Consider the following 57,671-nt stretch of genomic DNA (forward strand, 5'->3'; position numbering starts at 1 on the left):
CACCCACCCACCCCCCTCGCCCCGGTCCCACCTCGCCCCCCGGTGATCAAGAGGTTTGCGTCATGGGGAGGCGCGAACCTGACGCAAACTTCTTGATCACCGGGGAAAGTGCGGGTTGATCACGGGGGGAGTGCGGCAGGGGCGGGTGGGGTGAAGCTATATGCGTCAAATATCCGTTTCGGGCCGACACTCATCTCTCGGGGGCTCGTTGCATTGGTGTGCGTATCGCAGGAATGATCATCGCGGCGGGCGGGGGACGCCGGCTGGGCGGCCCCGAGGCGTTGCTGCGCCAAGGGGACCGGCCGCTTGTCAGCCGGATGGTCGAGACGATGACCGAGGCCGGTTGCGGGCAGTTGGTGGTCGTGCTGGGGGCGGCGGCCGACGAGGTCCGCGCGGCGGCCGACCTGAGCCCCGCCACGGTGGTGGTCAACCGGGCCTGGGGGACCGGGGTCGGCTCGTCGATCCGGGCCGGACTGGCCGCGTTGGCCGACGAACGGGTCGAGGCGGTGGTGGTGGTGCCGGTCGACATGCCCGGTCTCACCCCGGCGGCGGTCCGGCGGGTGGCCGCCCTGCCGTACCCGGACGTGCTGGCCTGCGCCACCTACGACGGGTTGCGCGGCTACCCGATGCTCTTCGGCCGTCGGCACTGGGCCGGCATCGCGACTCTGGCCAGCGCCGACGTCGGGGCCCGGCCGTACCTGCTGGCCCACAAGGACCAGATCGTCGACATCGCCTGCGACTCGGTCGCCGACGGCAACCGGGTGGACAGCCCGGAGCTGATGGCGCTCTACGGCCTCACCGTGCCACCCCAGCGGGTCGGCGTCTGAGGGGCACACCCGGCCCACCGACCGCCGGCCCACCGACCACCGTCAGACCTCGATGTTGAACCGGTGCAGCACCGAGGGCGCCACCAGCCCGACCGTCGCGAGCACCGAGAGCACCGTCAACGCGGTACGCAACACCACCACCTCGGCCTTGCTGCCGGTACGCAGCGCGATGCTGTTCGGCAGCCCGATCATCGTCCACATCCGACGCTTGATCGGAATCGGCCAGAGGATCGGCACCCCGGCCTTGGTGATCATGTCACCGAGGATGTGCACGAAGCAGCCCACCCCGACCGCCAACCCGATCATCGGATAACCACGGTCGCCGGGCAGGTTGGCGAAGGTGAACCAGGCGGCGGCGGCCGAGACGAGCGTGACGATCACCCAGCCGGCCCGCTCGGCCCACTTGTCGAAGAGGCCGCGTAGCGCCAGCCCGATCATGAAGAACAGGATGCCCACCACCGCCCACTTGCCGTACGCGGTGCAGAGCGCGGTGGTGCCCCAGCCGACCAGCACGGTGAACGGGATGGTGTGGGTCAGCGTACGGTGGCCGTTGTTGCGGCGCGGGTCCCGGCTGAGCTTGGTGGCGTAGTAGACCCCGAGCGAGATCTTCTCCATCACCTCGGCGACGAAGAGCGAGAAGACGCCGAAGGTACGGGCCACCGTCGCGCCGCCCTGGTTGCGGGTGACCTTGCCGGAGAGGTCGAGGTCGGGAAAGAGCGCGCCACCGGCGCAGACCGCCGTGCCGACGGCCAACGCGAGCGGAGACTGGTGGTAGTCGGCGAACTGGTCCAGCGCCCACGACCCGGTCAGCCACACCGCCGCGCCCGACAGCGCGTGGGACGGTCCCATCATGTCGCCTCGCCCCTCCCCGGTTTCTTGATCGACAACGCTACGCCACTGTGCCAGAACCGTCGCCGACGGGGCAATCACCCGGACGGTCCACAGGGGAGGGTGTCAGACGGCGGGGCGGAAACTCTGCCGGATCATCAGGAAGTATGTCGCGTTGACCTGCCAGTCGAACTGGTCTGTCAGCCATGAGACGGTGTAGGCCCGCTGCGGGGTGACCCGTACCAGCAACCGGGCGGTGTGCAGCCGGGTGCCGGCCGCGCCGGTCCACTCGCACTCCCACAGCGCGCCGCCGCGGAACATGTCCAACGCGGAGATCTCCACCCGGCGGTAACCGGCGAGCCGTCCGTCGTCGGTGAGCCGGCGCTCCTCGGCCCGCCAGTGGGCGACCGGCTCGGCCGGCGCGTCACCCGGGGCGACGCTCAACACCCGGGGGCCGTCCGGCTCACGCAGGCAGGTCACCGTGCCCTCGGTGTAGCGCAGCCAACCGGCCGGCGCGGCGATCCGGAATCCGGCCGGGTCCTCGTACCAGGTCCAGCCGGGGACCAGGCCGAACCGCTCGGCCGACGGCGGCGGCGCGGACCGGACCGGGGTGGCGTCCGCCGGTGCGGGCGCGGCACACGGGAAGGCCGCCGGCCGGGCCACCGGGTCGCCGGCACCGCCACCCGGCGAGGACGGCGCGGCGCCGCCGTTGTGCAGGGCGAACGTCGTCCCGGTCCCGGCCAGCAGCGTGCCCGCCACGGCCACCGCGACCAGGACGGTGCGGCGACGACGACGGCGGAGCACTCCGACCGGCAGCGACGGGGTGTCCCCGGTGGACGCGCCCTCCGTCGGCCCGCCCCACCCCGCGCCGGCCGGCCCGGAGGCCGGGTCGGCCGCCGGGACAGCGGCGGCGGGGCCGCCCGATGACAGCGTCCGGCCGCGCCGCTCCGCTGCGGGGCCACCCGATCGCGGTGCCGGGTCGCCCCGCTCCGCTGCCGGGTCGGCCGACCGAGGTGCCGGGTCGCCCGGCGGTCGGGACGTCGCGGCGAGCGCCGCCCGCAGCAGCGGCTCCGCCTCGGCGGCGGTGAGCCGTCGGTCGGGGTCGCGGCACAGCAGACCGTCCAGCACCGGACGCAGCGGGCCGGCCCGGCGCACCGGGTCGGGCGGCTCGGTGGCCAGGGCGCTCAGCGTCGCCATCGCGCTCGACCGGGCGTACGGCGACTGCCCCTCCACCGCCGCGTAGAGCGTGGCCCCCAGCGACCACAGGTCGGTACGCGGGTCGGACACCCCGTCGCGGGCCCGCTCGGGGGCGACGAACTGCGGCGAGCCGAGCACCATGCCCGGACCGGTCATCGCCCCGTCACCGCCGTCGAAGGTGGCCAGCCCGAAGTCGGTGAGCACCACCCGCCCGTCGTCGGCGACGAGCACGTTGTGCGGCTTCACGTCCCGGTGCAGCACCCCGGCGGCGTGCGCGGCGCGCAGGGCGGCCAACACCGCCAGACCGATGCCGGCCACCCGGTGCGGGTCCAGCGGGCCGTCGTCGCCCAGCAGTTGCTGCACCGACCGGGACGCGACGTACTCCATCACGATCCAGGGGCTGTCCCCGTCGTGCACCACGTCGTAGATGCGTACCACGTTGGGGTGGTTGAGCCGGGCCGCGGTACGCGCCTCACGCAGCGTCCGCAGCCGGAGTTCGGCCCGCTCGGACTCGGCGAGCCAGTGGGGTGGGACGACCTCCTTGACGGCGACGTCCCGGTGCAACATCTCGTCGCGGGCCAACCAGACCCGACCCATCCCGCCGGTGCCGACCAGGTCGAGCAGCCGGTAACGCCCGGCGACCAGCAGCTGCTGCACGACGTTCCCCCTCGGATCCCCCGGTACCAGGGTAGCCACCTAGCTGCGGTTTCTCGACCGCAGCTAGGTGGGAGGGCAGTGGTCGGGCGGTCGGGCGCGGTGGTGGTGGGTCCTACGGGGCGGGCGGCCGTCGGGGGCCTGGGTCAGGTGGGCGAGGTGACCTCGGTCGACCGGCCCCGGAAGCTCTCCCGGACCACCACCAATTCGTCGGCCGAGTCGTCCCAGTCCTCGTCCGCAGCGGACCAACTCAGCAGGTATCTGGCCAGGTCACGACCGGGGATCAGCCGGACCGCGTGCTCCCGGCCGCCGAACGGGGTGTCCCACCGGCACTCCCACTGGGCACCGTCGCCGTCGAACGCCGCCAGCTTGATCTTGTCGTACCCGGGCAGGGCGCCGAAGTCGAGCTGCGTGCGCTCCTCGGCCCGCAACCGGTCCAGCGCGCCGCCACCGCCGGCCCGTGGTTCCACACTGAGCGTCCGGCGGCTGCCCGGGTCGCGGAAGCAGGCCACCTGCCCCTCCTGGGTACGCAGCCAGCCGACCGGGACGGCGATCCGGTAGCCGGCACCGTCGTACCAGGTCCAGCCGGAGGGGGGCCGGAACCCGTCGTCCACGGTCGCCGGTCGGCCGGTGACCTTCGTGCCGACCGGGTCGGGGCGCAGACACGGCAGGGGTGGCGGGGCGACGTCCGGTCCGCCGGGCGGCGGCGGTCCCGTCCGGCCCGGTCCGGGGCCCGGTGGGCCGTACGGGCGGGTCGAGGGTGTGACGCTGGTCGAGCCGTCGGTGGCGGCCGGCGCGGCCCGGTGGTCGTCGTCGCTGATCGCGAAGGTGGTGCCGATCCCGACTGTCGCCCCCACCGCCAACGTCACCCCGGCCAGCAGCCATCCCCGGGCGCCCCTGGTCAGCCGGGTGACCAGCCCGGCCACCCGGCCCGTCCCGGTCGCCCGTCGGGAACCCGCGCCCGCGCCGGCCCGCCCCGGGCCGCGTCCTGCCGGCCCGCCCATCCCCGGCCCGCCCATCCCCGGGCCGCCCAGGCCCGAACCGGGTCCGCCAGGGCTGCCCGCGCCGGGGACGCGTCCTGCCGGGTCGACCAGCGCCGGGGCACGGCCTCCCGGGTCGCCGGGCCCCGGGGCAGGTCCGCCCGGCCCCGCAGCGGCGGTGCCGGAGGCGACCACCGCGGGGCTGCCCGGTGCCGCGTCGACCGTCCCGGCACGGCCGGGGTCCGAGCTCGCCGGCTCCGGTCCGTCGGCACCGGCCGACGCCGGGGGAGGGGACGTGGCGGGCTGCTGCGTCGCGTCGCCGGACACCCGGCGGCCGGGCGGTCCCCAGACCCGCTCGGCGTCGATCTCCGCGCGGCTCCTCGGCGGCCGTTCCGTCGGCCGTTCCGTCGGCCGGCCCGTCGGCCGCTCCGCCGGCTCACCGTCCGGCCCCGGCCAGTGCGGCGGCGGGGCGACGCCCGCCGGACGGGCGACCGGCAGCACCACCGTGGGGGGTTCCGAGCGGGGCACCGGTCGGGTCACCATCTCCAGCCGGCGGCTCGCCTCGTCGTGACCGATCCGCTGCCGGGGGTCGCGCAGCAGCAGCCCCTCCAGCACCGGACGCAGCGGCCCGGCATGCGGTGCCGGATCCGGCGGCGAGGTGGCCAGGGCGGCCAGGGTGGCCATCGCGGTGCTCCGGGCGTACGGCGAGCGGCCCTCCACGGCGGCGTGCAGGGTGGCCCCGAGCGACCACAGGTCCGCCTCCACGCTGGACACCCCCTCGGCGGCGCGTTCCGGGGCGACGAACTGCGGTGAGCCGAGCACCATGCCGGGGCGGGTCATCAGCCCGTCACCGCCGTCGAAGGTGGCCAGCCCGAAGTCGGTGAGCATCACCCGTCCGTCGTCGGCGACCAGGACGTTCTGCGGCTTGACGTCGCGGTGCAGCACCCCGGCGGAGTGCGCGGCGCGCAGCGCGGCCAGCAGCGCCATCCCGATGTCGGCGGCGCGGACCGGATCGACCGGGCCGGCGGTGTCCAGCACCGTCTGCAGGGACTGCGACGGGACGTACTCCATCACGATCCACGGTCGTTCCTCGATCTGCACCACGTCGTAGACCCGGACCACGTTGGGGTGGTTGAGCCGGGCCGCGGTGCGCGCCTCGCGCAGCGTCCGCAGCCGCAGCTCGTCGCGTTCGTCGTCGGCCAGCCAGGCAGGGGGCACCACCTCCTTGACCGCCACCTCGCGGTGCAACACCTCGTCGCGGGCCAGCCAGACCCGGCCCATGCCACCCCGGCCCACCAAGTCCAACAGGCGGTACCGACCGGCGATCACTACCTGCTGCACCGTTCTCCTCACCATCGGCCGAGGTACACCGTAGCCAATGGATCGGGACGGACCTATCGGTTGTCGGGTGCCGATCCACTCAACATGCGGCGCCGTCCAGTGCCAGCAGGTTGCCGTCCGGGATGGTGATCCGCTGTCGACCGCCGGCCAGCAGCGTCGCCGCCCGACGGGCCTGGAAGCCGCCGTGTTCGCGGCGGGCGGCGGCATAGCTGCCGGCGGTACGCGCGGCGATGGCCGCCCAGCCGTACCGTTCGCCGACCATGGTGCGGGCCCGGCGGGCCACCCGGCGGGCGAAGACCTCGTCGCCGACCAGTCGGCCGACCGCACCGGCGAGCGCGTCCGGGTCGCTGTGCGGGAAGGTCACCCCGGTGACGCCCGGCTCGACGATCTCGGCCAGCCCGCCGGTGTCCGCCACGGCCAGTGGCGCACCGGCCGCCGCCGCCTCCAGGGCGATCATGCCGAACGGTTCGTAGAGGCTCGGCACGACTGTCGCGTCGGTGGCGGCGAGCATCGCCGGGAGCTGCCCGGAGTCCAGGAAACCGGCGAACCGGACGCTGTCGGTGACGTGCAGCCGCTGCACCCGGTCGACGAGTTCGTCCTTGTACGGGCCGTCGCCGGCGATCACCACCCGCAGCCCCGGGTGCCGGTCACGCAGGTACGGCACGGCGTCCACCAGGTGCTGGACGCCCTTCTCGTAGACCAGCCGCCCGGCGTAACCGACAAGCGGACCGTCCCCGGCGAACCGGGCCCGGGCCGAGGCGACCGCCCGCGGACGGGCCCGCCAGGCCCGCTCGTCCACCCCGTTGGGCACCACGTCGACCCGACCGGCCGGTACGTCGAACAGCCGGCTCACCTGGGCGGCCATGTAACCGGAGCAGGCGATCACCCGGGCCGAGGCGTTGCTGATCCAGTGTTCGACACCGTGGATGGTGCGGTTGAGCTCCCCGGGCAGCCAACCCTGGTGCCGACCGGCCTCGGTGGCGTGGATGGTGGTGACCAGCGGCAGGTCCAGGTGCTCGGCCAGGGTCACGGCGGTGTGCCCGACCAGCCAGTCGTGCGCGTGGATCACGTCGTAGTCGGCGGTGTCGGCGGCCCGCAGGGCGGTCCGGGTCAGGGTGTGGTTGAACGCCATCGTCCAGGCCAGCAGGGAGCCGGTGGCCAGCGGGAAGGCCACCGGGTCCTCGGGGACGCGCAGGATGCGGACCCCCTCGGCGTACTCCTCCAGCGGTGACCCGTCGGCGTGCCGGGTGACCACGGTGACCTCGTGCCCGGCGGCGGCCAGGGCCGTCGCCAGGGCGTGCACGTGCCGGCCGAGGCCACCGACGAGCACCGGCGGGTACTCCCAGGAGAGCATCAGCACCCGCTGGTGCCGGGCGGGGTGGATGTCGATCACGTCGGCGTCAGGTGACATGCGGCCCCCTTCGGGTGTGTCCTGGGCACGCGCCGGTGGGACACCATGAGGGTGTCTTCGCTGCGGCCCGGGGTCGGTACCCATCCTGCCCAGCCGTGGATAACCAGCGGAGACGTCACCGTTGCCGGTGTGTAACGGCTGCCTAGCCGGCCCGCCTGACCCGCAGCAACTCGGCCACCGACCAGGCCTGGAACGGGCAGCCGGTGGCGGCGTGCGGGGCACTGCCGTCGGCCGTCTCGCTCACCGACCCCAGGCCGTACTCGCCCAGGTGGCCGACGAGCCCGGCCAGCAGGTCGTCGGTGGGCAGTCCGGCCTTCCGGTATGCCTCGACGAACGGGCCGACCAGCCACGGCCAGACCGTCCCCTGGTGGTAGGCGCCGTCCCGGTCCGCCGGGCCGCCCCGGTGCCGGGGTGCGAACTCCGGCGCGTCGGGGGCGAGACTGCGCGGGCCCAGCGGGGTGAACAGCCCGGCGGCCACCCGGCGCAGCGCCACCGGGTCCGGCTCCAGCGGGGCGTACGGCAGCGACCAGGCGAGCAGTTGGTTGGGGCGGAGCAGGTCGTCGTCGTGGTGCGCCGCCCCACCCAGCGGGTACGCCGGGGCGGGCGCGTCCACCACGTCGTGCAGCCAGCCAGCCGGGGTGGGGAAGCGCTTGCCGAACGCGTCCCGGGCCCGGTGGTGCAGCCGCCACAGCTCGGCCGGGTCCTGACCGGCCAGCTCGGTCAGCTCGGCCAACCCGGCCAACCCGTTGATCCACAACGCGTTGACCTCGACCGGCTTGCCGGTACGCGGGGTCACCGGCACCCCGTACACGCGGGCGTCCATCCAGGTCAGCGCGGTGCCCGGGGTGCCGCCCTGGGTGATCAGCCCGTCGGCCGGGTCGACCGCGATGCCGTACCGGGTGCCGGCCAGGTGCGCCTGCACCACCCCGTGCAGCGCCGGCAGCAGCTCGTCACCCAGGTCGGTGTCGCCGGTGACGGTGACGTGTCGGCTCACCGCGTGCAGGAACCACAGCGTCGCGTCGACCGTGTTGTACTCCACCCGACCGGTGTCTGCGGTGTTCGCCAGCATCCCCTCCGACAGCGTCGCCGCGTACGACCGCAGCAGCTCCCGCCCCTCGTCGGCCCGCCCGGTGCACAGGAACAACCCCTCGTAGGAGGTCATGGTGTCCCGCGACCAGGCCCCGAACCACGGATAGCCGGCGACCACGTCCGGCCCGGTGGCGGTGCGCACCACGAACGCGTCGGCGGCCAGCGCCAGGGTCGCGTCCACCGCGTCGGCCGGCTTCGCCGCCGTCACCACCGCCCGGTGCCGTCGCCGGGCCGCCGCCACCACCTGCGTCGCCGGCGGTGGCTCCTCGGCCAGGTCACCGGCCCAGGCCAGCACGGAGACGGTGTCCCCGGGGCGGTCCAGCGCGCCGGAGAACCGCCCCGCGCACCAGAGGTCCTCGTCGGGGTGCAGCCCCCGGGCGGCCTCCTCGCGGTGATGCACGCCCAGCCACCACTGCCCGGCGGGCGTCCAGTCCGGGCCGGCCAGGCGGTACGCGCCCTCGACGACCGCGCCGCCGTCGGCCGGCTCCACCCGGGGCGTCGGGCCGTCGGCCCGCCGCTCGCCGTGCGCGTCGCGCCAGGTGCAGGCGGCCGACAGGTCCAGCCGGACCGGGCCGCCGGCCACCAGCCGGTGCACCACCGCCACGGCGGGCCGGCCGTACGTCATGGCCAGTTCCCGCTCGATGACCACGTCGCCGATCCGCCACCGCCAGCGGGGCAGCCCGTCGACCAGGTCGAAGCGTTCCAGGAACTCGAAGCCGCGCGGGTCGACCACGCCCGAGGACCACTCGTGCGCGCCGAGCCGGATCCGGGCCCCGGACGGCAGGACCACCGCCGGGTCCAGGCTGACCAGTCCCACCCGGCGGGCCGCCGGAGTCTCCCCGGCCACCACCAGCAGACCGTGGTAACGGCGGGTCCGCAACCCGCTCACGGTGCCCATGGCGTACCCGCCGAGACCGTCGGTGACCAGCCATTCCCGGGTCGTCCCAGCGGCCAGTTCGCCGCAGACCCCCGGGCCGAAACCGAACTCGATCAACTTCTTTCCTCCTGTGGCGGCGAGGTGTAACACGCCACGACGACAATGGCCGCTGTGGTCAAGTACCCCGGCGGCGTCGAAAATGTGCAGGTGTTCACCGACAGATCGCCCTCCGATGCCCCGTCCCCCGACGCCGAGCGGCTCCGGCTCGCCCAGGCAGAGGCCGGGGAGCAGGACTGGCGCGCATGGGGTCCCTATCTGTCCGAGCGGGCGTGGGGGACGGTACGGGAGGACTACAGCGAGCACGGCACGGCGTGGGACTACTTCCCCCACGACCATGCGCGGTCCAGAGCCTACCGGTGGAACGAGGACGGCATGGCGGGCGTCTGCGACGACCGGCAGACGTTCTGCTTCGCGCTGGCGCTGTGGAACGGGGTGGATCCGATCCTCAAGGAGCGGATGTTCGGCCTCGGCGGTGACGGCGGCAACCACGGCGAGGACGCCAAGGACTACTGGTGGTACCTCGACAGCACGCCCACCCACTCCTGGATGCGCTGGCGTTACCACTACCCGCAGGCCGCCTTCCCGTACGACGAACTGGTCGCCGTGAACGCCCTGCGTGGCCGGGACGAGAACGAGTACGAACTGGTCGACACCGGCATCTTCGACGACGACAGGTACTGGGCGGTCACCGTCGACTACGCCAAGGCGTCCCCGACCGACCTGTGCATCCTGGTCACCGTCGCCAACCGGGCCGACGAGGCGGCCACCCTGCACGTGCTGCCCACGCTGTGGTTCCGCAACACCTGGGCCTGGGGTCCGCCCGGCGCGGACCGGGTGCCCCGGCTGGTCGGCGAGGGCGGCCGGCTGGTCGGCGAGCACTGGGTGCTGGGGCAGATCCTGCTGGAGGGCGACGGCGAGCCGGTCCCGCTGCTCTGCGACAACGACACCAACGCCGAGCGGCTGTGGGGGCTGGCCGGCCGCTCGCCGTACCCGAAGGACGGGATCAACGACCACGTGGTGGCCGGCGCGGCCACCGTCAACCCGGACCGGGAGGGGACCAAGGGCGCCCTGCACTACGTGCTCGAGGTGCCGGCCGGCGGGCAGCGGCAGATCCGGCTGCGGCTGACCCGGACCGCCCCGCCGCCCGTGGCGGCCCCGCCGCCCCCGGCGGAGCTGGGTTCGGGCTTCGACGCGGTGGTGTGGGCCCGCCGGGCCGAGGCGAACCGCTTCTTCGCCGGGGTGATCCCGGCGGCGGCCAGCGCCGACGAGGCGCTGGTGGCCCGGCAGGCCATCGCCGGGCTGATGTGGGGCAAGCAGTTCTACCACTTCGACGTCAAGCGGTGGCTGGAGGGCGACCCGGGCTCGACGCCGCCGGCCGGTCGCCGGCACGGGCGCAACAGCGCCTGGTGGCACATGACCAGCTTCGACGTCATCTCCATGCCGGACCCGTGGGAATATCCCTGGTACGCCGCCTGGGACCTGGCCTTCCACTGCGTCACCATCGCCCGGGTCGACCCGGGCTTCGCCAAGGCGCAGGTGCTGCTCCTGCTCCGTGAGTGGTACCTGCACCCCAACGGCCAGATCCCGGCGTACGAGTGGGCGTTCGGCGACGTGAACCCGCCGGTGCACGCCTGGGCGGCGCTGAAGGTGTTCGAGATCGACGGCGGGCGCGACCACGAGTTCCTGGCCCGGGTGATGCACAAGCTGCTGCTGAACTTCACCTGGTGGGTCAACCGCAAGGACACCGGCGGCAACAACCTGTTCGAGGGCGGCTTCCTCGGGCTGGACAACGTCGGCCCGTTCGACCGCTCGGCCGCGCTGCCGGTCGCCGGGGTGCTGGAGCAGTCCGACGGCACCGGCTGGATGGCGATGTACGCCCTCAACCTGCTCGACATGGCGATCGTGCTTGCCGAACACGACCGGGCGTACGTGGACACCGCAACGAAGTTCTTCGAGCACTTCGCGTACATCGCCGCGGCCGGCTACTCGCAGGGCCTGTGGGACGCCGAGGACGCGTTCTTCTACGACGTGCTGCGGCTCGCCGACGGCAGTCAGGTGCCGCTGAAGGTCCGCTCGGTGGTCGGCCTGCTGCCGTTGGCGGCCACCACCCGGCTCAGCGGCCGGACCCTGCAACGCCTGCCCGAGCTGGGTGCCCGGCTGCGCTGGTTCCTCACCCAACGCCCCGAGTACGCCGACGTGATCGGGGCCCGTCGGCTCGGCCCGGACGGCCGTCAGCAGCGGCTGCTGTCCATGGTCGGCCCGGAGCAGGTGGTCCGGCTGCTGGCCCGGATGCTCGACCCCGACGAGTTCCTCTCCGACTACGGCCTGCGGACGCTCAGCCGGGCGCACCTGGACAAGCCGTTCGCGGTCGACCTCGGCGGGCAGGAGTTCTGCGTCGGCTACGAGCCGGCCGAGTCGACCAGCGGGTTGTTCGGCGGCAACTCCAACTGGCGCGGCCCGATCTGGATGCCGACGAACTTCCTGCTGATCAGCGCGCTGCGCGACTACGCCGCGTTCTTCGGCGACGACCTCCAGGTGGAGTACCCGACCCGGTCGGGGCACAAGTGCACCCTGGACGAGATCGCCGACGACCTCTCCGCCCGGTTGATCTCCCTGTTCACCCGGGACGGCTGGGGCCGCCGGCCGATCTACGGCGCGTGTCAGCTGTTCCAGACCCATCCCGACTGGCGGGACCTGATCGCCTTCCCCGAGTACTTCCACGGTGACAACGGCGCCGGGCTCGGGGCCTGGCACCAGACCGGATGGACCGCCCTGGTCGTCGACCTCATCCTGACCCTGCGCCGGGACAACCCGGATGTGCCGGGCGGGGCGGACCACTAGCGTGTCCGGGACGCCGCCGGCCGGGCGGGGCGACCCTTCGGGAGGGAACCGGGATGCGTACGGGTGGGACCGCGAAGACGTTGGTCTTCGACGCCGACGACACGCTGTGGGAGAACAACGTCCTGTTCGAGCGGGTGATCGACGACTTCCTGGACTGGCTCGACCACCCGACCCTCGACCGGGTCCAGATCCGTGGGGTGCTCGACGACATCGAGCGGGCCAACGCGGTGGCGCACGGCTACGGCAGCAAGGTCTTCCTGCGTAGCCTCGGCGAATGCCTCGTCCGGCTGCGCGAGCGGCCGGTCACCGCGCGGGAGCGGCAGGAGATCGACGGGTTGGCCACCGCACTGGTCAACCACCAGGTCGAGCTGATGCCCGGGGTCGCCGACACCCTCGACGCCCTGGCCACCCGCTACGACCTGCTGCTGCTGACCAAGGGGGACCAGGAGGAGCAGCAGCGCAAGCTGGACGCCTGCGGCCTGCTGCACCACTTCACCGCGGCGCACGTCGTGGCGGAGAAGAACACCGAGACCTACCGGTGGCTGGCCCGGGAACACGGGTTCGCCCCGGCCGACGCCTGGATGATCGGCAACTCCCCGAAGTCGGACATCCTGCCGGCGCGGGCGGCCGGCATGCGGGCGGTGTTCATCCCCAACGAGAACACCTGGGTCCTGGAGGACGACGACCTCGACCCGGCCGATGCCGGGGTGGTCCGGCTGGCGGCTTTCCCGGACCTGCTTGCCCACTTCTGAGGGTGTCGGGGCGGTAACGTACGGTGCGTGCCGCTGACTTTCCCCTCCCACCTGGCTCCGGTGCTGCCGTTGAAGTTGTGGCGACCGCACTGGTTCGACGGGGTGGCGCTCTGCACCGGGGCTGTGGCGCCCGACGTCGCTTACCTGGTCAGTGGCACCCGGTTCGAGATGGGCGCGCGGGTACACACCCTGGGTGGTGCGCTGTGGTGGGGCCTGCCGGTGGCGCTGGCCTACGCCTGGTTGGTCCGCCGGGTGGTGGCCGGGGTCGCGGTGCACCTGCCCGGCGGTCGGCTCTTCGGCTGGCCCGGGTATGCGGCGCTCGGCGGCGTCCGGCACCCCTGGCAGGTCACCGTCTGTTCGGCGCTGATCGGCGTGGTGAGCCACGTCGTCCTGGACCGGGTGACCCACAGCGCGTGGTGGGCGTACGCCCTGGGGGTGGACCCCGGCACGGTCAGGGTCGCCGGTCTGGACTGGCCGCTGCTGGCCAATCTGACCAGCAGCCTGGCCTGCGGGGCGCTGGTGTGCGTGTTGGCGGTCCGGGCCGCCCGTCGCGGGCAGCTCTTCCCCGACGTGCCGGCAGCCGCGCCACCGGACCGTCCGGGGGTGTTCCGGGCGGTGGCCCTGGCGGTCGTCGCGCTCGGGATGCCGGTGCTGCCGGTGCTGCCCGCCGCCACCGCACCCGCCCCCTACGGCGTGCGACTGCTGCACCTGATGGCGCTGGGGACGATCCTCGGTGCCTGGGCGGCGGGACGTCGTTCCGCCGGGCCCGCGGTCGTGCCGACGACCACCCGCCTCGACGAGAAGCAGCGTCAGCCCGGCTGACCGTGTCACGCCGAGATGCCGCAATTCCACCCCTGCGGGAATCACCTCCACGGCACCGCCGAGCTGCTTGCCCGGCCACCCGACGGGTGCCTAACCTGGGCCGGCGTTCCGGACCATTCGGGGTGGTCGGGAACGCACCGAAGTCCGGCGCCGGGGCACAGTGGAGCTGAGTGCAGGCGGCCTGGTCCGCGTGTCGGGCCGACGTGGGCGGCCTGCCCCGCCCATCGTGCCCGCACCGGCGAGCACCGTTGCCGGGCCGGACGGCCGGCGGTCAGGGACGGGGAGTTGCGGACCCGGCCCTGACCCGCCGGCACCGCCCGCCGGTGCTGACCCGCCGGCACCGCCCCGAGCTGCCGGCGTCGGTCGTCGGGCACCGCCCCGAGCTGCGGGCGTCAGCCGTCGGGGCGCGACGTCGATCCGTCGGCCTTGGGGAGCCGGGGAGTCGTCAGTGATGCGATCATGTCAGCGATGGAGACGACACCTGCCGGGGCGGCATCGGCGACGGGCCGTGGGCGGCCGGTCCCGCCGCCCAACCGGGCCTCCCGGCTGACCACCCTGCCCGCCGCGACCCGTCAGGTCGTCATCGTCACCGGTGCCGGCTACTCCACCACCTACGCCACCCTGGAGACGTTCCACCAGGCAGGCGGGCACTGGGTGCCGGTGTCGGCTCCGCTGCCCGCCCGGGTGGGCGCGAAGGGCTTCAGCGACAACCACGCCGAGGGGGTGTCGACCACCCCCACCGGGGTCTACTCGTTCGGCCCCACCATGTACGGCATCGCCGTCGATCCCGGCGTGCGCTTCCCCTACCACCGGGTGGTCGCCGACGACTGGTGGAACGAGAACCCGAACTCGGCCGCCTACAACACCTTCCAGCACAGCACCACCAACCCGGGCGGGTACAGCGAGGCGCTCTGGCGGGAGGTGCCCGCGTACACCCACTTCGCGGTGATTACCTACAACATGCCGCCGAACGTGCCCAGGCCGGTGCCGAACGCCGGCAGCGGGATCTTCCTGCACGAGTTCGGCACCGCGACCGGGGGCCCGACCGCCGGCTGTGTCAGCCTGTCGCACGCCGACCTGGTGGCCGTACTGCGCTGGCTGGATCCGAAGCACTCACCGCGCATCGTGATCTGCCCGGCGCAGAACCTCGGCCGGTACTGAGCTGGCGGGGTCAGGAGACCTCGTCGCGGACGATGGCCACCGCCACCCGGCAGAACTCGTCCATGTCGGGCCGGAAGCCGGCGGCGATGTCCGGGTGCAGCCCGGACCGGGTCTCCTCGAGCAGCCGCTGACAGACCTGCTCGACCGGTTCGCCCGCGTAGCTGGCCCGCACCCGGTCGGTGGCCGCCTGGAGAGCCGAGGTGAGCTGGTCCTCCAGTGGGCCGCGCAGCTTCTGCTGCACCGGGTCGAGCCCTCTCGGGTCGAGCGTGACATGTGGCTCCGACATCGGCGCTCCCTTCGTCGGCGTCCGCGGTACCCCACCGCGGACGTCGGTCAAACCACGGTTGGCGCGGCGGCCACCCGGACCTGGTACGAGAAGTCCTCCGCCGGCTTCTCCAGATACGACAGCCGGCGGATCTGCCGGTCGTCGGTGTAGAGGGCGACGTCGACCAGGACCCCGAGATGGGCCAGCCCGATGTTCGCCACCCGCTTCTTGTCCTGGAGCACCGCGCACACCCCGCCGAGCAGGGTGCTGGCGTCGGACGTGCGGTGCCCGGGTGGGCAGCGCAGGATCAGGTCGACCTCGATCGGCCCGGCCAACGGCGTCCAGCCGGTCTGCTGGGCCGCGGCGCAGGCCGCTTCGAGCAGGGCGCGTACCCTCGTCGCCTGCCGATGGCCGGCGGCGAAGATGGACAGCGCCTCGGTCTTGACCGGTGGCAGGCCGCTCACCTCGAACGTCAGGGCGAGAGCGCGGGTGTCCTGCACCACGGAGCACCTCCTCGTTGAGGATGATCCTGCCCAAGCGGTGGGCGCGCAGCGGTGAGTTCGCCGGAGAACCCACCGAACGGGCAGGCTGATGTCGGCCGGAGGCGTATCGACTACGACGGCGACGCGCCGGCTGTGGAGTGAGTGCATCAACGCTAGTGCAAGAGGCACACGCTGGGTAGCCCGTCGCGCCCGCCGACCGGACAGTCATGGTCAGCCGACGGACCCCACGGTGCCCGCCGGGGCGCGGGGCGTCGGGCGGTGATGGGGTTCGGGCGGTGATGGGGTGCGGGCGGTGATGGGGTGCGGTGATGGGGTGCGGGCGGTGGAGCCTCAAGATCAGATTGCCATTCGATGTACTTTCCCCGGCGTGTCGTCTCCATTTCGGCAATCCGATCATGGGGCGGGGCTTTGCATACCGACGACGTGGGGCATGGGGCGGTCAGCCAAGGCCGCAGCGGCAGGTCGACGGTCATCTGCGGGGTGGGCACCCCGACCAGCAGTCGCGTCGGGCGTGCGACTCCGGGTCGAGACGTACGTGCGGGCGACACCTGCCGGCGGCACGCTGACGGCCGAGGCGATTGACGCCCCGATCGCCTCCGTGTCGCTGTCCCGAGATTGCGCTCTTGCTGAGCGCCGCCGCTGCCGAGTAGAGCCTCGTTGATCATCGACGACCGTCGTCCTGCGCGACGGGCCGGAGCGGGGGTGAGAGGCGGCCGGGGCCGGCCAGGCTCCCCGGCTGCGCGGTGGAACCTGGTCGGGCCGCTCGGACTTGGGTCTTGCGGTGGAGGCTGGTCGGGCCGGCCAGGCTCCCCGGCTGCGCGGTGGAGCCTGGCCGGTGAGCCGCGTCAGTGCTGCTTGGCGTAGCCGACGAACGCGGTCCAGGCCGTACGGTCGAAGTGGAGGGTGCCGCCCTCGCGGTCCTTGGTGTCGCGCACCAGCACCCGGCCGGGCAGGTTGTCGGCGACCTCGACGCAGGCTCCGCCGTTGCCGCCGGACCTGGTCGACTTCCGCCACTGCGGGGTCATCATGTCCATGACTTCGCCACTTCCTTGATCAGCTCGATTGACTGCCGGCGGGGGAGCGCCTCGTTCCGCACGATCTCCCACGTCCTGGCCAGCGTAGCGACATCGGTTGGCGCATCGACGATCTGTGCGGTGAGCTGGTTGTCCGCATAGGTCACCCGTTCGCCGTCGGGCATCTCGGCGATGATGAACTGCCCGGCCAGCCCCAGGTACATGCCGGCATCGGTCGGCACGATGTGCACCTGGATGTGCTCCTCGGCGGTCAACCGGGCCAGGTGCTCACACTGCTCGATCATCAGCCCCGGCTGGTCGAGCACCGGCCGGCGGAGCACCGCCTCGTCGATCACGCAGATGAGCTGCGGTGGGCGCTCGCGCCGCAGGATCGCCTGCCGTTCGAGCCGGGACGCCACGATCCGGTCCACGTCCTCCGGGGCGAACCGGCCGCCGGCCAGCGTCGCGCGGGCGTACCGCTCGGTCTGCAACAGGCCCGGCACGTACGCCAGCTCGAACCAGCGCAGGGTGGTCGCCTCCCGCTCGAACTCGATCCACTCCCGGAGCCAGGCGGGCTCGGCGTCGAGCCGGCCCAACCGCTCCAGCATCCGCAGGAAACGCCCACCGGTCTGGTGGTGGCCGTCGACCGCCTTCATGAACTCCTTGGTGGGTGCCCGGCCACCGGTCTCCACCGAGCTGACGTGCGACCCCGAGTAGCCGATGCCCTTGCCGAAGTCGTCCTGGCTGAGCGCGAGCGCCGCCCGGAACAGGCGTAACTCCTCCAACACATAGTCGGTAGCTGTCCCCATCACACCCCCAGTCTCTGCCCACCGTGGACCGGCGGGTCTGTCGTGGTCGCTCACCCGCCCTGCTGAGCTGCGCAGATGACGTGAGCGTGTATCGACAGTAGTGGTCCGATCAGCAGACTGTCACCCGTGGCGGGCCCGCTGGCAGCCGGGGAGGGCGGCAGCGGGCCTGCCGGGGCCGCTCCCGATCCCCCGTGCGGGAGCGGCCCCTTCCAGTCCCCAGATCGGTGTGGTGACGCGGATGGTCGGCCCCGGGTCGAGACGACCGGGGTCGACCCCGCCGAACGCGCCCATGATTCGAGGAGGTGGCGGTGATGGTGGTCCGACCGCCTGTCCCGCACGTCGCGATGCGCCCGCTGTGGCGGTGCCGCAACTGTGGCCGGGAGTGGCCCTGCCAGCCGGCCAAGCTCGCCCTGCTCACCGAGTACCGCAAGGACCGCACCGGGCTGCTCGTCTACCTCGGCACCCTGATGTACGAGGCGACGAACCAGCTCAGCCAACTGCACCCGGAACACCCACCGGCCCGGATGACCGAACGCTTCCTGTCCTGGGCGAGAGCCCGCGCCTGAACCGGGCACCCGGCCTGAACCGGGTGCGCCCGCCCCTGAACGGGTGCGTGTCAGCCTGAACGGTGCGCATCGGCCTTGACGGTGCGCGTCAGTCTCAACGGTGCGTGTCGGCCTGAATGGTGCGCGTCGGCCTGACGGTGTGCGTCGGCCCGCAGAGTGTGTGCCGAGGTTGAACCGTGCGGCCGGCCCGATTGGGCACGAGGTGGGACACCCGGCCGCGCCACCTCCGGTGCGGGCCGACCGATCGGTCCGGACTCTGGTTACCGGCAGGTTTCGCGACTTCACAGGTCGGGCAGTGTAGGCGCACGGAACGGCCGGGCGGGCGCGTTTCCGCACTTCACCGGCCCGGTACCGGCTCGCCGTGCACCGGGGCGCGGGTGACTTCCCCGGTATTCGCCGAAGAGAGGGGGAGGGCGATGACGGACCCCGGAACGGCCCGGCACCGGCGTCGGCCGGCGCTCCGGGCCGGGGCGGCGGCAGCCGCGCTGGCGCTGGTCGCGCCGCTGGCCGCATGCGGCGCTGACGACGGCGACGGAGGTACGCCCACGATCAACCTGTACTACCCACCCGAGCAGAACCTGCAGAAGGTGGTCGACGACTGCAACACCCGGGCCGAGGGCCGCTACCAGATCACCTACCGGGTGCTGCCCAGGCAGGCCGACGACCAGCGGGTGCAGTTGGTCCGCCGGTTGGCCGCCGAGGACACCGGGATGGACGTGCTCGGCCTCGACGTCACCTGGACCCAGGAGTTCGCCAGCGCGAAGTGGATCCGGGAGTGGACCGGTCAGGACAGGAGCGAGGTCGAGCAGGGCACCCTGGCGGGCCCGCTGGACACCGCCCGGTACGAGGACAAGCTCTACGGGGCGCCGAAGAACACCAACGTGCAGCTGCTCTGGTACCGCAGTGACCTGGTCCCGGAGGCTCCGAAGAGCTGGGACGACATGATCACCGTCGCCAAGGACCTCAAGGGGCAGGGCAAGCCCCACCAGGTGCTCACCATGGGCGCGCAGTACGAGGGCCTGGTGGTGCTCTACAACACCCTCGCCGAGAGCGCCGGCGGCAAGATCCTCAGCGACGACGGCAAGAAGGCGGTGATGGACGCCGGCACCGTCAAGGCCCTCGACCAGCTCCAACGGTTTGCCACGTCGGGCGTGACGTCGCCGTCGTTCAGCAACTCCACCGAGGATCCGGTCCGGTTGGACTTCCAGTCCGGTAAGGGTGCCTTCCAGGTCAACTGGCCGTTCGTCTACCCGGCGTTGCAGGAGGCGGACCCGGAGCTGGCCAAGAAGGTCAAGTGGGCCCGGGTGCCCGGCGTCGACGCGAACACCCCCAGCAAGGTCACCATCGGCGGGGTCAACATGGCGGTCAGCGCCTACTCCAAGCACCCGACGGAGTCGTTCGAGGCGGCGAAGTGCCTCCGGGACGCCAGGAACCAGAAGTTCTCCGCGATCAACGACGGGGTGCCACCGACCATCGAGGCGGTCTACGACGACCCGGAGATGGCCGAGGCGTACCCGATGAAGGAGACCATCCTGGAGGAGTTGAAGGAGCCGGCGGTCCGGCCGCTGACCCCCGCGTACCAGAGCATCTCCACGGTGATGTCGGCGATCCTGTCGCCGCCGTCGGCGATCCGGCCGGAGCAGACGGCCAAGGAACTACGCGAGGCGATCTCCGACGCGCTCCAGTCCAAGGGGGTCCTGCCGTGAGCCGGCGTGCCCCGTTGAGCGAGAACAAGAAGGCCGAACGGAAGCTCGGCTGGCTGCTCTGCGCCCCGGCCGCGCTGGTCATGGTGCTGGTCACCGCGTACCCGATCATCTATTCGGTCTGGCTGTCGTTGCAGCGCTTCGACCTGCGCTTCCCCGACCAGCGCGAGTTCATCGGGCTGGAGAACTACGTCACCGTGCTCAGCAACGAGTTCTGGTGGACCGCGTTCGGGGTGACCATGCTGATCACGGTGGTCACCGTCGCCGTCGAGCTGGTGCTCGGTATGGGGTTGGCCCTGGTCATGCACCGCACCCTGGTCGGCCGGGGGATCGTCCGGACCGCCGCGCTGATCCCGTACGGCATCGTCACGGTGGTCGCCGCGTTCTCCTGGCGGTACGCCTGGACGCCCGGCACCGGTTACCTGGCCAACCTCTTCGACGGCAGCGCCCCGCTGACCGAGCGGGCCAGCTCGCTGGCGATCATCATGCTGGCGGAGATCTGGAAGACCACCCCGTTCATGGCCCTGCTGCTGATGGCCGGGCTGGCGCTGGTCCCGGAGGACCTGCTCAAAGCGGCCTCCACCGACGGGGCGACGGCGTGGCAGCGGTTCACCAAGGTGATGCTGCCGGTGATGAAGCCGGCGATCCTGGTCGCCCTGCTGTTCCGCACCCTGGACGCGTTCCGGGTCTTCGACAACATCTTCGTGCTCACCAACGGCGGCAACGAGACCTCGTCGGTGTCGATGCTCGCCTACAACAACCTGATCCGGGGGCTCAACCTCGGCATCGGCTCCACGATGTCCGTGCTGATCTTCATCACGGTGGCGATCATCGCGTTCGTCTTCGTGAAGCTGTTCGGCACCGCTGCCCCGGGCAGCGACGACGGGGAGAGGCGCTGACATGGCCGACACCACCACCCGGGCGAAGCTGCGCTGGGGCCTGATCGACGTCATAGTGGTCGTCTTCGCCCTGGTTCCGGTGCTCTGGATCGCCTCCCTGTCGTTCAAGACCCCGGCCACCCTGACCGACGGCAAGTTCTGGCCGAGGGAGTGGACGCTCGACAACTACAGGAGCATCTTCGACACCGACCAGTTCGTCCGGGCCCTGGTCAACTCGATCGGCATCGCCCTGATCGCCACGCTCATCGCGGTGGTGCTCGGCGCGATGGCCGCGTACGCGATCAGCCGGCTGGACTTCCCCGGCAAGCGCCTGCTGGTCGGGGTGTCCCTGCTGATCGCGATGTTCCCGCAGGTGTCGCTGGTGTCGCCGCTGTTCGAGATCGAGCGGCAGTTGGGCCTCTTCGACACCTGGCCGGGGCTGATCCTGCCGTACATCACCTTCGCGCTGCCGCTGGCGATCTACACGCTGTCGGCGTTCTTCAAGCAGATCCCCTGGGACCTGGAGAAGGCGGCGAAGATGGACGGCGCGACCCAGGCGCAGGCGTTCCGGCGGGTCATCGCCCCGCTGGCCGCCCCGGGCCTGTTCACCACGGCGATCCTGGTCTTCATCTTCTGCTGGAACGACTTCCTGTTCGCCATCACGCTCACCTCGACCGAGCGGGCCCGTACGGTGCCGGTGGCGCTGTCGTTCTTCACCGGCGAGTCGCAGTTCGAGGACCCCACCGGGGCGATCTGCGCCGCCGCCGTGGTGATCACCATTCCGATCATCCTGTTCGTGCTCTTCTTCCAGCGCCGCATCGTCTCCGGTCTGACCTCCGGCGCAGTCAAGGGATAGGTGACAAAATGGCTGACATCGTGCTGGACAAGGTGAGCAAGAGCTTCCCCGACGGCACCGTCGCGGTGCAGGACGTCGACCTGGAGATCGCCGACGGTGAGTTCGTCATCCTGGTCGGCCCGTCGGGGTGCGGGAAGTCCACCACCCTCAACATGATCGCCGGGCTGGAGGACATCAGCTCCGGTGAGCTGCGCATCGGCGGGCAGCGGGTCAACGACAAGGCGCCCCGGGACCGGGACATCGCGATGGTGTTCCAGTCCTACGCGCTCTACCCGAACATGACCGTGCGGGAGAACATGGCCTTCCCGCTGCGGCTGGCCAAACTCGACAAGGAGACCATCGACTCCAAGGTCGAGGAGGCGGCGAAGGTCCTGGAGCTGACCGCGCTGCTGGACCGCAAGCCGGCCAACCTCTCCGGTGGGCAGCGCCAGCGGGTGGCGATGGGCCGGGCGATCGTCCGGCAGCCCAAGGCGTTCCTGATGGACGAGCCGCTGTCCAACCTGGATGCGAAGCTGCGGGTGCAGATGCGCACGGTGGTGTCCCGGTTGCAGAAGAAGCTCGGCACCACGACCGTCTACGTGACCCACGACCAGACCGAGGCGATGACCCTGGGCGACCGCGTGGTGATCATGCGGGGCGGCGCGATCCAGCAGGTCGGCCCGCCCCAGGAGCTGTACGACCACCCCCGCAACCTCTTCGTGGCAGGGTTCATCGGCTCCCCGTCGATGAACTTCCTGCACGCCGCCGTGGAGGACGGGAAGCTGCGTACCGCCCTGGGTGACGTGCCGATCGGCGAGCGGATCCGCCGCGAGCTGGAGGGTGCCGACGCGCCCCGGGAGCTGATCCTCGGCATCCGCCCGGAGCACTTCGAGGACGCCGAACTGATCGACGACGAGGCGCGGGCCCGGGGGATGGAGTTCACCGCGCCGGCCGACATCGTCGAGTCGATGGGCTCCGACAAGTACGTCTACTTCACCGTGGAGGGGCAGCGGGCCAGCGCCGCCGAGTTGGAGGAGTTGGCCGCCGACGCCGGTGCCGACTTCAGCGGGGGCGGGGGCAACCTGGTGACCCGGTTGTCGGCCGAGTCGCCGGTGCAGGAGGGGGAGGACCGGCGGGTCTGGTTCAACCTGGAGAAGATCCACCTGTTCGACCCGTCGTCCGGGCGGAACCTCACCCTGCACGAGGGCCGGTCAGCCGGCACGCTCGGCGACTGATCCGCCGGGTGCGCGGTCGACCGGGGCGGTGACGACCCGCCCGCCGGGGGCCGGTGCGACACGGTCCGGCGGGGTGGCGGCCGGAGGATACGACCGCCACCCCGCGTCGGCATCGTGCCATGGTGGTACGGGGTTGTCGGACCGTCAGCTACGGGTGGCCCATTGCTGGTTACCGCCTCCGTTGCACGCCCACAGGTTGAGTTGCGTCCCGTTGGCGGTGCCGGCGCCGACGGCGTCCAGGCAGAGTCCCGACTGGGCGGAGGTGATGGTCCCGTTGCTGTTGCGGTTCCACTGCTGGTTCGCGCCGCCGTTGCAGTCCCAGATCTGGACGACGGTGCCGTTGCTGGTGCCCGACCCGCTGGCGTCCAGGCACTTGTTGCCGTAGACGGTCAGGGTGCGGTTGGCGGTATGGGTCCAGCGCTGGTTGCTGTTGCCGTGGCAGTCCCACAGCTGCAACCGGGCGCCGTTGCTCGTGCTGGAGTTGGCGACGTCGATGCAACGGCCCGACTGGCCACCCGCGATCATCACGTTCGCCTCGCCGGCCGGCGGCGTGGTCGGCGGCGTGGTGGTCGGCGGCGTGGTGGTCGGCGGGGTCGATCCGAACTGGGTGAAGAACCGCCACACCTCAGGCTTGACCCAGCTTCGCGCGCCGCTCTCACAGCCGGCACAACCGTCCACCGGACCCTGCTGGTGGCCCCCATCGAACGGGGCCCAGACCACCGGGTAGCCGGCCCGGCACGAGTAGGTGGTGATGATGTGGGTCAGGCTGCCCCGCGCGGGCTCGGGAGCGTTCTGCGCCGCGCAACCGTTGTTCCTGAGCCACCTGTCACGTAGTGACCGGCCGTTCTGGATGTTGTCGCTGATGCCGTGAATGCCCAGGTACGCCACGGGTTGGGTCCCGCCACTGCAGCCACTGATCGTTCCGGGGGCGGCGATGGCCGCGACCGCACGGAACACCGTCGGCCGGGAACACGCCAACGAGTAGCTCATCGCGCCGCCGTAGCTGAACCCGACCGAGAAGCGTTGCGTCGTGTCGACGCAGAGCGCGTTGTCGATCATGCGGATCATGTCGTCGGTGAAGGTGACGTCCTCACCGTTGGTGTTGGCCCAGCCGTTGTTGATGCCCTGTGGGGCGACGAAGATCGTGGTGTTGTTCGACTGCGACAGCATGCCGTAGTAGGCCCAGGGGTAGCCGTCGGTTCCGCCCGAGGCGACGGCACTGGCGGTGCCGCCCAGCCAGTGGAACCCGAAGGCCAGCCTGTGTGGGTAGGTGTTGTTGTAGCTGTCGGGGAGCCGGAGGATGAAGCTGCGGCTCTTGCCGCCGCTCTGGATGGTGTGGGTGCCGCTGTTCAGCCCCGGGGCCTTGCCGCAGCCGGCAGTGGTGGCCGCCGCGGCCGGTGGCGCGTTCGTGATGACGTTCGCGCCGACGGCGACCAGGACCAGGGCGGCCAGGATCGTCCCGATTAGTGGGGCCGAGCGTTTGCGAGGTGGCACGGGTCGTCTCCTTACGGGGAGGCCGTCATCCGGTTCGGGGGTGTGACGCCAGAGCACTACCTGAGCCACCCGACCGGACGCGAAGGCGTCACCGAAGCATCGACGTCAGCATGGGACGGGCGGTCGAAGCGGCGGGCGCAGACGTCGACCGGTCCGGTGTCATCTCGACCCTCCGGACGGGACGCGGAATCAGTGCATATATCGATGCTCATATTGGTATGACGTACGACGTCTGTCAAGTCTCTGCCGCTGCGGGAGGCGGGCTACCAGGAGAGGTGCAGCGGCAGGGCGAGGAAGCGGGCGTAGCCTTCCAACGCCGCCTCGACCCGCTGCCTGGTCGACGGGTCCAGCGTGACCAGCGGCTGCACCGTCACGGTGACCCTGGTCCGGGCGAGGCGGCGCTTCCAGGTGCCGATCACCCGGCCGCCGCGTACCACGGTGGACTGGAAGACCCCGTTGCCGCCGGGGACCACCGCCGACATGTGTGCCGGGTCGACCATCAGGGTCCGGTCCTTGAAGCCCAGCAGGTATTCGTCGAAGCCGGGCAGTACGTGCACGTCGTCCACCGGCAGGCGGGGCGCGTCGAGCAACGTCGGGTCGAGATACGACTCCACCCCGTCGACCTGCACCCGGGCCAACTGTCCGGCGTCGGTGGCGACCGCGACGGCGCGTTTCGCGTCGGTGGCGGTCAGCCCCGTCCAGCCGGTGAAGTCCTGCCGGGTCGTCGGCCCGTGACTGCGGAAGTACCGGCGGGCCAGGATGCCCAGCGCCTCGTCCCGCGCGGGCCGGTGCGGGTCGGGGGCCCACTCGTCGAGCAGCGCGAAGGTCTGCTCGGTGCCCACGTGCGGGGTGATGCAGGTGACGCCCCGCTGGCTGGCGTACCAGAGCAGGTGGTAGCCGCGCTGACCGGTGACGTCGACGCCGGCGGCGGTGAGCGCGGCCAGGCACTGGGCGCGGGTCAGCCGGCCGCCGCCGGCCAGCGCCGCGCCGAGCACGTCGGCGGCCCGGTCGGCCTCGGCCTCGGTCAGCCCGATCACGGCCCGGCGGGCCGGTGCCCCGGCCAGTGCCCGTACGCCGGTCAACTCCAGCATCCAGCGGGCGTCCCGGCAGGGCACCAGGTGCACGGTGCCGCGCATCGGCCAGGTGCGCAGCGCCTCGCGCCGCTCGAGGGCGGCCCGCACGTCGGCCTCGGTGCGGCCGGGCAGCCGCAGCCCCAGCGACCACAGGCCGCTCGCCGCGTCCTGGGCCTGCATGGCCCCGAACCACTCCACCACCCCGGCGACGTCCGCCGGGCGGCCGGTCGGATGTTCCCGCAGGGCCAGCGCGGTCATCCGCAACGTCAGCGCCTCGCCACCGGTCAGCTCCACCACGCGGTCAGCATAGGAGCGTCCCCCGACACCAGCGGTCACGCCGGGCCCGAACCGGTGGTCACGGCCGTGGTGAGGCACCCCTGATCGCGCTACGCCGGTTGCCGAACCGGCGGAGCGCGATCCCCCGTGCAGGTCCCCCCGGCTACCGATGGTGGTCTCCACCCCCGGCATCCGTGCCCCCCAGGATCGCGTTCCGGCCCCGGGCGTGGGAGCGTTCCCGGGCGGAACTTGCGGAAATCTTGAGCTGCGGCCGAAACTCCCGGGACCGGCGGCCGGTCAGTCGAGCGGGCGGTGCATCACCAGCAGGTCGACCAGGCCGAGGTCGGGATGGCGGAAACCCTCCGGCACCCGGCCGACCACCGCGAATCCCAACGACTCCCACAGCGCCACCGCCCGGGTGTTGCTGGCCACCACCGCGTTGAACTGCATCGCCAGGTAGCCGTCGCCCCGGGCCAGCTCCAGCACGTACACCCCGAGGGCCCGGCCGACACCGCGACCCGCCGCCGTCGGCGCGACCATGAAGCTGGCGTTCGCCACGTGGTCACCCGGCCCGTCCTGGTTGGCGACCAGCTTCGCCGTCCCCAGGACCGTCCCGTCGGCGTCGACCGCGACGACGGTACGACCCGGCGGGGCGACCAGCCACCGTCGGCGGGCGTCGTCCTCGCCGACGTCGCGGGGCCAGGTGTACGTCTGCCCGGCGGCGACGATCTCCCGCAGGAAGGGCCAGATGGCCGGCCAGTCCTCGGCGGTGGCGGCGCGCAACTGCATGTCCGGATCATGCCATGGCGAAACGTTTGACCCGGCGACCGGCGGGTAGTCGCCGGAGCTGACCCGAACCGAGGAGGACACAGACGATGGACGGCCAGGTCAAGGTTGCGGTCATCTACTACAGCGCGACAGGCGTCACCTACCAGATGGCGCAGGCGGCCTGCGAGGCCGCCGGTGAGGCGGGGGCCGAGGTGCGCCTGCGCAAGGTGCGGGAGTTGGCGCCCGACGAGGCGATCCGCTCCAACGCGGGTTGGCAGGCGCACCGGTTGGAAACCCAGGACGTGATGGAAGCGGAGATCGACGACCTGGCCTGGGCCGACGTGGTGATCTTCGGCTCCCCCACCCGGTACGGCATGATCGCCGCCCAGCTCAAGCAGTTCATCGACACCACCGGCCCGCTCTGGGCCAACGGCGCGCTGGCCGACAAGGTCTACAGCGGCTTCACCTCCACCGCGACCTCGCACGGGGGCCAGGAGTCGACCCTGCTGTCGCTGTTCACGATCTTCTACCACTGGGGTGGTGTGGTGGTCACCCCTGGTTACACCGACCCGAGCCAGTTCGTCGCCGGCAACCCGTACGGCGCCTCGCACACCAGCAACAACGGCGAGGTCGCCCCGGATCATGTGGCGCTCGCGGCCACCGCGCTGACCGCGAAGCGGGCGGTCCGCATCGGTGGTGCCGTCAAGCGTGGCCTCACCGGCTGAGCCCTGCCGGAGCCCCCGGCCGGGCCGCACCACCCCACCCGCCACCGGACCGGGCCGGGTCGGACGGGTGCCGGTGGACCGGGCGGGGGCTCTCGACCCGTGCGGTCCACCGGTCAGCGCTGCGCTACCCGTGTTCGGCGTCGCCGTGTGCCGTCAGGGCCGGTCGGGCCAGCAGCTGCCCCGACAACTCGGCCAGGACCGCGAGCCCGTCCCGGCTGAGCACCGACTCCGGGTGGAACTGCACCCCGGCGAAGGTCGCCCCGCGTAGCGCGTGCACCGACCCGTCCCGCGGGTCCCGGGCCAGCTCCACCGGCCCGTACGGCGAACCGGTCCGGTCGGTGGCCGACCGGGCGGTGAACGTCGAGTAGAAGCCCACCAGACGCGGCACCCCGAACATCGACACCTGCCGTTGCAGCCCCTGGTAGGGCGCTGCGCGACGGTGCAGCGTCAACCCCAACAGCCCGCTGAGCAGCTGATGCCCCAGGCACACCGCCAGGGTGGGAAGGTCCGCGTCGAGCCGCCCGGCCAGCAGCCCGCGCAGGGCGGCCATCTTCGGGTCGTCGACCGCTCCCGGGTCACCCGGCCCGGGGCCGACCACCACCAGGTCGTACCCCCCGTCGTCGCCGGGGGTGTGCCACGGCCGGACGTCCACCGTCAGGCCCAGCGCGCGCAACTGGTGGGCGAGCATCCCGGTGAAGGTGTCCTCGCCGTCGACCACCAGCGCCCGCCGGCCGACCGCCCCGGGCAGCGTCGTGGCGCCGGGGGCCCGCTGGTCGAGCCAGAACCGGGCCAGCGGGGCGTTGCGGGCGGCGAGCACCGCCCGTACCTCCGGATCGTCGGCCAACCGCACCGGCGGGTACGGGCCGACGGCCGCCGCCTGCGGCCCGAGCCCCAGCGCGGCGAGCACCCCGGCGGCCTTGGCATGCGTCTCGGCGACCTCGCCGGCGGCGGTGGAGTGCCGGACCAGGGTCGCCCCGACCGGCACCCGCAACTGCCCGGCGGGGGAGATCTCGGCGGTCCGGATCAGGATCGGCGCGTCCAACGTCTGCCGGCCCTCGGCGTCGCGGCCCAGCAGCGCCAACACCCCGGAGTAGTAGCGCCGGCCGGTACGTTCGTGCCGGGCGATCACCCGGCAGGCGTTCTGCATCGGGCTGCCGGTCACCGTCGGGGCGAACATCGTCTCCCGCAGCACCTCCCGGACGTCCCGGGTGCCCCGGCCGGCCAGCAGGTACTCGGTGTGCGCCAGGTGCGCCATCTCCTTGAGGTACGGCCCGACCACCTGGCCGCCGTGCTCGGCGACGCCGGCCATCATCTTCAGCTCCTCGTCGAGGACCATGTACAGCTCCTCGACCTCCTTCGGATCGCGCAGGAACCGCAACAACCCGTCCCGGTCGGCGGCCGTCCCGGTGTGTCGGAAGGTGCCGCTGATCGGGTTCATCATGACCAACCCGTCGTCGACGCTGACGTGCCGTTCCGGGCTCGCGCCGACCAGGGTCCGGGTGCCGGTGTGCACCAGGAACGTCCAGTACGCGCCCCGCTCGTCGCGCAGCAGCCGGCCCAGCGCCGCCAGCGCGGCACCCAACGGGGCACCCTGCACGGTGGCGTGCAGGGTGCGGTGGATGACGAAGTTCGCCCCCTCGCCCCGGCCGATCTCCTCGGCCAGCACCCGTTCGACGATTCGGGCGTACTCGTCGTCGTCGACGTCGAAGGCCGCGCCGTCGGTGACCACCGGCCCGGCCGGCAGGGCGGCGAGCAGGTCGGCCAGCGGCAGTTCGACGTGCCCGGTGACGGTCAGGTACTCCAGCGGGACGCCGTCGTCCACGCACTCGAAACCCCGCTCGGCGATCTGCCGGTACGGCACCAGCGCCAGCGTCCGGGGGCCGGGACCACCCTCGGGCAGCGGCAGGTCGGCGAGCCGGTCGGCGACGCCCACCGGGCCGGTGAACAGGTCGACGTGGTCGACGCCCTCGCGGCGGACCAGGGCGAACGGGCCGGGGTCCACGCCGTCGGCGACGGCGGCGAGCAGGTCGTGTGGGCGGTTCATCGGGTTCTCCTCCGGGGTCGGGACGCCTCGTCGTCGGGCGGCCCCGGTGCCGGGGAGAGAACCGTCGGCCGCCTCGTCGGGCGGCCGCGTGAGATAGCTACGCGCGGGGGGTGGCCGCCGGGTCGGCGGGCCACCAGCAGGTCAGGTGCGCGGGCATACCCACACCCTAGGCGGCGCATGGGCGGCGCGGAAGGGCGTTCCCACCCGGAACGCCGGGTACCGTGACCCGCGATGAACATTCTCGCTCTCGACCTGGGCACCTCCTCGGTACGCGGACTGGTGCTCGACGCCGACGCCGATCCGCTGCCGGGAGCGCTGGCCCGCCGCAAGGTGCACCTGACCGTCGCCGAGGACGGGGCCGGCACCCTGGACGCCGCCGGTTACCTCGCCGGTCTGACCGAGTGCCTGGACGAGTTGGCCGCCGGCGGGCACCTGCGCGACGTCCGGCTGGTCGCGACCTGCGCGCAGTGGCACTCGGTGGTGCCCCTCGACCGCGCCGGCGACCCGCTCGGCCCGGTACTGACCTGGTTGGACACCCGGCCCACGCCCCCGCCCGGGGCGCGGGGCCCGGCCGACCCCGAGGACTTCCACTGTCGTACCGGGGCATGGTGGCACCGCTGCTACTGGTCGGTGCGGCTGCCCTGGCTGCGGGACCGGACGGCCGGGGCGACCCGGTTCGCCGGCCTGGTCGAGTACGTCCTCGGCCAACTGCTCGACAGCGCGCCCATGTCGGTGTCGATGGCCTCCGGCACCGGCCTGCTCGACCTGCGTCGGCTGGACTGGGACGCCGAGGCCGTCGCGTTGGCCGGGGCCCGGCCGGGCGACCTTCCCGCACTGGCCCCGATGGACTGGCACGGCCGGTTGAGGGCCGAGCACGCCCGGCGGTGGCCGCAGCTCGCCGGGGCGGACTGGGCCGCCCCGGTCGGCGACGGGGCCGCCTCCAACGTCGGCTCCGGCTGTGTCGACCCCCGCCGGGCCGCTGTCACGGTCGGCACGTCGGCCGCGGTACGGCTGGTCCAGCGGGTGCCGGCCGGAACGGCGCTACCACCCCTGCCCGACCGGTTGTGGCGCTACCGGGTGGACCACGAGTACGTGGTGACCGGCGCGGCGTACTCGTCCGGGGGGAACCTGTTCGCCTGGGCCGAACGGGAACTGCGCCTGCCCGAGGGGGCCGACCTGGAGGCGGCCCTGGCCCGGGTGGCACCGGACGGGGTGCTCGCGGCGAACCCGCGACTGGGCGGGGACCGGCCCCCCGGTCTGGCCCCGGCCGGCTCCGGTGCGGTGCGTGGGCTCAGCTTCTCCAGCACCGGGGTGGACATTCTCGCCGGTCTGATGACCGGGCTGTGCCGGATGGTCGCCGACGACCTGGCCGTGCTGGAGTCCGGTGTCGACTCCCCGGTCGAGGTGGTGCTCGGCGGGGGAGCGGTGACCGCCTCCGCGTGGTGGCGTGCCGCGTTCGCCGCCGCGCTCGCGCCGCGACCGGTCCGGCACCGGGCCGAGCGGGAGATCGGGGCCACTGGCGCCGCGCTTGTCGCCCTGGGCCGGGTGCCCGACGCGGCCCGGCTCGCCGGCACCGGCCGTACGGAGGAGGACCCGTCACCGACCTCGGCCGTGGAGCCCGGTACGTCCGCCCGATCGGATGCCCCGTCGACCCGTTGACACAGCTCCCGGGCCTGGTTGGATGGACCGGGCTCCCCGTCGTGGGGACGGGGACCGAGGAGGCGAGTCGTGGACGCAGGTCCCGATCCGACACCGAGCGCGGCGTTGACGCCGGGCCGGAACCGGTTCGACGAGCGGGTCGTGCCGCACCGACGGCGCTCGCCGTTGCGGTTGCGGGACTGGCGGATGCGGACCAAGCTCGCCACAGTCCTGGTCATCCCGTCGGTGGCCTTCCTGGTGCTGGCCGGGGTGCAGGCCGCCGGGCTGGTCGGGCGGACCAGCGCGCTCAACGACTTCGCCCGGCAGGTAGGCATCGGGCAGCAGATCACCACGGCGGTGGACCGGCTCCAACAGGAACGGGACCGGACGGCCGGTGAGCTGGCCGTACTGCGTCAGGCGGGGAACGCCGCCGACCGGGACGCGGCGCTGCTCGCCCTCCGCCCGCTGCACTCCGCGACCGACACGGCCTTCGGCGAGCTGCGTGCGGCGGCCGGGCCGCTGGCCGACTCCGACGCCGCCTGGCAGGTCGCCTACGCCGAGGCGCTGGAGGCGTACGAACAGGTGGTCTACATCCGGGCGGCGGTGCCGCCGGCGGTGTTGAGCAGCGACACCATCCTCGGCAACTACCACCGGGCGGTGGAGGCGCTGCTCGGCCTGCTCGCCGAACCCGACCCGGGACCGGACCGGCCGGAGCTGACCGACGCGGTGCTGCGGTACGTGCAGCTGGCCCGGGTCAAGGAGTTGTCGTCGCGGATCCGGAGCCAGCTGTACGCCGCCGCCCGGGCCGGCCGTTACGGCCTGGAGGACCAGGTGAACCTCACCGACCTGCGGGCCCAGCAGTTGGCCGCGTTGGGTGCGTTCCGGGTCGCCGCGACCACCGCCCAGATCCAGGCCTACGACCGGACCTCCCGCGACCGGGCGTTCGTCGACGCCACCCGGCTGGAGGAGAAGAGCATCACCACCGGCGGCACCGCCCTGCCCGCGGTGCTGCCCGCGAACCAGTGGTGGACGGCCAGCGAGCAGCGGCAGGAACTGCTGCGCCAGTTGGAGACCCGGGTGCTCGACGACGCGTTGGTCCGGGCCGACGAGGTCAGCGGCGCACAGCTGCGCACCACCCTGCTGGTGCTGGGCGGCATCGTGGTGGTGCTCGCCCTGGCGGTGCTGCTGGCCGCGCTGGTCGGCCGGTCGATCGCGAACTCCATGCAGCGGCTGCGTGACCAGGCCCTGCGGATCGCCCAGATCGAGCTTCCCAACGCCCTGGACCGGCTGCGTGCCGTCGACGGCGGGGTGCCGAAGATCGACGTGCCGCCCGCCGTGGTCCGGTCACTCGACGAGATCGGCGAGTTGGCCGAGGCGTTCGTGGCGGTGCACCGCAGCGCGGTCAGCGTGGCGGTGGAGCAGGCGGAGACCCGCCGTACCGTCAACGCGATGTTCGTCAACCTGGCCCGACGCAGTCAGGTGCTCGTGGAGCGGCAGCTGGAGCTGTTGGACGACCTGGAGCGGGAGGAGGCCGATCCGGACCAGTTGGAGAGTCTGTTCAAGCTGGACCACCTGGCCGCCCGGATGCGTCGTAACGACGAGAGCCTGCTGGTGCTGGCCGGCACCGATTCCACCCGGCGGTGGAACCGGCCGGTGCGGCTGGGTTCGGTGCTGCTCGCCGCCAGTGCGGAGATCGAGCAGTACCAGCGGGTCCGGCACGAGTCGGTGGCCGACCTGTACGTGGTCGGGCACGCCGTCGGCGAACTGGTGCACCTGCTGGCGGAGCTGCTGGAGAACGCCACCGCCTTCTCCCGGCCGGACACCCTGGTCCGGGTGACCGCGCGGGCCGAGGGCGGCGGTGCGGTGGTGGAGATCGCCGACGCCGGCCTCGGCATGAGTCCCACCGCGTTGACACAGGCCAACACCGTGCTGGCGGCCCCACCGGTGGCGGACGTGGCGGCCGTCGAACGGATGGGCCACTTCGTGGTCAGCCACCTGGCCGCCCGGCACGGCGTCGGGGTGCGGCTGGCCGCCGCCGGGCAGGGGCTGGTGGCCCGGATCGCGCTGCCGGGCACCCTGCTCGCCCCGGCGCCCGCCGTGGAGCTGGACGCGCCGGCCGGGCAGCGGGCCCTCACCACCTTCGCCCCGGTCAACGCGGCGCTGCGCCCCGTCGAGGCGTCGCGTCAGCCCGGTCCGGTCCGCCCGGCCGACCTGCCGGTGGCCGGCCGTCCCCCGCAGCAGTGGCCGGGGGTGCCGGACCAGCGGCCCGGGGCGCCGGCCGCACTGCCGGTACGCGCCGCGGACGTGCCGGCGCCGGCCGACGGGGGTGGTGGTTGGTGGTCCCGGGAGGGGCCGGCACCGTCCTCACCGGTGTCGCTGGGGGAGAGCACGCCGGCACCGCCGGTCGTCCCGGTGACCGGTGGCACCAACGAGCGGGGCCTGCCGGTACGGGTGCCGATGGCCCAGCTCAGCTCGGTGACCGAGCCGGCCCGGCCGGCGGCGGCGCGGGTCCGCGAGGACCCGGATCCGGAGGCGGTGGGCGGGATGCTGTCCCGGCTCTACAGCGGCGTCCGCCGGGCCGAGGCCGAGGAGACCACCGAGTTAATCTTGCCGCCGGGTGTGCGCAGCGAAGGAGGACGACAGTGATGACACTGAGCCAGGAGGCGCGGGACCTGAACTGGCTGGTCAACGCGTTCGCGGAGCGGGTGCCCGGGGTGGCCCACGCGGTGGTCGTCTCCTCGGACGGGTTGCTGGTGGCGATCTCGGCGCAGTTGCCCCGGGACCACGCGGACAAGCTGGCCGCGGTCACCTCGGGGCTGATGAGCATCACCGCCGGCGCGGCCCAGATGTTCGACGGGGACATCGTCAAGCAGACGGTGGTCGAGATGGGCCGGGGTTACTTCCTGGTCATGCAGATCCGGGACGGCTCGATCCTGGCCACCCTGGCCGGCGCGGACGCGGACATCGGCGTGGTGGGTTACGAGATGGCCCGGCTGGCCAAGCAGGCCGGTGAGATGCTGACCCCGGCGTTGCGGGCGGAACTCCAACAGGCCCTGCCCCGCTGACCGGCCCCGGGTCGGGACGGTTCCGGGGTGCCGGGGCGGACTCCACCCGGGCTCCCGGGCGGGGTGCCGGGCCGGACCGCTCCCACGCGGTCCGGCCGTGCCGGTGTGTCTCTCCGTCCTCCGACGGCGCCCTACAGGCCGTTGTCCCGGATGACCTGGCGGTACCAGTGGGCGCTGCGCTTCAGGACGCGCCGTTGGGTCGGGTAGTCCACGTAGATCAGTCCCCAGCGCTGGTCGTACCCCTCGGCCCATTCGAAGTTGTCAAGCAGTGACCAGACGTGGTAGCTCTCCAGCGGTACGCCGTCGGTGACGGCCCGGTGGGCGGCGGTGAGGTGGTCGCGCAGGAAGGCGATCCGGCCGGCGTCGTCGACGGTGCCGTCCGGGCCGAGGGTGTCCGGACAGGGCAGGCCGTTCTCGGTGACGGTGATCGGGATCGATCCGTAGTCGCGGGTGACCCGGGTCAGGATGTCGTACATGCCCTGGGGGTAGATCTGCTGCCAGTCCGCCTCGCTGGTGGGCCAGCGGGTGACGGTGTTGCCGTTTCCGGTCAGGTAGAGCGGGGTGTAGTACTGCACCGCGAGCAGGTCCACCGGGCTGGCGATGATCGCCAGGTCACCGTCGCGGATGCCCTTGACCATCCGGCTGTCCGGGCCGAGGTCGGCCAGCACGTCGGCCGGGTAGGCGCCGGTGAGGACGGAGTCCAGGTAGAGCCGGTTCTCGTACCCGTCGTGCAGCGTGGCGGCGGCGGCAGCGGCGGCGCTGTCGTCGGCCGGATAGCACGGGTGCAGGTTCAGCGCCGGGCCGATCCGGGCGTCGTGGCCGGTGGCGCGCAGTGCGCGGACGGCGAGGCCGTGGGCGAGCTGGAGGTGGTGGGCGACCAGGTAGGCGGCGTCGGCGTCCTGCCGGCCCGGGGCGTGGTGGCCCCAGAGGTAGCCGTTCTGCACCACGGTCTTCGGCTCGTTGACGGTCAGCCAGACCGGCACCTGGTCGCCGAGGCCCCGGTAGACGGCGTCGGCGTAGTCGGCGAACCGGTGGGCGGTGTCCCGGTTCTCCCAGCCACCCTTGTCCTGCAACGCCTGCGGCAGGTCCCAGTGGAAGAGGGTGACCATCGGGGTGATGCCGCGTTCGTGCAGCCCGTCGACCAACCGTTTGTAGAAGTCGAGCCCGCGCTGGTTGGGCTTGCCGGTGCCGTCGGCCTGGATCCGGGGCCAGGAGACGGAGAACCGGTAGCTGCCCAGTCCGAGGTCGCGCATCAGGTCCAGGTCGTCGGCCCAGCGGTGGTAGTGGTCGGCGGCCACGTCACCGGTGTCCCCGTTGCGGGTGCGTCCGGGGGTGTGGCTGAAGGTGTCCCAGACCGACTCGCCCCGGCCGTCCTCCTTGGCGGCGCCCTCGATCTGGTATGCCGAGGTGGCGGCGCCCCAGCGGAAGCCGGGCGGGAAACGCAGTGCGTCTTCGCGGGGATCGGCGGTCGGTTCGCCACCCTTCGGCGCGTCGCAGCCGGCGGCGAGGACGCCGGTGGCCGCGGTCAGGCCGACGCCCCCGGCGGCGGCGGAGAGCCCGGCGCCGGCGGTGGCGGTGGCGGAGAGCGCGGCGCGTCGCAGCAGGCGCCGTCGGGTGAGTATCGACATCGGTGTTTCTCCTCAGGGTGCGGGCCACCCCGACGGCCGGGAGCGCTCCCAGCGCGGGCGTGCGACGGCCCCGCCGCCTCGGGGGCGGACCGCCAGCCTAGAGGGCCGCGCGCGGGCGGCCGGGATGGGGAATTGGGGGTGTGCCGGCCGCCACCGAAGGACGGACGGCCCAACTGCCGAGGGGCAGATAGCGATCGAGGCCGCCCGGGTGGCGCGCACGCCTGACCCGTCGGCCTCTTTTCCCGTCGAGTACGGGGGTTTAGTGTGGGGACGGGGGAGGGCAACCCCCGTCCCCACCTGTGTTGCACACACGCACGCTCGAATTGGCGTCCGGCCGTGCGTGTCGCGCGGGAGCCGGGCCACGCGAGTGGCTCTGGTTCCACCTCCCTCCATGATGGTGGGTTTTCGGCTGGCGACGGTGTCCGGGCTGGCCCGTCGTCAGCCGTTCGGGCTGAACCCCGTGGTCGGGCGACCACGGTTCTGACCTTCTCTTGTTGCATCTCCGTCGATGGAAGCGCTCCCATCGGCGATGCTGCGACTGTAACGCCCGTCACGGCTTTGTGAAAGCCCCTAAACGAGATCGAAACATCGACCTGCGTTTCGATACTGGCAGTTGTCGTGGGAGCGCTTCCATGGCAGACTGTCGAATCAACGCAGCGGAGCCAGACACGCGCGGAAGATGGGTCGCCGAGGGCATCCGGGTCTCCCGGACGGCACCCGAAGGAACGGCACGGCCGATCGAGTGGCCGTACCCCGTCCTGCCCCGGCCCACCGGCCGGACCGACCACCATTCCGGCGCCTCCGTCCCCCCGCGCACCCCTGTTCCCGCGCGTGGAGGTGCCTCCGCCGGGGCCCGCAGCCCCGGCCCGGTCCGAGGAGACACCGCGCACATGAGACTCATGGCAAGACGTCGCCGTACGGCGATGCTCGCCGCCACCGCACTCGCCATCGGCGGGGTGGGCCTGCCGGCCAGCGCGGCCCAGGCCGCGCCGGCCTGCGACGTGGTCTACGCCACCAACGACTGGGGCAGCGGCTTCACCGCGAACGTCACCATCAAGAACATGGGTGACGCGCTCAGCAGCTGGTCGCTCAAGTGGACCTTCCCGAACAGCAGCCAGCGGGTCACCCAGGGCTGGTCGGCGAAGTGGAGCCAGAGCGGCAGCGAGGTCACCGCGACCAACGAGTCCTACAACGGCAGCCTCGCCACCGGGGCCTCCACCACCATCGGCTTCAACGGCTCCTACTCGGGCAGCAACCCGAAGCCGACCGCGTTCACCCTCAACGGCACCCCGTGCAACGGCACGCCGGCCAACCAGCCGCCGACGGTCTCCCTCGGCGTGCCGTCCGGCCCGTTCACCGCGCCGGCCGACGTGCCGCTGACCGCCACCGCGAGCGACCCGGACGGGACGATCAGCAAGGTCGAGTTCTACCGCAACGGCCTGCTGGTCAACACCGACACCTCTGCGCCGTACGCGTACACGCTGACCTCGCTGCCGGCTGGCAGCTACACGGTCCAGGCCAAGGCGTACGACAACGCCAACGGCATCGGCGTGTCGGAGAAGTCGTTCACCGTCGGTGCCGCCACCGGACCGGTGCTGGTCGCCACGCCGTCCACGGTGAGCGTCAACGAGGGTGGCAGCACCACCTTCAACCTCAAGCTGAGCGCCGCGCCCTCGGGCAACGTGCCGGTCACCCTCACCCGCGCCGGTGACACCGACATCACGGTCTCGCCGTCCACCGTCACGCTGACCCCGAGCAACTGGAACACCGGGGTCGCCGTCACGGTCTCCGCGGCGGAGGACGCCGACACCGCCGGTGGCGCCGCCACCATCACCGCGGCCGGCACCGGAGTCGCCTCGGTGGTGGTCACCGCCACCGAGATCGACAACGACACCCCCGGTGGGGACAACGCCTACGTCGCGAAGTTCCTCGACCAGTACGGCAAGATCAAGAACTCGGGCTACTTCAGCCCCGAGGGCGTGCCGTACCACTCGATCGAGACGCTGATCGTCGAGGCGCCCGACCACGGCCACGAGACCACCTCGGAGGCGTTCAGCTACTGGCTGTGGCTGGAGGCCTACTACGGCCGGGTGACCCAGAACTGGGCGCCGTTCAACAACGCCTGGACGGTGATGGAGAAGTACATCATCCCGTCGCACGCCGACCAGCCCACCGCGGGCGTCGCCGGCACCCCGCAGTACGCCGCCGAGTACAACCTGCCCAGCCAGTACCCGTCGGCGCTGAACCCGAACATCTCCGTCGGTCAGGACCCGCTGCGCTCGGAGCTGCAGTCCACCTACGGCACCGGCGACATCTACGGCATGCACTGGCTGATGGACGTCGACAACACCTACGGCTTCGGTCGCTGCGGCGACGGCACCACCAAGCCGGCCTACATCAACACCTTCCAGCGCGGCACCCAGGAGTCGGTCTGGGAGACCGTCCCGCAGCCGTCCTGCGACACCTTCAAGCACGGCGGCCAGTACGGCTACCTCGACCTGTTCGTCAAGGACTCGGGTGCCCCGGCCAAGCAGTGGAAGTACACCAACGCCCCGGACGCCGACGCCCGCGCCATCCAGGCCGCGTACTGGGCGCAGACCTGGGCCAAGGCGCAGGGCAAGCAGGCCGACGTCGCGGCCACCGTGGCCAAGGCCGCCAAGATGGGCGACTACCTGCGGTACGCGATGTACGACAAGTACTTCAAGAAGATCGGCAACTGCGTCGGGGCCAGCACCTGCCCCGCCGGCACCGGCAAGGACTCGGCACACTACCTGCTGTCCTGGTACTACGCCTGGGGCGGCGCGTACGACGCCAGCGCGGGCTGGTCCTGGCGGATCGGTTCCAGCCACAGCCACTTCGGTTACCAGAACCCGTTCGCGGCCTGGGCGATGACCAACGTGAACGAGCTGAAGCCGAAGTCCCCGACCGCGGTCGCGGACTGGCAGAAGAGCCTCGACCGGCAGCTGGAGTTCTACACCTGGCTCCAGTCCGCCGAGGGCGGCATCGCCGGTGGCGCCACCAACAGCTGGGACGGCAGCTACGGCACCCCGCCGGCCGGCACCGCCACCTTCTACGGCATGTTCTACGACGTCGACCCGGTCTACAACGACCCGCCGTCGAACCAGTGGTTCGGCATGCAGGTCTGGTCGATGCAGCGCATCGCCGAGCTCTACCTGGAGACCGGCAACACCAAGGCCAAGGCCCTGCTCGACAAGTGGGTGCCCTGGGCGATCGCCAACACCACGCTGGGCACCAACTGGGCGGTCCCGTCCGAGCTGAAGTGGACTGGCCAGCCCGCCAACTGGAACCCGAGCAGCCCGGCGACCAACACCGGCCTGCACGTCGAGGTCAGCTCCAAGGGCCAGGACGTCGGCGTCACCGGCTCCTTCGCCCGGACCCTGATCGCGTACGCGGCGAAGTCGGGCAACACGCAGGCGAAGACCACCGCCAAGGGTCTGCTGGACGCGCTCTCGGCGGCCAGCGACAGCAAGGGTGTCTCGACGACGGAGACGCGCGGCGACTACAAGCGCTTCGACGACGTCTACAACGCCACCGACGGCCAGGGCCTCTACGTGCCGCCGGGCTGGACCGGGAAGATGCCCAACGGTGACACCATCGCCGCCGGCAAGAGCTTCCTGGACATCCGGTCGTTCTACAAGAACGACCCGGACTGGCCGAAGGTCGACGCGTACCTCAAGGGCGGCCCCGAGCCGACGTTCAACTACCACCGGTTCTGGGCCCAGTCCGACATCGCCATGGCGTACGCGGACTACGGGATGCTGTTCCCGAACGGCTGAGTTGACCCTGCCGGGTGGGTGGCGCGGCGCTGCCCACCCGGAGGCCGACCGGGCCCGGGGGAGCGGACAGCCCGGTCGGCGGGCGGCCTGATTCCCACGGTCAGGCCGGGGGTGGGTCGATCATCTGGCCGACGCAGCGGATCGGTCGGCCCACCCCACCATCCCTCTTCCCTGCCACGATGGGAAAGCCGCGAAAAAAGAGGGCGCGCGGGATAACGCGACGCCGTATGACGGAGTACCGTGTTGATCGGAGAGGCCGCTCCCCCCGTGGCGGCCTCTCCATTAACGTTCCCGCCCCCGGTCTGCCGGGGCACCGGTCGCTCACCGCGACTCCGCCGGAGCACCGGCCGGCCCCGCACCTCACCCGGTCCCACGCCGGCTCTGACGGGGCTCCACCCCGCACCTCACCCCGGCTCCACCGGGTGGCGCAGCCCCGGATGACCGGCCGGCAGCGAGCGGCGGATCACCACCCAGCTCACCGTCAGCGCCGCCGCCACCAGCGGCCAGGTCAGCGCGACCCGGGCCACGGTCAACGCGAGCACCTGCCCGCCCAGCCACAGCGGCAGGAACACCGCCACCCGCACGGCGTACGTGGCCGCCCACACCCAGCTGCCCCGCCCGTACGCCCGCAGCAGCGCCGGGTCGCGTCGCCACCGCCCCCGCTGCCGCAGGGCCGCCCCGACGACCACCCCGAGCAGCGGTCGGCGTACCACGATGCTGACCACCCAGACCAGCGCGCTGGCCAGGTTCGAGAAGACCTGCACCGCGAAGAAGTCGACCGCCCGGCCGGTGCGCAGCGCCACCACCGCGGCCAGGCAGACCGCCAGCAGCCCGATCAGCACCGCCCGGGGACGGTCCCCGCGCCGCCACCGCCACAGCGCCACCGCCGTGCCGACCAGCACGGCTGCGGCCACCCCGCCGACGACCGAGCGTCCGGTCGCCAGCCAGCCGATCGTGAACGCCACCGGCGGCAGGGTCGCGTCGACCGTGCCACCCCGCCCACCGAGCAGACCGGCCAACGACTCCACCGGCTCCGGTGCCGACGGGTCCGGCAGCTCCGGCTGCGGGGTCGACGGTTCCCGTGCGGCCCGGTCCGCTGCCTGCTGGTCCGCTACTGGTCGGTCCGGTGCCGCGCGGTCCGGTGTCGCCCGGTCCGGTGCCGCCCGGTCCGGTGCCGCCCGGTCCTGGGCCGCCCGGTCCTGGGCCGGTCTTCCGTGCTGCGGTGTGCCGGTCACCGTCACCTCCCGTGGTCCGGATGCCAAGTATCCGCACCGGATCGGTGGCCCCGCGCGCGACGGGCCGGGCTTGCCGCTACGGTGTGCGGGTGCGAGCGACGGCAAGGGGTTGGACCGCGGTCTGGTTGGTCGTACTGGCGTTGGTCCAGGCGGCCGCTCTGCTGCTGGTGTGGCGCTTCGCCGTGCACACCGGCACCGGGCAGTGGCTCGACACGGTCGCGTTGACCGGCAACCGGATCGGTCAGGACCGCATCGACGGGCTGGTCAGTCGGATCCTCAACGCCATGTCTGTGGTCTCCCTGCTGGCCGCCACCGTGGTGATCTTCTTCATCGCCCTGATCAGGGGCCGCAAGGCGCTCGCCATCTCGGCCACCCTGGTGATCGCCGGGGCGAACGTCACCACCCAGGTGCTCAAGTACGTCATCGACCGGCCGGCACTGGGCATCGACCCGCAGCGCGACGGGGTCGGCAACAGCCTGCCCAGTGGACACACCACCATCGCCGCCTCGGTGGCGCTGGCGCTGATCCTGGTGCTGCCGGCCAAGGTGCGCGTCGTCGGCGCGTTCCTCGGCGTCGCGTACGCGGCGGTCGCCGGGGTGGCCACCCTCTCCGCCGGCTGGCACCGGCCCAGCGACGCGATCGCCGCGTTCCTGGTCGTCGGGGTCTGGGCGGCGCTGGCCGGTCTGCTCCTGCTGATCTTCCAGCACGAGCAGGCGCAGGTGGCCCCGGACGACGCGCACAAGGTGGCCGCCACCGTGCTCGGCGTCGGCGGTCTGCTCGCCGTCCTCGGCTGCGGGCTGGCCCTGTCCGGCCTGCTCGACCAGCAGCAGGTGCCGGTGGACGAGCTGGGCCGCCGCACCCTGTTCATCGGGTACGCGGGCAGCGCCGCCGGCATCGCCGGCACCATGGGGGTGGTGGCGGCGCTGGTGCTGCTCTCCGTGCACCGCCTGGTGCCCCGCTGGAAGGGCTAACGCCGGTACGTCCCCACCATGGTGCCGCTGGCCAGTTGCCGGCCGGCGAGCGCCGCGTGCACGTCGGCCGCCTGCGGCTCGTCGGTCAGGTCCAGCGGACGGTCCAACGCGTACAGCCGGAAGAAGTACCGGTGCGCCTCCTCGCCCTGCGGCGGGTGCGGCCCGGCCCAGCCCGTCGTCCCGAAGCCGTTGGGCCACGCCCGAGCACCCCCGGGCAGGGTGCCCTCGGCCACCCCGTCCGAGGTGGGGGAGATGCCGGTGACCAGCCAGTGCAGGAACGGGCTGCGCCCGGCGTCCGGGTCCTCCACCAGCAGTAGCAGTTCGGTCGCCGTCGACGGCACGTCGGACCACTGCAACGGCGGTGACACGTTGCCGCCGTCCCGGGCGAACCGCCCCGGCAGCAGGTCGTGATCGGTGAACGCGGTGCTGCGCAGCATCAACCCGGCCATCTGGCGACCGCCCCCTCTCCTCGACCCGGCGCGGGTACCCGGGCGCACGTCGACGAAACCGGATGCGAGGCTACGACCATGGGCGCAGCACGGTCGGCGGGCGGCATCGAGGCGGTAAGCACGGCGTTCCGCGACGAGTGTGCCCAACTGGACACGATCCTGCGTACGCTGGCCGTCACGGACCTCGACCGGCCCACGCCCTGCCCACCCTGGGCGGTGCGGGACCTGGTCGCCCACGTCCGTACCGGTGCCGGTCGCCTGGTCGACATGCTGGCCGCGCCCGCGCCGCCCCGCGCCGAGGTCGACGCCGCCGGCTACTTCGGTGCCGCCAAGTTCACCCCGCAGGTCGACGCGGCCCGGATCGACAGCGCCCGTCGGGCGGCCCGCGACCTCCCCGAACTGGCCGGACCAGGTGAGGCCCCTCGACTGCCCGGGCCTCCCACCGGTCCGGACATGGCGGACGATGCCCGGTTGCCTGCCGACGTGGCGGTGTACAGGATGTCGTTGACAAGCGTCGACTTGCCCGAGCCGGAGACCCCGTTGACGACCGCGGCGGCCTTCACCGCTGCCTGGCGGGCCACCGACGCGGCCGTGGCGGTGCAGCCCGCCGACCGGGTCGTCCGTACCCGGCACGGTGACCCGATGAGCCTGCCCGAGTTCCTGGTGACCCGGGTGGTGGAGGTCGGTGTGCACGGGCTGGACCTGGCGGTGGCCCTGAACCGCGAGCCGTGGCTCACGCCCACCGCCGCCCAGGTGATCGCCGATCTGCTCACCGGAGGCCGGCCTGTCCCGGCCGGGCTCGGCTGGGACAGGCTCACCCTGATCCGCAAGGCCACCGGCCGTGCCCCGCTCGCCGGCCGGGAACGGGCGGTGGTGGCGGCTGCCGTCCGCTGGCTGTCCTTCGGCGGTTGAGCGAAGGGGTGGGCTTCATGATCGGGTAAGGATTCTGGAGTGATTCATCGGCGTGTCGTGTCCATAATCGCTACCCGATCATGGGCGAAGTCGGTGGCGGAGCCCAGCGGCGGTACGTGCAACAGCAGTGGAAGCAGCACCACCAGGACGCCCGCGGCGATCCACCGGGACGGCGACACCCGGCCGAACACCTCGTACTCGAACCGGGCCCGGCCGAGCAGGAAGAGCCCCGGCCCACCCACCACCATCACCACCCAGGCATCCTCGGGGACGGCGAGCGGGTGCTCGATGGTCAACTCGTAGCCGATCGCCGTGCCGACCAGCCCCACCACCATCACCAGGTGGGTGTCGGCCGCCGACCGGCCGGTGTTCGACGGGTGCCTCGACCGCACCACCGCCTCGGCGAGGATCTGCCCGGCCCGCTGCACGTAGATCCGCCACAGCAGCACCGAGGTCAGCAACGCCACCGCGAACGCGCCGGTACGGGCCGGGTCGAACGGTCCCGTGCTGTACGCCAACCCGCCCACCAGGATCGTCTCGCCCAAGGCGACCAGGAAGAACTGCTGGTACCGCTCGGCCAGGTGTTCCCCGGCGACGTCCCAGCGGCTCGCCGTCGACCGGCCGAGCCCCGGCACCGGCCACCCGAACCGGGCGGCCAGGTATTCGACGCCCAGCGCCGACGCCCAGAGCACCACCCGGGCGGTGGTGGGCAGGAACGCGCCGGTCAGCCAGAGCACCCCGGTGGCACAGTAGGTGATCAGCATGCGCAGCTTGATCCGCCGGTACTCGTGCCGGCCGAGGGCCAGTAGCAGCAGCCCCGGGCGGGACACCTGCGCCGCCACGTACGCCACCGCGAAGGCGACCCCGGTGGAGGTGAACGCGCGGGGGATGGCCACCCCCCATCACCATGCTGCAGACCAGGGCGCTGATCACCACGAACTGGAGCCAGCCGTGGTGCGGGTCGTAACGGCTGGTGGTCCACGCGGTGCTCTGCCACACCGCCCAGAGCGCGAGGATCAGCAGCAGCGTCTTGCCGCCCCCGGTGATCGGTGACCAGCCGGTCGCGCTGCCCGGCTCCAGGGCCAGGTCCTCGAAGGCACGGAACGAGATGCGGGTGAGCGCGAAGACGTACACCAGGTCGAAGAAGAGCTCCAGGAAGGTCGCCCGCTGGGTCGATTCGGTACGCCGCAGCGGAGCGGCCTGGTCGCCGCTCGTCATGATCGTCGGCGTCCACCGTCGGCCCGGCCCACCAGGGGTTCGTAACACCCCGGCCGGGCCCGGCGACGGTCAACGCGACAATCCACCCTTGTTCCGTCGGGGGTGAGCGGGCACGATCGACCGGATGACGAACCGATGGGGCTTCACGGTGCCGCTGGCCGGCGTCCCGCTCGCCGCGCACGCCGCCTGCTACGCGGCCCTGGCGCGGGCCGGCTTCACCGACCTGTGGTCGTCGGAGGTCAACGGCACCGACGCGTTCACCCCGCTGGCGCTGGCCGCCGCCTGGCAGCCCGACCTGCGGCTGGGCACCGCGATCACCCCCGCCTTCACCCGGGGGCCGGGCCTGCTGGCGATGAGCGCGGCGGCGCTGGCCGAGGCCGCCCCGGGCCGGTTCGCGTTGGGCATCGGCGCGTCCTCGCCGGTGGTGGTGGGGGACTGGAACGCGGTGCCGTACACCGAGCCGTTCCGGCGTACCCGCGACCTGCTGCGGTTCCTCAGGCCGGCGCTGCGGGGCGAGACGGTCGACGGGGCGTTCGACACCTTCCAGGTCCGCCGGTTCACCCTGGAACGCCCGCCGGCCAGCCCACCGCCGGTGCTGCTCGCCGCGCTGCGCCCGGGGATGCTGCGGCTGGCCGCCGCCGAGGCCGACGGGGTGATCCTCAACTGGCTGGCCGCCGCCGACGTCCCCAGGGCGCTGGCCGAGCTGGGCGGTCGCGGCCCGGACTTCGACGTGGTCGCCCGGATCTTCGTCTGCCCCACCGAGGACGTCGACCACGCCCGCGCCCTCGGTCGCCGGTTGATCACCAGCTACCTCACCGTCCCCGCGTACGCGGAGTTCCACCGCTGGCTGGGGCGGGAGTCGGCGCTCGGCGGAGTCTGGGCGGCCTGGGCGGCCGGTGACCGGCGGGCCGCCGCCGCGGCCGTGCCGGACGACGTGGTCGACGCGCTGATCCTGCACGGCTCGCCCGAACACTGCCGCGACCAGGTCCGCCGCTACGCCGACGCCGGGGTGGACGTGCCGGTGCTCGCCCTGCTGCCCACTCCGGAACTGGCTGCCGGTGGGGCCGCCGCATTGGGCGAGCTGATCGCCCGGCTGGGTCCACCGTCGACCCCGGGAGGCCGGACCGGCCCGCTGCCGGCGCCGGAAGCGCCGCCGGCTCCGGGCAGCGGGCCGGCCGGGCAGCCGGCGGAACGGGGTTGAGATGAACCTGACCGACCGGGTGGTGGTGATCACCGGAGGAGCCGGTGGCATCGGGTCGGCGCTGGCCCGCCGCTTCGCCGCCGAGGGTGCCGCCGCCGTCGTCCTGGCCGACCTGGACGCCGCGGCGACCGCCGCGGTGGCCGAGGCCGTCGGCCCGGTCGCCCGGGGGGTCGCCGTCGACGCCGCCGACGAGGGCCAGGTCCGCGACCTGGTGGCCGACACCGAGCGACGGTACGGCCGGATCGACCTGTTCTGCGCCAACGCGGGCGTGGCCACCGGCGTCGGCATCGAGGCCCCCGACGCCGACTGGGACCGGGCCTGGCGGGTCAACGTGCTGGCCCACGTGTACGCCGCCCGCGCCGTGCTGCCCGGAATGCTGGCCCGGGGCGGCGGCTACCTGATGCACACCTGCTCGGCGGCCGGGGTGCTGACCGCGGTCGGCGACGCCCCGTACACCGCCACCAAGCACGCGGCGGTCGGGTTGGCCGAGTGGCTGGCGATCACCTACCGGGACCAGGGCATCCGGGTCAGCGCGCTCTGCCCGCAGGGGGTGGACACCCCGATGCTCGCCGACGGGCTCGCCACCGGCCACCTGGCCGCCCGGGTGATCGCCGCCTCCGGCGCGGTGCTCACCGGCGACCAGGTGGCCGACGCGGCGGTGGCCGGGCTGGCCGAGGAGCGCTTCCTCATCCTGCCCCACCCGGAGGTCGCCGGGTACGCGCTACGCCGCGCCGAGGACCCGGACGGGTGGCAGGCCGGCCTGCGCAAACTGGTCCGCCGGCTGCGCGCCGCCAGCCCGCCGTCGCCCTCCCCGTAGCCGTCGCCCACGCCCGCCGCCCGCCGGGGTCGACGCCGCTGCCCGCTGCCTGCCGCTGCCTGCTGCCTGCCGCTGCCTGCTGCCTGCCGCTGCCCGCTGCCTGCCGGCCCCGCTGTCCACCCTCCGCGGGTTGCCGGATGTCGGGTGGCGATCGGCGGGTGTCGGTCGGTGGGAGCGTCAGCGGGGCCAGCGCAGCGGGCCGGGGCGTACCGACCAGAGCAGCCGCCGCCAGCGGGGCCGGGCCGCCCGCAGGGCTGCCGCATAGCCCTCGGCGATACCCCGGGCCCGATCGGCCTGGGCGTCGGTCAGCGTGCCGGGGGCGAAGGCCGCCTGGTTGAGCAGCCCGGCCAACTCCGTCAGCGGCACCTCGTCCCCGGCGCGTCCGGAGTCCCCGGCGCGTCCGGAGTCCCCGGCGCGTCCGGAGTCCCCGGCGCGTCCGGAGTCCTCGGCGAGGGCGCGCCGGGCCTGTTCGGCCACCTCGGTGGCGGAGAGCTGCCCGCCGACCGGTCGCCCCGACAGTCGTAGCGCGTCCGTGACGTGCCGCCACGCGCCGAACACCCGGGTTGCCGGATCGCCCCGGGTCAACCGGGCCCGGGTCTGCGCCCGGCGCCGCCCGACCAGCGCCCCCACCGTCACCCCGGCCAGCAGCAGCACCCCCACGCCGCCGACCACCAGCGCCGGCGTCGACCCGTCCCGGCCGTCACCGTTCCGCACCGGCCCGGCCGCCGCCGGTGGGGTGGTCGGTGGGGTCAGGGTCGGCTCGGGCACCTCCGACGGTGGTGGGCTCTGCGGGGCCGGTCGGAAGTCCTCCTCCACCGGGCGGGGCGCGCTGTCCGGTCGGGGCAGCGGATCGAACGGCACCCACCCCACCCCGGCGAAGAGCACCTCCGGCCAGGCGTACGCGTCGGCGGCCCGGACCGGCCCGTCCCCCCGGGAGGTGAACCCCACCACCACCCGGGTGGGTAGGCCGACCAACCGGCCCAGCACTGCGAAGGCGGCGGCGAACTGCTCGGAGGTGCCCCGCTGACCGCCGCCGTTACGCGGCCCGAACAGGAAGAACTCCAGATTCGGGTACGCGTGCCCGCTCGGGGCGTCCGCCACCAGCCGGTAGTGCTCGGCGAGGAACTGCTCCACCGCCGCCGCCCGCGCGTACGGGGCGCCGTTCTCCTCGGCGAGTTGGGCGGCGAGCCGGCGCATCGGTTCCGGTGTCCCGTCGGCCACCCGCAACACCCGGGCCACCTCCGCGCCGGCAGGTACGTCGGCGGTGCCGAGCAGGTTCGAGTCCGGCCGTTCCCGTGCCGAGGTGACCGTGTACGCCAACCCCGGTACCAACCCCTCCGGTCGGATCAGCGTCCCGCTCTCCGGGTCGTACGCCACCCGGGCGCCGTCGACCGAACGGGGGGTGGCCACCGCCGGCAGCAGCCGACCGGTCAACCCGGCCACGGTGATCTCCTGCCGGACGGTGTCCACCGTCCCCGATCCCGGCTCCCCGACCGGCAGGACCCGTCCGGCGGTGCGGTAGGTCGCCCCCACCCGCCAGGTGACCCCGTCGTAGTCGCTGAGCACCGCCAGCCGGATGGTGGTCGGCCCGTCGGTGGAGGGCCGGGTCGACACGTCCAGCAGCTTGCGCTGCGGGTCCAGCGCCCACCCGGAGATCCGGATCAGCGGGTTCTCGTCAAGCGACTCCACCCGGGGCGGCGGCACGTAGCGACGCGGGTCCACCGGCCGCTCGTCGACCAGCCCGGCGAGCACCGGACCCAGCAGGGCCGCCGCCCCGACCACCACCGCCACCACGGCGGCGGTGACCGCCGCCGCCCGGACCCGGACGGTGGCCCGCACCGCCGGTGCCAGCCCGGCGGTCGGGTCCGGCCCCGGGGCGCGTGCCCCGACCAGGGCCACCGCGACCAGGCCGGCGAAGGCCACCGACACCCCTGTCGCCGGTGCCGCGTTCGGGCCGACCACGTAGACGCCCCCGGCGTAGAGCGCGGAGGCCGGCAGGAAGCCGAGCAGCACCCGACCGGCCCGCAGCGCCACCTCGGCGCCGCCCAGCCCGGCCAACCAGGCCGCGACCACCGGCAGCAGCACCGTGTCCGGTGCCGGCTCGACCGGGATCATCGCGGTGAGCAGTCGGGGTACCGCGTTGCCGGCGGCGTCGGCGGCCACGTCGAGGAAGCTGCCCGGCAGTCCGGCGTGGGCGGCGGCGAGCCGCACCGACCAGGCCGTCCACCCGAGCATGGCGGCCACCGACAGCGGCGCCACCAGCCAGGACGGCAACCGGCGGGCCGCCACGCTGACCAGCACCGCGCCCAGGGCCGCACCGCACACCAGCCGGGTCAGCAGGTCGCCGGCGTACACCCGGCCGAGCACCACCCCGGTCAGACCGATGGCGGCGACAAGCGCCGTCGGCACCACGGCGGCCCGCAGCACCCGCCCGGCGATCCGGCCCGTCGCCCGGTTCCACCCCGCTTCGGCCGGACCACTACCGTCGGCCTCCGCCCGTTCCGGTCCGTCGCCGGCCGGACCACCGCTGTCGGCCTCCGGTCGGGGCCGGCGGCCGGGCCCGTCGTGCGGGTCGGTCACCGTCACCATCGGCGCACCGCGTCCCACCCGGCGGCGAACGCCGCGCCGTCGACCGCGTCGAGCACCACCGGCCCGGCCGCCGCGGACGTCGGCCCGGCCGCACCGAGCACCCCCACCACCACCGACGGGTACGCCCCGCGCAGCGCACCCACCCGGCCGAGGTCGTCGCGGCCACCGGGGCCGGTGAGGAAGACCAGCGTGTCACCGGACCGGTCCCCGCGTAGCCGGGTCAGCATCGCACCCAGCACCCCGTCGGAGCCGGAGTCGGTCAGGGCCACCGCGGCCAGCCGGTCGAGCGGCGGATCGGCGGCCCGGTCGTCCCCCGGATCCACGAGCAGCAGCACCACCGGCAGGTCCTGGCGGAACGCGGCCACCACCAGTGAGGCCGCCGCCTCGCAGGCCGACTCGAACGACCCGGCCACCCCGCCGGCCCGCTCCGGGTGGGCGGCGGCCCGGTTGTCCAACAGCACCACGATCCGGGGCAGGCTGGTGTCCACGTTCTCCCGCACCATCAGCTCACCCACCCGGGCGCTGGTCCGCCAGTGCACCCGGCGCAACTCGTCGCCGACCACGTACTCGCGTAACGAGTCGAAGGTGATCGACCCATGCGGCACCCCGTCCACCCGACCGTCCAGACTGCGCCCCGCCCCGGTCGGCACCGCCGTCAACGGGAACACCCGCGGATGCACCCGGATCACCGTCGCCGGCCCGTACGGGCGGGTCGCGGCGTACAGGCCCAGCGGGTCGCGGCGGGTCACCCGCAGCGGTCCCACCGGTAGCACCCCACGCCGACGGGTCGGTACGTCGTACCCGAGGGTGGTGTCCCGGCCGGGGCGCAGCCGCAGCAGCGGCACCGGCACCGGGCGGTCCGCGCAGCGGTCCACGGCCAGCAGGGTGGTCACCCGCAGCCGGCCGGCGTTGCGGACCGTCAGCGTCATCCGGGCGGGCTCGCCCACCGCCACCCGGTCCGGGTCGGCCGCGCGGTCCACCACCAGCCGGGGGCGGCGGGCCGCGCCCAGCACCGCCTGCCCGACCGCCACCGCGCCCGCCGCCCCCAGCACGGTCAGCTCCGGGTACGCGAACCGGAGCCCCGCGCCCAGCAACGCGGACGCGGCGACGAGCAACCCGGCACCCCGGGCGGTGAGCCCCATCTCGGCCCGGTCAGCCGTGCGTCGGGGTCGACTGGCCCGACGGCAGCGGCACCGGCACCGACGCCACCGCCTGACGCAGCACCTCGGCGGCGGTCACCCCACGCACCTGCGCGTCGGCGGTGAGCAGCAGCCGATGGGCGAAGACCGGCTCGACGAGCGCCTTCAGGTCCTCCGGCATGATCCACCCCCGGCCGTCGATAAGCGCGTACGCGCAGGCCGCCCGGGTCAGCGCGATCACCCCCCGGGGGCTGACCCCCACCCGCACCTGCGGATGGTGGCGGGTGGCCGTGGCCAGCCGGACGGCGTACCCGTAGAGGGGTTCGGCGATGTGCACCCGGCGGGCCATCCGGACCATCTCCCCGACGGTGGCCGTGTCGGTGACCGGTTGCAGCGAGTCGGGGGAGCGGACCGTCGCCCCGCGCAGCACCTCCACCTCGATCGCCTCGTCCGGGTAACCCACCGACAGCTTCACCAGGAACCGGTCCAGCTGGGCCTCGGGCAGCCGGTACGTGCCGTCCATCTCCACCGGGTTCTGGGTGGCGACCACCAGGAACGGCTGCGGCACCGGGTGCCGGACACCGTCCACCGTGACCGTCCGCTCCTCCATCACCTCCAGCAGCGCCGACTGGGTCTTCGGCGAGGCCCGGTTGATCTCGTCAGCGATGACGATGTTGGCGAACACCGGCCCCGGGTGGAACTCGAACCCCCGGGTGGCCTGGTTGAAGATCGTCACCCCGGAGACGTCCGAGGGGAGCAGGTCCGGGGTGAACTGGATGCGCCGCCACTGGCCCTGCACGGTGGCCGCCACCGCCCGCGCCAGGGTGGTCTTGCCCACCCCCGGGACGTCCTCCAGCAGCACGTGCCCCTGGGCGAACAGGGCGGTCAACGCGAACCGCACCACCTCCGGCTTGCCCAGCACTACCGCGTTGACGTTCTCCGCCAACCGGGCGGCCAGGGCGGCGAAACCCTGGACCTCCGGCTGGCTGAGCGGTTCGGGGGTGCTGTTCACGACGACGGGATGCTCCTCGGCTACGGCGGCGCTGGTCAGCAGGTGGGTAGTACGGCGATGTCGTCACCGCCGGCCAGGTTGAGCCAGGCCCAGGGGATGTAGTTGCGCCCCTGGTAGTCGACCCGTACCCACCAGGTGCTCTGCTTCTGGTCGTTGTAGATCCAGGAGTCGACGTTCTCGCCCTGCCGCCGACAGTACGTCCGCAGCCGGGTGCCCGGCTTCGCCCAGCCGACCTGCTTGTCGTCGTCCTGCCGGGGCACCGAGAAGACCTCGTTGCCGTTGCGGCCGTCCACGTCGGAGTCGCAGTAGGTGCGCTGGTCGCCGTCCGGCCCGTTGACGCAGGTCGCCACGCCGTACAACGGGTCGGTGCCCTGCGCCCGGGTGTCCGTGCCCCGGCCGGCGGCGTTGCTGGCCGTGACGGTCACCGTGTACGCCGTACCCGGGGTCAGGCCGGTCACCCGCAGGCTGGCGCAGCTGCCCGTGGCGCTCTTCCCCCCGGTGGCGGCGGTGCAGGTCGGCTCCCCGCCGCCGGCGTCCACGGTGAACGTCACAGTCACCGACGTCGCCTCCGCCGACGACCCGGTCACCGTCACCCGGGGCGCCGCCACCGTACGCGCGGTGGCGGTGGCCTCCGGCCCCGGTCCGGCCTCGTTGACCGCCTTCACCCGGACCATCAGGTTCTGCCCGTCGCCCAGCCCGGTGACAGTCGTCGCGGTGTCGGTCACCTCGCTGGTCCGCCCGCCCACGTCGACCTGGTACCGGCTCACCGGCCTGCCGTTCGCCTCCGCAGGCGACCACCGCACCGCGATCGTGCCCGGCCGGTCGGCCACGGTGGCCGCCCGCAACCCCGCCGGCTGGCCGGGAGCGGTGAACGGCACCACCGTGTCGCTGATCGGGGAGACCGCCGAGGCGGCGCCCCGGTCGTTGACCGAGGTCACCGTGAACGCGTACTGGGAGCCGTACGTCAACTCGCCGGCCGGCACCACCAGCTCGGTGCGCCGCGACTCGCCGACCGGGGCGTTCGTGCCGGCCGAGGTCGCGGTGACCGCGTACCGGGCGATCCGGTTGCCCTGCCCGTCGGCGGCCGGCCACCGCACCAGCACGGTGCCGTCGGCGCGGGCCTGCGCGGTGACCTGCGCCGGCGGGGCGGGCACCGCCGAGGTCGGGGTCACCGGGTTGCTGCGCCGGGCCGGACCGTCGCCCTTCGCGTTCACCGCGTGCACCGAGAACGTGTACGTCGCCCCGTTTGTCAGTTCGGTGATCTCGACGGCCCGCTGGTTCGCCCCCACCTCGTGGCGTTGACCGGCGCCCTCCACCACGTACCGCAGGACGGCCGCGCCGTTCGCGGCGGCCGGCCGCCAGGCGACCCGGGCCCGCGCGTCACCCGCGGTGGCGGTGACCTGCCGGGGCGCACCGGGCTTGCCCACCCGGGGCTTCGGCGGCGGTGGCGGCGGAGGCGGATCCGGCGGCGGATCCCCGCCCAGCACGTCGTTGGCGTACTTGTCGACGGTGCGCACCCGGTGCGCGTCGTCGACCACCCGGGCGGTGGCCGACCCCGGGGCATTGACGAACAGGTGGTTCTCCCGCACCTCCAGCTCCAGCGGACCGGTCGCCCGACCGGGGCGGATGGTCTCCACCAGCTGCCCGGCAGCGTCGAACGAGTAGACCGCGCCGGTGACCCCGTCGGCACAGTAGAACCGGCCGGCCCAGGCGACGGCCGGCCCGACCCGGTCGCCGCTGCCCGGCACGACGAACCGGGTGACCACCCGGCCGTCGCCGACCGCGAGCACCCGCCGGTCGCCGCCGATCGTCACCGGCACCACCGGGCCGCTGGTCCGCGCCGGCAGCGCGCCACCGGCGGTCGCCCCGAGCACGGTACGCCGCATCTGCCCCGCCCGGACCGTCACCAACTCGCCTGTGGTCCGGTCCAGCACCGCCACCCCCTCGTCCAGGGTGGACAGGACCAGCTCATGGTTCGGCTCGGCCACCGGATGGGTCTCGACCCGCCGGGGCCCCCGACCGTCGGCCGCCCCCGACACCGGCCCGGACGGCAACGCGGCGGCGGTGACCGCCGAGACGGTGCCCTCCGCCGGCACCGCGATCCACAACCGACCCCGACCGTCGAACGCGCCGGCCGTGATGCCCGGCGGAAAGAGCACCGGGTCGCCCACCGGCACCAGCGAACGGGGGTCGAGCTGCCGCACCACCCCCCGCACCGCGTCCACCACGAACGCGGCGTCGTCGTGCAGCACCACGTTGACCCCGAGCCCCGGCGTCGTGGGGGTGGTCGCGGTGATCTGGAGCGTGGCCAGGTCGAGCGCGCTCACCTGACCGGTCTCCAGATCCCGCAGGACCAGCAGCCGGTCGGTCTGGGTGACCTGCACCGGATGCTGCCGGGCCCCGGGGACCTCCTTGCGGGTGTCCACCCGGGCGGTGATCCCGTTGACCCGGGCCAGCTCGCCCCGGGCGCTGCTCCACAGCCAACTGCTGGCGTCGAAGCTGGCCAGCGCATCCTCGGCGGCACCCCGGCCGAGCAGGGTGAGCCCCAGCGCGGCCACCAGCGCGGTCACCGTGCCGACAGTGACCAGCCCGCCCCGTAGCCGGGACCGCCGACGGGACGCTCCGGCGTCGGCGGTCGCGGCGTCGTCGATGCTGGCCACAGCGGGCTGCCCTCCGTCCGGTGGCCCGGGCGGCGTGCCGGGTGCCGGCCGTCCTGCCCTGAACCGTGGGACATCATATGGGCCACTCCGGTACGACGAAACCCGCACCGTTCCGATTCGGACACCCAGCGTGCCGGGGTGGACGGGGTTGCGCGCACCGACGCTGCCCGGGTCGGTGCCCTCCGGCGCTGCCCGGGTCGGTGCCGTCCGTGCTGCCCGGTCAGCCGCTCGGCGACGGTCGTACCCGGTCGGTACAGACCTGACCGGAGGTGGCGAACGCGTTCGTCGAGTAGACCGCCAACACGGTGAAGCAGTAGTCCACCTCGGCGTTCAGGCCGTTGACCGTGAAACTGGTCTGTCCCGGGTCGACTGTGGCCATCACTCCGAGCGCCCGCCCGGTCCGTCCACCCGCGACCATGAACGGCACCGACCCGTTGCTCGGATCGGACCAGGTGACCGTGATGGTGGCGGCGTCGTCGCGCAGCTTCAGGTCGTCCGGCGGCGGCCCGGCCGTACCTTCGGGGGCGGCACCCGTCGACTGTCCCGGACCGGTCGATTCCCGGCCCAGCATGACCGCACCGATCGTGCCCCCGACAGCCAGCAGCACCACCACCCCCGCCGTCACGGCCACCAGCCGACCCCGGCCGGGCGGCCCACCCGCCCGCACCGGGTACGACGGCGCGAGCTCGGGATACCCCGTTCCCTCCATCGGCGGCAGGTGTACGTGGGCGGCCGGCCCTCCGTCCGGTGCCGGCCCCGGTGGGGCGAGCATGGCGGTCTCCGGTTCCGCCCCGCCCCGCGCCACCGGATCGTCGGCCGTAACCGGACCGTCCTCGGTGTCCCGGCGACTCCCGGCGGTCCATGCCGGCTCACCCGTGCCCCAGGAGCCGGTGTCCCACCCAGGTGACGCGCCCGCCGGCAGCCGCGGCGGCGACTGCGATCCCGGCCGGTCGAGCGGCCCCACCGGCTGACGGCCGTCGACCAGGTACGTAGGCGTCCCGGTCGGCGATGCCGGTGCCGCCGCCGGTGGCCCGCCCACCGGATGCGGGTGGGTTCCGGCGGGTGGTGCGCTCGTCGGATACGGACGTGTTTCGGTGGGTGGCCCGCCCGCCGGATGCGGGTGTTGCGCGGAGGACGGCCCGCTCACGTTGCTCGTCGACGGTCCGTCGGCCTGCTGCGGGCGTGCTCCGGCGGGAGGTGCGCTCACCGGATCGACCGCCGACGGCGGTCGATCCGGCAGCGACATCGGAGCGGGCGGTCCGCTGACCGGAGGAACCGGCGGGACGGTGTCTGTCGACCCGCCGTACGTACCGGGTGGACCCGGCGGCGACGGGCTGAGCAGCGCGCTGCTGAGCGCATCCACGGGTACCGGCGGAACGCTTGCTGGTGCTGGTGGAATCCTCGCTGCCGATGGTGGCGGTGCTGCCGGTCCGCTCGCTGCCGGTCCGCTCGCTGCCGGTCCGCTCGTTGGTGGTGCAGCCCGGGCCGCTGCCGGTGGCGGAATTATGGTGGCCGGTGGTGCCGGTGGTGTCGGGAGGCTCGGCGTCGGGTGCGCGGCCGGTGCCGGCGACGGGGGATGTCCGGCAGACGGTGTGGCGGTGGGCGGCGAACCGGTCGGTGTCGGGTCGCCTGGCGGAGTCCGCTGGTCCCGAGCGGCGTCGTGGTCCCGGGCGGCGTCGCGCGCCCGTTCCTCCCACAACGGTCCGATCTGCTGTACCTGCACCGTCGGCCGGTCCCAGTTCTGTTCCGGCGAGGGCCCGGCGACGACTGGTGTGTCCGGTGGTGCCGTCGGGGACGGTGGTGCGACCGGGGACAGGTCGTCCGCAAGTATGTTCGGCCCACCACGCTCGCGAGCAGGTGTCGTCGGCCCGGACCTGTCAGCGGTAGGTGTGGTCGCTGATCCGGACCGGTCGGCGGCCGGGGGCGTTGCCGGTCCTGGCCGGTCGGCGGGCGGGTTGCGGTCTGGTGCCCACCGGTCGGGGGCGGGTGACGGGGTGGTTTCCGGGGAGAGCCGGGGCGCGGGAACCTGCGCCGGTTCGGCTTCCTGCTCCCGGGGGACGACAGGTGGTGTGCTGGCCGGCCCGGTGAGGCGTCCCTCCGGGGCAGACGGAGTCGCGGCGGAGACAGCCGGGCGTACCGGACCGGTGACATCGGTCCGCCCGTCGAACGGGGCGGCGGGGAGGGCGGTCGGCTGGCCGTGCCGGGTGGGCGGCCCGGACGGGAGCGCGGTCGGCTGGGCCGGACCGGTGGGGATCACGACCGGCTGTCCGTGGTGGGCCGGCGGGCCGGGTGGCGTCGCGGTCGGCTGTCCGTGGTGCGGTACGGGCAACCGTGCGACCGAGGAAGTGCCGCCATGCGCCGCTCCCGCCTCGCCGAGGTCGGGCTGCTCGGGCGGGATCGGCGACGCTCGGCGACGCGGCGGAGGGAGGTGCGGCGATGCGGAGTGCGGTGGCTGGGGGTGTGGTGGCTGGAGGTGTGGCGGTGCCCAGGGTGACGTGGCCGGTCCGCCGCCGGAGACCGGAACGGACGGGGGGACCGGTGGCGCCGAGTGCGGGCGGGACGGTGCCGAGGCTGCGGGAGCGGAGCGTGGCGGTACTTCCGGCGGCGCGGCGTGTGGCGTGACTGCTGGAGCCGCCGGGGTGGCGCCCTGCGGTGCGGGGCGAGGCGGTGGCTCGGACTGCTGGCCGGGTGATGTCGGCCAGGGCCGGGGTGCACCGGGTCGGTGAGCGGTCGGCAGACCGTACATCTGCCTGGGCAGCGGCACCCGGGGTTCGGCGTCCGGCACGGGAGCTGCCGGGGTGGTGCCGTGCCGGGGCGCTGGTGGCGTGCGCACCGGCTGACCGGGGGAGGCCGGGTGGGTAGGCGCGGCCCGTGGTTCCAGCGGGGTGCCGGGTTGGGGTGGGGTGGGGTGATCGGCGGCAGCGGTGGGCGGTGCGGGGATCGGACGGGACGTCGGTGAGACGACTTCGGGTCGGGGCGTCGACGTGGGGGCGTACCCCTGGCGAGGTCCCGTCGGCGGGGTGTGTCCGGTCGGGGCCGGCGACGGCGGTGCTGTCGGAAGCGACGTCCCGGCGGAAGCCGGCTGCGGCTGGTCCGCCGGAATGCCCAGGTACTGGCGGGCGACCCGTACGGCGGGATGCTGTTCACCGAGCACGGCGGGCCCGGCGGTGGCGACCCGGGTGTAGTTGCGGCGGGCCTCGTGCCGGTTACCCAACTCCTCGGCGACCCCGGCCAGGTCGAAGGCGAGGGCGAGCATCAGCGGGTCGGCCGGATTCCACCGCCGCTCGCCGGCGGCGTACGCCTCCTCCAGCACCCGACGGGCGGCGGCTGGTTCGTCGGCCTCCCGGTGCAACCTCGCGAGCAGGTGCGCGGTGCCCATGATCTCCGGGTGGTCCTCGCCGTACGCGGGGCGGGCCGAGTCGATCGTGTCGGTGAGCAGCCGGCGGGCCGCCGACAGGTCACCGGAGGAACGCAGGGCGAGGGCCCGGTGTTGGACTGCGGCCAGGGGTGAGGGTGCGGACACGCAAGCAATGCTGCCGCTTGACCGGGTCCGGACGCTACCCGCCCGGCGGAGCCGTCCGGAACAGGCGCCTGACCTGCGATGATCCAGTTCCCGTTCGCCTGCCCGGCGGCGATGTGCATGATCCATTCGAGCCGTGTACAGTAATGCCCCGTGCGGCCCACCAGGGTGGCTGACCGGGGTGAAAGCCGCCGGAGTCGACACGGTAGGCTGAACGAGCAGGTCCGGGTGGCGGAATGGCAGACGCGCTAGCTTGAGGTGCTAGTGCCCGTATAGGGCGTGGGGGTTCAAGTCCCCCCTCGGACACAATTTGGCAGCATCCCTGCTGTTTTTGACGTACTGGTGGTCGAGCGCGCTTGACCACGCCGATCTGATCTTCGTGTCGACGTCGGCCGGTCCCGCTTCGGGCGGGGGTGGTCGGCGTGGCTGACGTTGTGGTCGCTCCCGTTGTCCCGCCGGTCGTGTTGGCGGGCCGGGGTAAGCCGGTTGGTCGTTCTGGCGGGGGTCTTCGTCGTCGGCCGTTGCCGCTTGCGGATCTTCCGACTCCTCGTGTCGGCAGCATGGTCTATGGGGTGGCGGCTCTGGATGCCAGTGGTCGGATCGCCGACAGTGGGGTCGTTCGGGCGCTCGGTTGGGTGCCGGGCACCCGGCTGCACATCCATGAGGGTGCCGGTCTGGTGGTGTTCCGTGCGGATCGGCAGGGTGTGTTCGCGGTGACGGGTCAGGGTCATCTGCGGCTGCCGGCGGCGGTGCGGCAGTGGTGCGGGTTGGCGGCGGGTGACCGGGTGCTGTT

At 73.2% G+C, this 57,671-nt stretch carries 41 protein-coding genes, 1 tRNA gene and 3 pseudogenes (1 of these 45 running past the window's edge); 21 read left to right on the forward strand and 24 right to left on the reverse strand.

Annotated elements, in window-relative coordinates; translation table 11 throughout:
• Window positions 1–233 precede the first annotated feature (233 nt).
• The gene (locus AC0AIB_RS16900) at window positions 234–827 is read left to right on the forward strand and encodes a nucleotidyltransferase family protein (RefSeq protein ID WP_328348736.1); all 594 of its coding nucleotides are present in this window, start codon (window positions 234–236) and stop codon (window positions 825–827) included.
• 42 nt (window positions 828–869) lie between these two features.
• On the opposite strand, the gene AC0AIB_RS16905 is transcribed toward AC0AIB_RS16900, so the two are convergent.
• The 5 genes from AC0AIB_RS16905 to AC0AIB_RS16925 form a co-directional block, all read right to left on the reverse strand.
• Window positions 870–1,679, reverse strand: coding sequence for a metal-dependent hydrolase (locus AC0AIB_RS16905; RefSeq protein WP_328345145.1), 810 nt, complete (start codon window positions 1,677–1,679; stop codon window positions 870–872).
• A 102-nt stretch (window positions 1,680–1,781) separates the two neighbouring features.
• On the reverse strand, window positions 1,782–3,449 hold the full coding sequence (locus AC0AIB_RS16910; protein WP_465097047.1) for a serine/threonine-protein kinase: 1,668 nt from the start codon (window positions 3,447–3,449) through the stop codon (window positions 1,782–1,784).
• Between the two features lie 203 nt (window positions 3,450–3,652).
• Window positions 3,653–5,827 carry a serine/threonine-protein kinase gene (locus AC0AIB_RS16915; RefSeq protein ID WP_465097027.1) on the reverse strand — a complete coding sequence of 725 codons (2,175 nt, stop codon included), beginning with the start codon at window positions 5,825–5,827 and terminating at the stop codon, window positions 3,653–3,655.
• Window positions 5,828–5,906: 79 nt separating this feature from the next.
• A complete protein-coding gene (locus tag AC0AIB_RS16920) occupies window positions 5,907–7,238 on the reverse strand; it encodes a glycosyltransferase family 4 protein (RefSeq protein ID WP_465097028.1) in 1,332 nt (443 codons plus the stop codon).
• Between the two features lie 142 nt (window positions 7,239–7,380).
• Window positions 7,381–9,321 carry an amylo-alpha-1,6-glucosidase gene (locus AC0AIB_RS16925; protein ID WP_328345153.1) on the reverse strand — a complete coding sequence of 647 codons (1,941 nt, stop codon included), beginning with the start codon at window positions 9,319–9,321 and terminating at the stop codon, window positions 7,381–7,383.
• A gap of 45 nt (window positions 9,322–9,366) precedes the next feature.
• Between AC0AIB_RS16925 and AC0AIB_RS16930 the strand changes: the two genes are divergently transcribed.
• The 4 genes from AC0AIB_RS16930 (at window position 9,367) to AC0AIB_RS16945 (ending at window position 14,840) form a co-directional block, all read left to right on the forward strand.
• A complete protein-coding gene (locus tag AC0AIB_RS16930; protein ID WP_465097029.1) occupies window positions 9,367–12,105 on the forward strand; it encodes an MGH1-like glycoside hydrolase domain-containing protein in 2,739 nt (912 codons plus the stop codon).
• Between the two features lie 53 nt (window positions 12,106–12,158).
• Window positions 12,159–12,857: an HAD family hydrolase gene (locus AC0AIB_RS16935; RefSeq protein WP_328345158.1), complete on the forward strand. Its 699-nt coding sequence runs from the start codon at window positions 12,159–12,161 to the stop codon at window positions 12,855–12,857.
• 27 nt (window positions 12,858–12,884) lie between these two features.
• On the forward strand, window positions 12,885–13,679 hold the full coding sequence (locus AC0AIB_RS16940; RefSeq protein ID WP_328345160.1) for a DUF4184 family protein: 795 nt from the start codon (window positions 12,885–12,887) through the stop codon (window positions 13,677–13,679).
• Between the two features lie 468 nt (window positions 13,680–14,147).
• The gene (locus tag AC0AIB_RS16945) at window positions 14,148–14,840 is read left to right on the forward strand and encodes a L,D-transpeptidase family protein (RefSeq protein ID WP_465097030.1); all 693 of its coding nucleotides are present in this window, start codon (window positions 14,148–14,150) and stop codon (window positions 14,838–14,840) included.
• A 10-nt stretch (window positions 14,841–14,850) separates the two neighbouring features.
• Here AC0AIB_RS16945 and AC0AIB_RS16950 read toward each other — a convergent pair whose 3' ends face one another.
• The 4 genes from AC0AIB_RS16950 to AC0AIB_RS16965 all read right to left on the reverse strand — a co-directional run bounded on the left by AC0AIB_RS16950 (window position 14,851) and on the right by AC0AIB_RS16965 (window position 17,430).
• Window positions 14,851–15,126, reverse strand: a complete 276-nt coding sequence (locus AC0AIB_RS16950; protein WP_328345164.1) for a hypothetical protein — start codon at window positions 15,124–15,126, stop codon at window positions 14,851–14,853.
• Window positions 15,127–15,173: 47 nt separating this feature from the next.
• The gene (locus AC0AIB_RS16955) at window positions 15,174–15,605 is read right to left on the reverse strand and encodes a RusA family crossover junction endodeoxyribonuclease (protein WP_328348737.1); all 432 of its coding nucleotides are present in this window, start codon (window positions 15,603–15,605) and stop codon (window positions 15,174–15,176) included.
• Window positions 15,606–16,453: 848 nt separating this feature from the next.
• Window positions 16,454–16,636 carry a DUF397 domain-containing protein gene (locus AC0AIB_RS16960; protein ID WP_328348738.1) on the reverse strand — a complete coding sequence of 61 codons (183 nt, stop codon included), beginning with the start codon at window positions 16,634–16,636 and terminating at the stop codon, window positions 16,454–16,456.
• A complete protein-coding gene (locus AC0AIB_RS16965) occupies window positions 16,633–17,430 on the reverse strand; it encodes a helix-turn-helix domain-containing protein (protein ID WP_465097048.1) in 798 nt (265 codons plus the stop codon). Before AC0AIB_RS16965 ends, AC0AIB_RS16960 begins: the two co-directional genes overlap by 4 nt.
• Window positions 17,431–17,741: 311 nt before the next feature.
• On the opposite strand from AC0AIB_RS16965, the gene AC0AIB_RS16970 reads away from it, so the two are divergent.
• From AC0AIB_RS16970 to AC0AIB_RS16990, 5 genes are all read left to right on the forward strand, one after another.
• Window positions 17,742–17,996 (forward strand): flavin reductase, encoded by a 255-nt coding sequence (locus AC0AIB_RS16970; protein ID WP_328348739.1) that lies wholly within the window; start codon window positions 17,742–17,744, stop codon window positions 17,994–17,996.
• A 416-nt stretch (window positions 17,997–18,412) separates the two neighbouring features.
• The gene (locus AC0AIB_RS16975; RefSeq protein ID WP_465097031.1) at window positions 18,413–19,702 is read left to right on the forward strand and encodes an ABC transporter substrate-binding protein; all 1,290 of its coding nucleotides are present in this window, start codon (window positions 18,413–18,415) and stop codon (window positions 19,700–19,702) included.
• Window positions 19,699–20,598: a carbohydrate ABC transporter permease gene (locus AC0AIB_RS16980; protein WP_067308257.1), complete on the forward strand. Its 900-nt coding sequence runs from the start codon at window positions 19,699–19,701 to the stop codon at window positions 20,596–20,598. The genes AC0AIB_RS16975 and AC0AIB_RS16980 overlap by 4 nt, the downstream gene beginning before the upstream one ends.
• A 1-nt stretch (window position 20,599) precedes the next feature.
• Window positions 20,600–21,433 carry a carbohydrate ABC transporter permease gene (locus AC0AIB_RS16985; protein WP_208569783.1) on the forward strand — a complete coding sequence of 278 codons (834 nt, stop codon included), beginning with the start codon at window positions 20,600–20,602 and terminating at the stop codon, window positions 21,431–21,433.
• A gap of 8 nt (window positions 21,434–21,441) precedes the next feature.
• Complete coding sequence (locus AC0AIB_RS16990; RefSeq protein ID WP_328345173.1) at window positions 21,442–22,647, forward strand: ABC transporter ATP-binding protein; 1,206 nt, start codon at window positions 21,442–21,444, stop codon at window positions 22,645–22,647.
• 144 nt (window positions 22,648–22,791) lie between these two features.
• Here AC0AIB_RS16990 and AC0AIB_RS16995 read toward each other — a convergent pair whose 3' ends face one another.
• The 3 genes from AC0AIB_RS16995 to AC0AIB_RS17005 form a co-directional block, all read right to left on the reverse strand.
• Window positions 22,792–24,141 carry a ricin-type beta-trefoil lectin domain protein gene (locus AC0AIB_RS16995; RefSeq protein ID WP_465097032.1) on the reverse strand — a complete coding sequence of 450 codons (1,350 nt, stop codon included), beginning with the start codon at window positions 24,139–24,141 and terminating at the stop codon, window positions 22,792–22,794.
• A 263-nt stretch (window positions 24,142–24,404) separates the two neighbouring features.
• Complete coding sequence (locus AC0AIB_RS17000; RefSeq protein ID WP_328348740.1) at window positions 24,405–25,472, reverse strand: winged helix DNA-binding domain-containing protein; 1,068 nt, start codon at window positions 25,470–25,472, stop codon at window positions 24,405–24,407.
• Between the two features lie 315 nt (window positions 25,473–25,787).
• A complete protein-coding gene (locus AC0AIB_RS17005) occupies window positions 25,788–26,279 on the reverse strand; it encodes an N-acetyltransferase family protein (RefSeq protein ID WP_465097033.1) in 492 nt (163 codons plus the stop codon).
• Window positions 26,280–26,365: 86 nt separating this feature from the next.
• Between AC0AIB_RS17005 and wrbA the strand changes: the two genes are divergently transcribed.
• On the forward strand, window positions 26,366–26,983 hold the full coding sequence (gene wrbA, locus AC0AIB_RS17010) for an NAD(P)H:quinone oxidoreductase (protein WP_465097034.1): 618 nt from the start codon (window positions 26,366–26,368) through the stop codon (window positions 26,981–26,983).
• 124 nt (window positions 26,984–27,107) lie between these two features.
• Here the strand turns inward: wrbA and AC0AIB_RS17015 are convergent, their stop codons facing one another.
• The gene (locus AC0AIB_RS17015) at window positions 27,108–29,027 is read right to left on the reverse strand and encodes a chorismate-binding protein (protein ID WP_465097035.1); all 1,920 of its coding nucleotides are present in this window, start codon (window positions 29,025–29,027) and stop codon (window positions 27,108–27,110) included.
• 231 nt (window positions 29,028–29,258) lie between these two features.
• Between AC0AIB_RS17015 and AC0AIB_RS17020 the strand changes: the two genes are divergently transcribed.
• From AC0AIB_RS17020 to AC0AIB_RS17030, 3 genes are all read left to right on the forward strand, one after another.
• Window positions 29,259–30,686: an FGGY family carbohydrate kinase gene (locus AC0AIB_RS17020; RefSeq protein ID WP_328345181.1), complete on the forward strand. Its 1,428-nt coding sequence runs from the start codon at window positions 29,259–29,261 to the stop codon at window positions 30,684–30,686.
• A 69-nt stretch (window positions 30,687–30,755) separates the two neighbouring features.
• Window positions 30,756–33,311, forward strand: coding sequence for a sensor histidine kinase (locus AC0AIB_RS17025; RefSeq protein WP_465097036.1), 2,556 nt, complete (start codon window positions 30,756–30,758; stop codon window positions 33,309–33,311).
• Window positions 33,311–33,730: a roadblock/LC7 domain-containing protein gene (locus AC0AIB_RS17030; protein WP_244253239.1), complete on the forward strand. Its 420-nt coding sequence runs from the start codon at window positions 33,311–33,313 to the stop codon at window positions 33,728–33,730. Before AC0AIB_RS17025 ends, AC0AIB_RS17030 begins: the two co-directional genes overlap by 1 nt.
• 131 nt (window positions 33,731–33,861) lie before the next feature.
• On the opposite strand, the gene AC0AIB_RS17035 is transcribed toward AC0AIB_RS17030, so the two are convergent.
• Complete coding sequence (locus AC0AIB_RS17035) at window positions 33,862–35,358, reverse strand: GH1 family beta-glucosidase (RefSeq protein WP_328345185.1); 1,497 nt, start codon at window positions 35,356–35,358, stop codon at window positions 33,862–33,864.
• A gap of 890 nt (window positions 35,359–36,248) precedes the next feature.
• Here AC0AIB_RS17035 and AC0AIB_RS17040 point away from each other — a divergent pair.
• A complete protein-coding gene (locus tag AC0AIB_RS17040; RefSeq protein WP_465097037.1) occupies window positions 36,249–39,155 on the forward strand; it encodes a glycoside hydrolase family 48 protein in 2,907 nt (968 codons plus the stop codon).
• A gap of 404 nt (window positions 39,156–39,559) precedes the next feature.
• On the opposite strand, the gene AC0AIB_RS17045 is transcribed toward AC0AIB_RS17040, so the two are convergent.
• Window positions 39,560–40,210 carry a DUF3159 domain-containing protein gene (locus AC0AIB_RS17045; protein WP_328348741.1) on the reverse strand — a complete coding sequence of 217 codons (651 nt, stop codon included), beginning with the start codon at window positions 40,208–40,210 and terminating at the stop codon, window positions 39,560–39,562.
• A 263-nt stretch (window positions 40,211–40,473) separates the two neighbouring features.
• Between AC0AIB_RS17045 and AC0AIB_RS17050 the strand changes: the two genes are divergently transcribed.
• Window positions 40,474–41,361, forward strand: a complete 888-nt coding sequence (locus AC0AIB_RS17050) for a phosphatase PAP2 family protein (RefSeq protein WP_328345189.1) — start codon at window positions 40,474–40,476, stop codon at window positions 41,359–41,361.
• On the opposite strand, the gene AC0AIB_RS17055 is transcribed toward AC0AIB_RS17050, so the two are convergent.
• Window positions 41,358–41,810, reverse strand: coding sequence for a YbhB/YbcL family Raf kinase inhibitor-like protein (locus AC0AIB_RS17055; RefSeq protein ID WP_328345191.1), 453 nt, complete (start codon window positions 41,808–41,810; stop codon window positions 41,358–41,360). The genes AC0AIB_RS17050 and AC0AIB_RS17055 overlap by 4 nt on opposite strands.
• Before the next feature lie 78 nt (window positions 41,811–41,888).
• Between AC0AIB_RS17055 and AC0AIB_RS17060 the strand changes: the two genes are divergently transcribed.
• Window positions 41,889–42,722 (forward strand): maleylpyruvate isomerase N-terminal domain-containing protein, encoded by an 834-nt coding sequence (locus AC0AIB_RS17060; RefSeq protein ID WP_328345193.1) that lies wholly within the window; start codon window positions 41,889–41,891, stop codon window positions 42,720–42,722.
• Between the two features lie 44 nt (window positions 42,723–42,766).
• Here the strand turns inward: AC0AIB_RS17060 and AC0AIB_RS17065 are convergent, their stop codons facing one another.
• Both AC0AIB_RS17065 and AC0AIB_RS17070 read right to left on the reverse strand, forming a co-directional pair.
• Entirely contained in the window at window positions 42,767–43,618 is an 852-nt protein-coding gene (locus AC0AIB_RS17065) for a low temperature requirement protein A (protein WP_465097038.1), read from the reverse strand.
• Window positions 43,619–43,664: 46 nt separating this feature from the next.
• A pseudogene (locus AC0AIB_RS17070) lies at window positions 43,665–43,940 on the reverse strand (low temperature requirement protein A); the annotation flags it as partial.
• 124 nt (window positions 43,941–44,064) lie between these two features.
• Here AC0AIB_RS17070 and AC0AIB_RS17075 point away from each other — a divergent pair.
• Window positions 44,065–45,039: pseudogene (locus tag AC0AIB_RS17075) on the forward strand (LLM class F420-dependent oxidoreductase); the annotation flags it as partial.
• 103 nt (window positions 45,040–45,142) lie between these two features.
• Window positions 45,143–45,958 (forward strand): SDR family oxidoreductase, encoded by an 816-nt coding sequence (locus AC0AIB_RS17080; RefSeq protein ID WP_328345197.1) that lies wholly within the window; start codon window positions 45,143–45,145, stop codon window positions 45,956–45,958.
• Window positions 45,959–46,135: 177 nt separating this feature from the next.
• Here the strand turns inward: AC0AIB_RS17080 and AC0AIB_RS17085 are convergent, their stop codons facing one another.
• From AC0AIB_RS17085 to AC0AIB_RS17110, 6 genes and pseudogenes are all read right to left on the reverse strand, one after another.
• Entirely contained in the window at window positions 46,136–48,547 is a 2,412-nt protein-coding gene (locus tag AC0AIB_RS17085; protein ID WP_465097039.1) for a transglutaminase TgpA family protein, read from the reverse strand.
• Window positions 48,541–49,689, reverse strand: a complete 1,149-nt coding sequence (locus AC0AIB_RS17090; protein WP_465097040.1) for a DUF58 domain-containing protein — start codon at window positions 49,687–49,689, stop codon at window positions 48,541–48,543. Before AC0AIB_RS17090 ends, AC0AIB_RS17085 begins: the two co-directional genes overlap by 7 nt.
• 10 nt (window positions 49,690–49,699) lie before the next feature.
• A complete protein-coding gene (locus AC0AIB_RS17095) occupies window positions 49,700–50,698 on the reverse strand; it encodes an AAA family ATPase (RefSeq protein WP_328345203.1) in 999 nt (332 codons plus the stop codon).
• A gap of 35 nt (window positions 50,699–50,733) precedes the next feature.
• Window positions 50,734–53,358 (reverse strand): fibronectin type III domain-containing protein, encoded by a 2,625-nt coding sequence (locus tag AC0AIB_RS17100; RefSeq protein WP_465097041.1) that lies wholly within the window; start codon window positions 53,356–53,358, stop codon window positions 50,734–50,736.
• A 220-nt stretch (window positions 53,359–53,578) separates the two neighbouring features.
• Window positions 53,579–54,130, reverse strand: a complete 552-nt coding sequence (locus AC0AIB_RS17105; RefSeq protein ID WP_328349125.1) for a fibronectin type III domain-containing protein — start codon at window positions 54,128–54,130, stop codon at window positions 53,579–53,581.
• Between the two features lie 2,577 nt (window positions 54,131–56,707).
• Window positions 56,708–57,007, reverse strand: a pseudogene (locus AC0AIB_RS17110) (hypothetical protein); the annotation flags it as partial.
• Between the two features lie 93 nt (window positions 57,008–57,100).
• Here AC0AIB_RS17110 and AC0AIB_RS17115 point away from each other — a divergent pair.
• Both AC0AIB_RS17115 and AC0AIB_RS17120 read left to right on the forward strand, forming a co-directional pair.
• Window positions 57,101–57,184 (forward strand) — tRNA-Leu (locus AC0AIB_RS17115).
• Window positions 57,185–57,450: 266 nt separating this feature from the next.
• Window positions 57,451–57,671: the 5' portion of an AbrB/MazE/SpoVT family DNA-binding domain-containing protein gene (locus AC0AIB_RS17120; protein WP_465097042.1), read on the forward strand. The gene runs 106 nt beyond the window's last position; only the first 221 of its 327 coding nucleotides appear in the window; its start codon is at window positions 57,451–57,453; its stop codon lies off the right edge, out of view.

The sequence above is a fragment of the Micromonospora sp. DSM 43699 genome, assembly GCF_055517075.1.

What these genes read in the sequence shown, in the direction of transcription:
- AC0AIB_RS16960 (WP_328348738.1), bottom strand. Translation starts at nt 16,636, where the DNA reads ATGATGACCCCGCAGTGGCGGAAGTCGACCAGGTCCGGCGGCAACGGC.
- AC0AIB_RS16905 (WP_328345145.1), bottom strand. Translation starts at nt 1,679, where the DNA reads ATGATGGGACCGTCCCACGCGCTGTCGGGCGCGGCGGTGTGGCTGACC.
- AC0AIB_RS17055 (WP_328345191.1), bottom strand. Translation starts at nt 41,810, where the DNA reads ATGGCCGGGTTGATGCTGCGCAGCACCGCGTTCACCGATCACGACCTG.
- AC0AIB_RS17035 (WP_328345185.1), bottom strand. Translation starts at nt 35,358, where the DNA reads ATGTCGATACTCACCCGACGGCGCCTGCTGCGACGCGCCGCGCTCTCC.
- wrbA (WP_465097034.1), top strand. Translation starts at nt 26,366, where the DNA reads ATGGACGGCCAGGTCAAGGTTGCGGTCATCTACTACAGCGCGACAGGC.
- AC0AIB_RS16935 (WP_328345158.1), top strand. Translation starts at nt 12,159, where the DNA reads ATGCGTACGGGTGGGACCGCGAAGACGTTGGTCTTCGACGCCGACGAC.
- AC0AIB_RS17030 (WP_244253239.1), top strand. Translation starts at nt 33,311, where the DNA reads ATGACACTGAGCCAGGAGGCGCGGGACCTGAACTGGCTGGTCAACGCG.
- AC0AIB_RS16970 (WP_328348739.1), top strand. Translation starts at nt 17,742, where the DNA reads ATGGTGGTCCGACCGCCTGTCCCGCACGTCGCGATGCGCCCGCTGTGG.
- AC0AIB_RS17080 (WP_328345197.1), top strand. Translation starts at nt 45,143, where the DNA reads ATGAACCTGACCGACCGGGTGGTGGTGATCACCGGAGGAGCCGGTGGC.
- AC0AIB_RS17085 (WP_465097039.1), bottom strand. Translation starts at nt 48,547, where the DNA reads ATGGTGACGGTGACCGACCCGCACGACGGGCCCGGCCGCCGGCCCCGA.
- AC0AIB_RS16950 (WP_328345164.1), bottom strand. Translation starts at nt 15,126, where the DNA reads ATGTCGGAGCCACATGTCACGCTCGACCCGAGAGGGCTCGACCCGGTG.
- AC0AIB_RS17015 (WP_465097035.1), bottom strand. Translation starts at nt 29,027, where the DNA reads ATGAACCGCCCACACGACCTGCTCGCCGCCGTCGCCGACGGCGTGGAC.
- AC0AIB_RS17020 (WP_328345181.1), top strand. Translation starts at nt 29,259, where the DNA reads ATGAACATTCTCGCTCTCGACCTGGGCACCTCCTCGGTACGCGGACTG.
- AC0AIB_RS16910 (WP_465097047.1), bottom strand. Translation starts at nt 3,449, where the DNA reads ATGGGTCGGGTCTGGTTGGCCCGCGACGAGATGTTGCACCGGGACGTC.
- AC0AIB_RS16990 (WP_328345173.1), top strand. Translation starts at nt 21,442, where the DNA reads ATGGCTGACATCGTGCTGGACAAGGTGAGCAAGAGCTTCCCCGACGGC.
- AC0AIB_RS16920 (WP_465097028.1), bottom strand. Translation starts at nt 7,238, where the DNA reads ATGTCACCTGACGCCGACGTGATCGACATCCACCCCGCCCGGCACCAG.
- AC0AIB_RS17040 (WP_465097037.1), top strand. Translation starts at nt 36,249, where the DNA reads ATGAGACTCATGGCAAGACGTCGCCGTACGGCGATGCTCGCCGCCACC.
- AC0AIB_RS16975 (WP_465097031.1), top strand. Translation starts at nt 18,413, where the DNA reads ATGACGGACCCCGGAACGGCCCGGCACCGGCGTCGGCCGGCGCTCCGG.
- AC0AIB_RS17105 (WP_328349125.1), bottom strand. Translation starts at nt 54,130, where the DNA reads ATGCTCGCCCCACCGGGGCCGGCACCGGACGGAGGGCCGGCCGCCCAC.
- AC0AIB_RS16900 (WP_328348736.1), top strand. Translation starts at nt 234, where the DNA reads ATGATCATCGCGGCGGGCGGGGGACGCCGGCTGGGCGGCCCCGAGGCG.
- AC0AIB_RS16945 (WP_465097030.1), top strand. Translation starts at nt 14,148, where the DNA reads ATGGAGACGACACCTGCCGGGGCGGCATCGGCGACGGGCCGTGGGCGG.
- AC0AIB_RS17090 (WP_465097040.1), bottom strand. Translation starts at nt 49,689, where the DNA reads ATGGGGCTCACCGCCCGGGGTGCCGGGTTGCTCGTCGCCGCGTCCGCG.
- AC0AIB_RS16930 (WP_465097029.1), top strand. Translation starts at nt 9,367, where the DNA reads ATGGCCGCTGTGGTCAAGTACCCCGGCGGCGTCGAAAATGTGCAGGTG.
- AC0AIB_RS16965 (WP_465097048.1), bottom strand. Translation starts at nt 17,430, where the DNA reads ATGGGGACAGCTACCGACTATGTGTTGGAGGAGTTACGCCTGTTCCGG.
- AC0AIB_RS17005 (WP_465097033.1), bottom strand. Translation starts at nt 26,279, where the DNA reads ATGCAGTTGCGCGCCGCCACCGCCGAGGACTGGCCGGCCATCTGGCCC.
- AC0AIB_RS16985 (WP_208569783.1), top strand. Translation starts at nt 20,600, where the DNA reads ATGGCCGACACCACCACCCGGGCGAAGCTGCGCTGGGGCCTGATCGAC.
- AC0AIB_RS17060 (WP_328345193.1), top strand. Translation starts at nt 41,889, where the DNA reads ATGGGCGCAGCACGGTCGGCGGGCGGCATCGAGGCGGTAAGCACGGCG.
- AC0AIB_RS17000 (WP_328348740.1), bottom strand. Translation starts at nt 25,472, where the DNA reads ATGACCGCGCTGGCCCTGCGGGAACATCCGACCGGCCGCCCGGCGGAC.